The sequence below is a fragment of the Kitasatospora sp. NPDC032150 genome (assembly GCF_055579945.1).
Genome location: NZ_JBVIMH010000006.1, coordinates 203321 through 247988, shown reverse-complemented (window position 1 = coordinate 247988; position 44668 = coordinate 203321). Strand labels below are relative to the sequence as shown.

33 protein-coding genes and 2 tRNA genes are annotated in these 44668 nt (G+C 70.9%); 23 read left to right on the top strand and 12 right to left on the bottom strand.

Translation table 11 applies throughout. The features are described 5' to 3' along the window. Positions 1 to 100: 100 nt before the first annotated feature. Positions 101 to 2569, bottom strand: coding sequence for a transglycosylase domain-containing protein (locus ACZ5ON_RS10455; protein ID WP_465588595.1), 2469 nt, complete (start codon positions 2567 to 2569; stop codon positions 101 to 103). A gap of 527 nt (positions 2570 to 3096) precedes the next feature. Between ACZ5ON_RS10455 and ACZ5ON_RS10450 the strand changes: the two genes are divergently transcribed. The 3 genes from ACZ5ON_RS10450 (at position 3097) to ACZ5ON_RS10440 (ending at position 6581) form a co-directional block, all read left to right on the top strand. Next, positions 3097 to 3774: a PadR family transcriptional regulator gene (locus ACZ5ON_RS10450; RefSeq protein WP_344639024.1), complete on the top strand. Its 678-nt coding sequence runs from the start codon at positions 3097 to 3099 to the stop codon at positions 3772 to 3774. 143 nt (positions 3775 to 3917) lie between these two features. After that, positions 3918 to 5000 carry an inositol-3-phosphate synthase gene (locus tag ACZ5ON_RS10445; protein ID WP_465588590.1) on the top strand — a complete coding sequence of 361 codons (1083 nt, stop codon included), beginning with the start codon at positions 3918 to 3920 and terminating at the stop codon, positions 4998 to 5000. A gap of 147 nt (positions 5001 to 5147) precedes the next feature. After that, a complete protein-coding gene (locus ACZ5ON_RS10440; RefSeq protein ID WP_465588585.1) occupies positions 5148 to 6581 on the top strand; it encodes an MFS transporter in 1434 nt (477 codons plus the stop codon). Positions 6582 to 6599: 18 nt separating this feature from the next. On the opposite strand, the gene ACZ5ON_RS10435 is transcribed toward ACZ5ON_RS10440, so the two are convergent. Beyond that, the gene (locus tag ACZ5ON_RS10435) at positions 6600 to 8021 is read right to left on the bottom strand and encodes a CCA tRNA nucleotidyltransferase (protein ID WP_465588705.1); all 1422 of its coding nucleotides are present in this window, start codon (positions 8019 to 8021) and stop codon (positions 6600 to 6602) included. Positions 8022 to 8418: 397 nt separating this feature from the next. Between ACZ5ON_RS10435 and ACZ5ON_RS10430 the strand changes: the two genes are divergently transcribed. The 7 genes from ACZ5ON_RS10430 to trxA all read left to right on the top strand — a co-directional run bounded on the left by ACZ5ON_RS10430 (position 8419) and on the right by trxA (position 19312). Further along, positions 8419 to 10971: a DUF6049 family protein gene (locus ACZ5ON_RS10430; protein WP_465588582.1), complete on the top strand. Its 2553-nt coding sequence runs from the start codon at positions 8419 to 8421 to the stop codon at positions 10969 to 10971. Between the two features lie 43 nt (positions 10972 to 11014). Continuing rightward, positions 11015 to 13426, top strand: coding sequence for a murein biosynthesis integral membrane protein MurJ (gene murJ, locus ACZ5ON_RS10425; protein WP_465588579.1), 2412 nt, complete (start codon positions 11015 to 11017; stop codon positions 13424 to 13426). Between the two features lie 204 nt (positions 13427 to 13630). Then, entirely contained in the window at positions 13631 to 15742 is a 2112-nt protein-coding gene (locus ACZ5ON_RS10420; protein WP_465588576.1) for a protein kinase family protein, read from the top strand. Positions 15743 to 15793: 51 nt separating this feature from the next. After that, positions 15794 to 16516: an RNA polymerase sigma factor SigM gene (sigM, locus tag ACZ5ON_RS10415; protein ID WP_465588573.1), complete on the top strand. Its 723-nt coding sequence runs from the start codon at positions 15794 to 15796 to the stop codon at positions 16514 to 16516. Continuing rightward, complete coding sequence (locus ACZ5ON_RS10410) at positions 16513 to 17589, top strand: hypothetical protein (protein WP_465588570.1); 1077 nt, start codon at positions 16513 to 16515, stop codon at positions 17587 to 17589. Before sigM ends, ACZ5ON_RS10410 begins: the two co-directional genes overlap by 4 nt. Positions 17590 to 17789: 200 nt before the next feature. Beyond that, positions 17790 to 18758: a thioredoxin-disulfide reductase gene (trxB, locus tag ACZ5ON_RS10405; protein ID WP_465588567.1), complete on the top strand. Its 969-nt coding sequence runs from the start codon at positions 17790 to 17792 to the stop codon at positions 18756 to 18758. 227 nt (positions 18759 to 18985) lie between these two features. Continuing rightward, the gene (gene trxA, locus ACZ5ON_RS10400; RefSeq protein WP_465588564.1) at positions 18986 to 19312 is read left to right on the top strand and encodes a thioredoxin; all 327 of its coding nucleotides are present in this window, start codon (positions 18986 to 18988) and stop codon (positions 19310 to 19312) included. Between the two features lie 95 nt (positions 19313 to 19407). Here the strand turns inward: trxA and ACZ5ON_RS10395 are convergent, their stop codons facing one another. From ACZ5ON_RS10395 to rpmH, 9 genes are all read right to left on the bottom strand, one after another. Beyond that, entirely contained in the window at positions 19408 to 20025 is a 618-nt protein-coding gene (locus ACZ5ON_RS10395; RefSeq protein ID WP_465588561.1) for a GNAT family N-acetyltransferase, read from the bottom strand. 115 nt (positions 20026 to 20140) lie between these two features. After that, a complete protein-coding gene (locus ACZ5ON_RS10390) occupies positions 20141 to 21295 on the bottom strand; it encodes a ParB/RepB/Spo0J family partition protein (RefSeq protein ID WP_465588558.1) in 1155 nt (384 codons plus the stop codon). Beyond that, entirely contained in the window at positions 21292 to 22296 is a 1005-nt protein-coding gene (locus tag ACZ5ON_RS10385; protein WP_465588555.1) for a ParA family protein, read from the bottom strand. Before ACZ5ON_RS10385 ends, ACZ5ON_RS10390 begins: the two co-directional genes overlap by 4 nt. 558 nt (positions 22297 to 22854) lie before the next feature. Beyond that, complete coding sequence (gene rsmG / locus ACZ5ON_RS10380) at positions 22855 to 23649, bottom strand: 16S rRNA (guanine(527)-N(7))-methyltransferase RsmG (protein ID WP_465588552.1); 795 nt, start codon at positions 23647 to 23649, stop codon at positions 22855 to 22857. Positions 23650 to 23883: 234 nt separating this feature from the next. Continuing rightward, entirely contained in the window at positions 23884 to 24420 is a 537-nt protein-coding gene (locus tag ACZ5ON_RS10375) for a Jag family protein (protein ID WP_465588549.1), read from the bottom strand. 64 nt (positions 24421 to 24484) lie between these two features. After that, on the bottom strand, positions 24485 to 25657 hold the full coding sequence (gene yidC, locus ACZ5ON_RS10370; RefSeq protein WP_465588545.1) for a membrane protein insertase YidC: 1173 nt from the start codon (positions 25655 to 25657) through the stop codon (positions 24485 to 24487). A 3-nt stretch (positions 25658 to 25660) separates the two neighbouring features. Further along, the gene (gene yidD, locus ACZ5ON_RS10365; RefSeq protein ID WP_344639011.1) at positions 25661 to 25975 is read right to left on the bottom strand and encodes a membrane protein insertion efficiency factor YidD; all 315 of its coding nucleotides are present in this window, start codon (positions 25973 to 25975) and stop codon (positions 25661 to 25663) included. Beyond that, a complete protein-coding gene (gene rnpA / locus ACZ5ON_RS10360; RefSeq protein ID WP_465588540.1) occupies positions 25972 to 26400 on the bottom strand; it encodes a ribonuclease P protein component in 429 nt (142 codons plus the stop codon). Before rnpA ends, yidD begins: the two co-directional genes overlap by 4 nt. Before the next feature lie 19 nt (positions 26401 to 26419). After that, complete coding sequence (gene rpmH, locus ACZ5ON_RS10355) at positions 26420 to 26557, bottom strand: 50S ribosomal protein L34 (protein ID WP_030059672.1); 138 nt, start codon at positions 26555 to 26557, stop codon at positions 26420 to 26422. Positions 26558 to 27093: 536 nt separating this feature from the next. Here rpmH and dnaA point away from each other — a divergent pair. The 13 genes from dnaA to ACZ5ON_RS10290 all read left to right on the top strand — a co-directional run bounded on the left by dnaA (position 27094) and on the right by ACZ5ON_RS10290 (position 43498). Then, a complete protein-coding gene (gene dnaA, locus ACZ5ON_RS10350) occupies positions 27094 to 29049 on the top strand; it encodes a chromosomal replication initiator protein DnaA (RefSeq protein WP_465588537.1) in 1956 nt (651 codons plus the stop codon). Between the two features lie 1014 nt (positions 29050 to 30063). Further along, a complete protein-coding gene (gene dnaN / locus ACZ5ON_RS10345) occupies positions 30064 to 31194 on the top strand; it encodes a DNA polymerase III subunit beta (RefSeq protein ID WP_465588534.1) in 1131 nt (376 codons plus the stop codon). A gap of 268 nt (positions 31195 to 31462) precedes the next feature. Beyond that, positions 31463 to 32338 (top strand): phosphogluconate dehydrogenase (NAD(+)-dependent, decarboxylating), encoded by an 876-nt coding sequence (gnd, locus tag ACZ5ON_RS10340; protein WP_344639007.1) that lies wholly within the window; start codon positions 31463 to 31465, stop codon positions 32336 to 32338. 68 nt (positions 32339 to 32406) lie between these two features. Next, complete coding sequence (recF, locus tag ACZ5ON_RS10335; protein WP_465588530.1) at positions 32407 to 33540, top strand: DNA replication/repair protein RecF; 1134 nt, start codon at positions 32407 to 32409, stop codon at positions 33538 to 33540. Between the two features lie 269 nt (positions 33541 to 33809). Beyond that, positions 33810 to 34334 (top strand): DciA family protein, encoded by a 525-nt coding sequence (locus tag ACZ5ON_RS10330; RefSeq protein ID WP_045303230.1) that lies wholly within the window; start codon positions 33810 to 33812, stop codon positions 34332 to 34334. Between the two features lie 382 nt (positions 34335 to 34716). Continuing rightward, entirely contained in the window at positions 34717 to 36750 is a 2034-nt protein-coding gene (gyrB, locus tag ACZ5ON_RS10325; protein ID WP_465588526.1) for a DNA topoisomerase (ATP-hydrolyzing) subunit B, read from the top strand. A 52-nt stretch (positions 36751 to 36802) separates the two neighbouring features. Continuing rightward, on the top strand, positions 36803 to 39397 hold the full coding sequence (gyrA, locus tag ACZ5ON_RS10320; RefSeq protein ID WP_465588523.1) for a DNA gyrase subunit A: 2595 nt from the start codon (positions 36803 to 36805) through the stop codon (positions 39395 to 39397). Positions 39398 to 39616: 219 nt separating this feature from the next. After that, the gene (locus ACZ5ON_RS10315; RefSeq protein ID WP_465588520.1) at positions 39617 to 40213 is read left to right on the top strand and encodes a DUF3566 domain-containing protein; all 597 of its coding nucleotides are present in this window, start codon (positions 39617 to 39619) and stop codon (positions 40211 to 40213) included. Between the two features lie 220 nt (positions 40214 to 40433). Further along, positions 40434 to 41780, top strand: a complete 1347-nt coding sequence (locus ACZ5ON_RS10310; RefSeq protein WP_465588517.1) for a class I SAM-dependent methyltransferase — start codon at positions 40434 to 40436, stop codon at positions 41778 to 41780. 16 nt (positions 41781 to 41796) lie between these two features. Further along, positions 41797 to 41870: transfer RNA gene (locus tag ACZ5ON_RS10305), tRNA-Ile, on the top strand. 281 nt (positions 41871 to 42151) lie between these two features. Then, on the top strand, positions 42152 to 42799 hold the full coding sequence (locus ACZ5ON_RS10300) for a hypothetical protein (protein ID WP_465588514.1): 648 nt from the start codon (positions 42152 to 42154) through the stop codon (positions 42797 to 42799). A 325-nt stretch (positions 42800 to 43124) separates the two neighbouring features. Continuing rightward, positions 43125 to 43256, top strand: a complete 132-nt coding sequence (locus ACZ5ON_RS10295; RefSeq protein WP_211785814.1) for a DLW-39 family protein — start codon at positions 43125 to 43127, stop codon at positions 43254 to 43256. Positions 43257 to 43425: 169 nt separating this feature from the next. Then, positions 43426 to 43498 (top strand) — tRNA-Ala (locus tag ACZ5ON_RS10290). 112 nt (positions 43499 to 43610) lie between these two features. On the opposite strand, the gene ACZ5ON_RS10285 is transcribed toward ACZ5ON_RS10290, so the two are convergent. Further along, entirely contained in the window at positions 43611 to 44444 is an 834-nt protein-coding gene (locus ACZ5ON_RS10285; RefSeq protein WP_465588510.1) for a DUF5324 family protein, read from the bottom strand. Positions 44445 to 44668: the final 224 nt, after the last annotated feature.

Sequence of the window (44668 nt, the reverse complement as noted above, 5' to 3'; positions counted from 1 at the left end):
CTGAGGTTGAGCAGGACGGGCGAAGCCAGATAGCCCTTGAGCAGGATCACCACTCCCACCCCCCCCCCCCCCCCCCCCCACCGGCCTTGCACCACTGCGGTCAGTTGCCCGCCACCTGGTTCGCGGCTCCGCCGTCGGTCGGGCTGGAGCTGGGGTTCGGCGGCGTACTGGACTTGCCCGGACGGGGCGGCTTGCTGCGCGAGGGCGAGGGCGAGCTGCAGAGCGGCCCGAAGAAGCAGCTCTCCGACGGCCCCGGCGAGTTGCTCGGCTCCGCCGGGCGGGACGAGCTGGCGGACGGGCTCGGCCCGGTGCTGGCGCTGGCCGACGGGCTGGTCGACGGAGCGGTCGACGGGGCGGCCGAGGGGCTCGGCGGCGGCGCCTGCTTGGAGTCGACCTCCGTACCGGTGATGTCCGAGGTCGGGAAGTCCAGCGCCTTCTGGTCGGCCAGCGCCACCTTCATGTAGCGGGTGAAGATCTCGGTCGGGAAGTCACCACCGTGGATGGTGGTCTGACCGGCCGTACCGACCAGCGAGAGCAGACCCGGCTTGCCCGGCTCCTCGCGCCACATACCGACCGAGGTGGCCAGCTGCGGGGTGTAGCCGACCCACCAGGCCGAGGTACCGGCGTCGGTGGTACCGGTCTTGCCGGCCACCGGACGGCCCAGGTCCTTCGTCCCCTTCTTACCGGTGCCGTTCTCCGCCACGTTCTGCAGGACGTCGGTGATGTTGTCCGCGACGGGCTGGTCCAGCACCGTCTTGGTGGCGTTCTTCGGACGGTTGAAGGCCGGCTTCTCCACACCCTGGTAGAGCACCTTGGTCACCGAGTACGGGTCGACCTGCTGCCCCCGGGCGGCGAACACCGAGTACGCGGAGGCCATCCGGATCGCACTCGGGGTCGAGGTGCCCAGCGGGTAGGTGAGCGAGGTGTTCGGCGCCAGGGAGTCCTTGCGCAGGCCCAGGGCGATGGCCATCTTCTCGACGTTGCTGCCGCCGACGTCCTGGCCGAGCTGAACGAACGGCACGTTGTAGGAGTACTGCATGGCCGTCTTCAGCGTGACGGCCCCGGGCATGTTGTCGTCGTCGTTCCTCTGGTGGTACGGCTTGCCGTCGTCGCCGATCGCGGGTGAGCCGTCCGCCTTGTAGATCTGGCTCATGTTGTTGGCGTTGTAGAGGCTGTTGATGCTGATCCTGGCCGGATTGCCGTCGCTCCCGGTCTTGGTCTGCACGCCGGTCTGCATGGCGGTCGCCAGGACGAAGGGCTTGAAGGTCGAACCGACCGGGATGCCGACGGTGTCGGCATTGTCGGTGTAGTGGCCGTTCTCCACGCCGTCGCCGCCGTAGATCGCCACGATCGCGCCGTCACCGGGGACCACCGAGGCCGCGCCGACCTGGACGTACTTGTCCTTGTCCGACGTGTCCGGGTGGAGGTTCTCCGACTTGACGTCGTCGACGGCCTTCTTCAGCTCCGCCACCTTGTTCTTGTCGAAGGTGGTGTGGATCAGGTAGCCGCCCTTGTCGATGGAGGCCTGGGTGATCGTCGGGTCCTTGGCCGCCAGGTACTTGTCGGCGAGGTCGACCAGGTAGCTGACCTCGCCGTTCATGTTGGACGGGGCCTTCTTCTTGATCGGCTCCGGGAAGGTGGCACCGCAGTTGTCCCGGTCCGCCTGGGTGATCGCCTTGGTGACGACCATCCGGGTCAGAACGTAGTTCCAGCGCTCCTGCATGTTCTTGCGGTTGGAGTCGCTGAGCGTCGGGTCGTAGTACGTCGCGCCCTTGAGCAGACCCGCCAGCATCGCGCCCTGGCAGACGTTGACGTCCTTGGCGTCCACTCCGTAGTACGCCTGCGCGGCGGCCTGGATACCGGTGGCGCCGCGGCCGAACCAGCTGGTGTTCAGGTAGCCCTCGAGGATGTCCTGCTTCGACTTCTGCCGATTGATCTTCAGCGTGATGAAGATTTCCTTGAACTTACGGCTGAGCGTCTGGTCCTGGTTCAGGTAAGCGTTCTTCACGTACTGCTGGGTGATGGTCGAGCCACCCTGGGTCGAACCACCGCTGGCCATCTTGTAGACCGCGCGGGCGATGCCCTTGGGGTCGATACCCTTGTCGGTCCAGAAGGTCTCGTTCTCGGCGGCGACCACCGCCTTCTGGGCCGCCGGGCTGATGCTGTCAAGCGGGGTCACCTGGCGGTTGGTGGAGCCCTTGCGGGTCATCTCCGAACCGTCGGCCCAGTAGTAGATGTTGTTCTGCTCGTTCACCAGGTCGTTGGGGTTGGGAACGGGCGTCATCGCGTACGCGACGCCGACCGCGGCCACCCCGCTGCCGAAGAAGATCAGGAACGTCGTCAGGATCAGCTTCCAGGACGGCAGCCAGCGACGGATCCCGGACTTGCCGTACCGGGGGTAGTCGATGAACCGCTTCTTGCCCGGTCCCTTGCCGCCGCCATTGCCACCGCCGCGGCCGCCGCCGCGCCCGGTGGGCCCGCCGGGCGGTCCGCTCGGGGGACTGCCCTTCTGGGACTGCTTGCGCATCTCGGCCCTGGTCAGCCGAGGCTGCTGGGCAGTCTCGCGCATCCCGGCGGGCCGGCTGCGCGAAGGCGCACCATCAGGGGGGCCATAGGCGGACGGACGTTGACCAGCCGCCCGGCCGCCCGGAGGCTGTTCACCGCCCGGGTTGGGCCTACGCCGGTGATCGCTCATCTTCCAGCAACTCCTCGGTCAGGCCGCTTCGGACCTGAGGGCAGGGTTCACTTCCGATGCCCGAAACCGCCCTACACCCCGGAGGTGGTCCTCGTGCACACGCGACAGCGTACGCACCTGTAAACAGCTACTAATCGGGCATTAAGTAACAAAAGCCACAAAATGCCGCCAGATCATTACATGGCCGTTGCCAACGCGGCCTTCCTGGGGCTTGACCGAGGCCTTCCTGAAGGTTTTCTGAAGGCCGTTCGGAATCCTGTGATCACGTTCACCCGTGCCCCCCTTGCCCGTTCAGTGACCCAGGTCTACTGTTCTCTCGATATATCGAGCCGATACATCGGACCGACACATCGATCCGGCACAACGGTCGGGACACAACGCGGGAAGGGAGGCAGGACGGCATGAGCAGACGCTCCGGGGTACTGGAGTTCGCCGTCCTGGGTCTGCTCCACGACGCCCCGATGCACGGCTACGAGCTGCGCAAGCGGCTCAATGTGCTGCTCGGGTCGTTCCGCGCCTTCTCCTACGGCACGCTCTACCCCTGCCTGAAGAGCCTGGTCGCCCAGGGTTTCCTGGTCGAGGACAACCCGGACGTCGAGTACGTCCCGGCGACCGCGCTCAACGGCAAGCGGTCGAAGATCGTCTACCGGCTCTCCGCCGACGGCAAGCAGCGCTTCGAGGAGCTGCTGGCCGACTCGGGCCCGGACGCCTGGGAGGACGAGCACTTCGGCGTGCGCTTCGCGTTCTTCGGCCAGACCGACCGCGCGGTGCGCATGCGCGTCCTGGAGGGGCGGCGCAGCCGGCTGGAGGAGCGGCTGGAGCGGATGCGCAGCTCGATCGCCCGTACCCGCGACCGATTCGACGACTACACACTGGAACTCCAGCGGCACGGTCTCGAATCGGTGGAGCGGGAGGTCCGCTGGCTCAACGAGCTGATCGAGACCGAGCGGGCCACCCGGACCGGGCGCACCGGTGCGGGAGATCCACGGACTTCGGACGGCCGTGGCCAGGAGGCCGGGTCCTCGGACCCGCCGAGGCCACCGCACGACCGCCCGGGGCGCTCCGACAGGGAGCGCTGACCGCCGGTGCCCGGTGTCACAGCAGACCAGGGCGGACGGCAGGTGTGGGCGCAGCGCGCGCCCGTCATCCAGTCATACAGAGATGAAATACGAGAACCGTCGGTCTTCCGACGGAACTCATGAGATCACAGGGAGCAACCGGAATGGGTTCGGTTCGCGTAGCCATCGTGGGCGTCGGTAACTGCGCCGCGTCGCTGGTGCAGGGTGTCGAGTACTACAAGGACGCCGACCCGGCCGGCAAGGTCCCCGGGCTGATGCACGTGCAGTTCGGCGACTACCACGTCCGTGACGTGGAGTTCGTCGCCGCGTTCGACGTCGACGCCAAGAAGGTCGGCTTCGACCTGGCCGACGCCATCGGCAACAGCGAGAACAACACCATCAAGATCTGCGACGTGCCGCCGACCGGCGTCACCGTCCAGCGCGGCCACACCCTCGACGGCCTCGGCAAGTACTACCTGGAGACCATCGAGGAGTCCGACGAGGCCCCGGTCGACGTCGTCCAGGTCCTGAAGGACACCAAGGTCGACGTCCTGGTCTGCTACCTGCCGGTGGGCTCCGAGGAGGCCGCCAAGTTCTACGCCCAGTGCGCCATCGACGCCAAGGTCGCCTTCGTGAACGCCCTCCCGGTGTTCATCGCCGGCACCAAGGAGTGGGCGGACAAGTTCACCGAGGCCGGCGTCCCGATCGTCGGTGACGACATCAAGTCGCAGGTCGGCGCCACCATCACGCACCGCGTGATGGCGAAGCTCTTCGAGGACCGCGGTGTCATCCTCGAGCGCACCATGCAGCTGAACGTCGGCGGCAACATGGACTTCAAGAACATGCTCGAGCGCGAGCGCCTGGAGTCCAAGAAGATCTCCAAGACCCAGGCCGTCACCTCCCAGATCAAGGACCGTGACCTGGGCGCCAAGAACGTCCACATCGGCCCGTCCGACTACGTCGCCTGGCTGGACGACCGCAAGTGGGCCTACGTCCGCCTCGAGGGCCGCGCCTTCGGTGACGTCCCGCTGAACCTGGAGTACAAGCTGGAGGTCTGGGACTCCCCGAACTCCGCCGGTGTCATCATCGACGCGGTGCGCGCGGCGAAGATCGCCAAGGACCGCGGCATCGGCGGCCCGATCCTGTCGGCCTCCTCCTACTTCATGAAGTCCCCGCCGGTCCAGTACTTCGACGACGAGGCCCGCGAGAACGTCGAGAAGTTCATCCGCGGCGAGGTCGAGCGCTGAAGCCCCGAGCGTTGAAGCTCTGATCTCCTTCGAAGGGCCCCGGCTTTCCGGCCGGGGCCCTTCGGCCGTCTCCGGAGGCGGGTTTCACGTGAAACCGCGCCGAGGTTTCACGTGAAACCGAAGTGTCCGACGTGGCACTCTGGGCTGGTGGCTCTCACGGAGAACGGAAGCACCTCACTCGACCGCGCCCGTCTCTCGTCCCGAACCTCCCTGGGCGGGCTGCTCCGGGGCCGCGACTTCCGCCGCCTGCTGACCGCCCGGGTGCTCTCGCAGCTCTCCGACGGCGTGTTCCAGGTCTCCCTGGCCTCGTACGTGATCTTCTCCCCGGAGCGGCAGTCCAGCCCGACCGACATCGCCTCGGTACTCGCGGTGCTACTGCTCCCGTTCTCGGTGATCGGCCCCTTCGCCGGGGTGATGCTGGACCGCTGGCGCCGGCGGCAGGTGCTCTACCTGGGCAACCTGGCCCGCTGCGGACTCGGGCTGATCACCGGCGCACTGCTGCTGGCCAGGGCGCCCGAGTGGCTGTTCCTCGCCGCCGCGCTGCTGGTGACCGCGCTCAACCGGTTCATCCTGGCCGGGCTCTCGGCCGCCCTCCCCCGGGTGGTCGCCCCCGGGCAGCTGGTCACCGCCAACTCGCTCTCGCCCACCGCGGGCACGATCGCCGCGGCCTGCGGCGGCGGCATCGGCTTCGCGGTCCACCAGATACTGCCGCCGGGCCCGCGGGCCGACGCCACCCTGGTGACCCTGGCCGCGTTGCTCTATCTGAGCGCCGCGCTGGCCGCCCGGCGGATCCCCGGCGGACTGCTCGGCCCCGACCCGCAGCCGGACCGCCCGGCGCTGCACCGGGCCCTCGGCGTGGCGGCCCGCGAACTGGCCGACGGCGTGCGGCACCTGGTCCACGACTGCCGTCCGGCGGTGGGCGCGCTGGCCGTCGTCACGGTCTCCCGGTTCTGCTACGGGCTCCTGGTGGTGACCGTGCTGATGCTCTCCCGGTACTCCTTCAACGATCCCGGCGACAGCGCCGCCGGGATGGCCACCCTCGGCACGGCGGTGGCCGCCTCGGCACTGGGCTTCTTTCTCGCCGCCCTGATCAGTCCCTGGTGCACCCGCCGACTCGGGCTGGCCGGCTGGCTGACGACCTGCGCGGCCTCGGCGGCTGTCTTCGTGCCCGCGCTGGGACTGTGGTTCGCCGTCGGTCCGAGCATGGCGGCCGCCCTGCTGCTGGGCGTCATCACCCAGGGCATCAAGATCTGCGCCGACACGCTGGTGCAGGAGTCCGTCGAGGACGAGTTCCGCGGCCGGGTGTTCGCGCTCTACGACGTCCTGTTCAACGCGGCCTTCGTCGCCGCCGCCGGGGTGACCGCGCTGGTCCTGCCGCTGGACGGCCGCTCGGTGGCCGTCGTGGCCGGCACCGCCCTGGTCTACGCGCTCACCGCCGCGGGGTACGCCCGGGCCGCCAGGCGCGCACCCGTTCCGCCACTGCCCCCGGCTCGTACCGGACCGGACGCCTCGACCGCCCCGGGCCCGGCGGCCGCCCGGCGGCCGGGATCTTCCGAACACCCCGGCCGCCGGACCACCTGACGATCCACTGACGACGCGTCAGCCCTGTGCGGCCCACCACTCCTCGAGCGCCGCGACCGCGCTGTCGTGGTCCATCGGGCCGTGCTCCAGGCGCAGCTCCAACATGTGCTTGTAGGCCTTGCCGACCTGCGGGCCCGGCTTCAGCCCCAGGATCTCCATGATCTGGTTGCCGTCCAGGGCCGGGCGGATGGCGTCCAGCTCCTCCTTGGCCTTGAGCTGCACGATCCGCTCCTCCAGGGAGTCGTAGGTGCGTGACAGCGCAGCGGCCTTCTTCTTGTTGCGGGTGGTGCAGTCGGAGCGGGTCAGCTTGTGCAGGCGCTCGAGCAGCGGGCCGCCGTCGGTGACGTACCGGCGGACCGCGGAGTCGGTCCACTCACCGCTGCCGTAGCCGTGGAAGCGCAGGTGCAGCTCGACCAGCCGGGCGACGTCCTCGGTCAGCTCCTTGGAGTACTTGAGCTCGCGCATCCGCCTGCGGGTCATCTTGGCGCCGACCAACTCGTGGTGGTGGAAGGACACCCGGCCGTCCGACTCGAAGCGGCGGGTACGCGGCTTGCCGATGTCGTGGAGCAGCGCGGCGAGCCGCAGCGTCAGGTCGGGGCCGTCGGTCTCCAGCGCGATGGCCTGCTCCAGGACGGTCAGCGAGTGCTCGTAGACGTCCTTGTGCCGGTGGTGCTCGTCGCGCTCCAGGCGCAGCGCGGGCAGCTCGGGCAGCACCTGGTCGGCCAGCCCGGTGTCGACCAGCAGCCGCAGGCCCTTGACCGGGTGATCGGACAGCAGCAGCTTGTTGAGCTCGCCCTGCACCCGCTCGGCGGAGACGATCGCGATCCGCTCGGCCATCGCGGTCATCGCCGCGACCACCTCGGGGGCCGGGGTGAAGTCCAGCTGGGCGGCGAAGCGGGCGGCCCGCATCATCCGCAGCGGGTCGTCGGAGAAGGACTCCTCGGGGGTCGCCGGGGTGCGCAGCGCCCGGGCCTCCAGGTCCTCCAGGCCGTGGTGCGGGTCGATGAAGCCGCGCCCGGGCAGGTCCACGGCCATCGCGTTGACGGTGAAGTCCCGCCGGACCAGGTCCTCCTCGATGGTGTCGCCGTAGCTGACCTCGGGCTTGCGCGAAGAGCGGTCGTAGGACTCCGAGCGGTACGTGGTGATCTCGATCTGGAAGGAGCCCGCCGGGGTGTCCTTGCGGGCGCCGACGGTGCCGAAGGCGATACCGACGTCCCAGACGGCGTCCGCCCAACCGCGCACCAGCTTGAGCACCTGCTCGGGCCTGGCGTCCGTGGTGAAGTCCAGGTCGTTGCCGAGCCGGCCGAGCAGGGCGTCGCGCACCGAACCGCCGACCAGGGCCAGCCGGTGGCCGGCCGCCTGGAAGCGGCGGGCGATCTCGTCGGCCACCGGGGAGACCCGCAGCAGCTCCTGAAGGCCGAGGGTCTGGGCCTCGGTCAGTCCTGGGAGCGAGCCGGAGGCGGCGGTGCTGGAATGATTGGTGCTGGGCTCATTGGCAGTGGACACGGCTCACAAGGGTACGTGTCCGGCCCGGCCCGCCGCCTGTTGCTTTCCCGGAGACCCGCACACGGTCGGCCTTTCCCTCACAGCCACCGGCCCGCAGCACTGGGCACGCGGCGGCGTCGTTACCATGCGGGGGGAACGGTACGGGCCACGGGGCCCGCCCGGCACGACGCGGGCGAGACCACGGGCCTGCGAGGGACCGGAGAGACCGGGTCCGAAACGGTCCGCGGCGGGAACCGTACGGCCATTTCTGCGGTACCTATTCATGCAGTGACAGCAGTGACTTTCCAGAACCACTGATCGCGACCGATCGAGAACGGCGAGGGCGAAGCGCGTGAGTGAGCCGGCACGGCACTCAGGGCTGAGGGCTTACGGAAGCGGCGGACGGGCGGCCAAGCGCCTCGCCGCGCTGCTGGCGAGCGGGGCGGCCCTGCTGAGCACCGCCCCGGCCGCGATCGCCGTCTCCGGGCGCCCCGCCCTCACCCCGACCGCGTCCTCCCCGGACTACCCGGCGAACGTGGCGATCGACACGGTCACCCCCACCGTGGTCGGGCAGAACGACGCCATCCTGGTCACCGGGCGGGTCACCAACTCCGGCGACTCCGCGCTGAAGAAGATCCACGCCGGCATCCGCGCCTCGCAGACCGGCCGGCCGCTGGGTACCAGGAGTGACATCGCGCGGGTCGCCGACCGCACCGAGCCCACCGGTCAGGACGGGGTCGACCTGGGCTCCCCGACCGCGGACATGGGCGACGTGCCCGCCGGCCAGACCCGCTCCTTCACGCTCCAGGTGAACCCCTCCGACCTGAAGATCTCCAAGGGCGGGGTGTACGAGCTCGCGGTGGACGTCTGGGGCGGCACCGCCGACCAGAGCCGGTCCCACGCACTGGGCATCGCCCGCACCTTCCTGCCGTACAACGCGGACCAGAGCGGCAAGCCCACCCAGGTCGCCACCCTGTGGCCGCTGACCCACGCCCCCGAGCTGGTCGCGCAGACCATGCCCGACAGCGACCAGACGCCGGTGCTGCGCGACGACAACCTGGCCACCGAGCTGGCCGCCGGTGGACGGCTGTACAAGCTGGTCGACATCGGTGAGAAGCTGCCCGGTCTGACCTGGGTCGTCGACCCGGACCTGCTGGACACCGTGTACGCGATGACCAAGCCGTACCGGGTGCAGAAGCCGGGTACCGCGGGCGAGACGGCCAAGGAGGACAACACCGTCCCCGGCACCGGCCGGGCCGCCGCCACCGCCTGGCTGGCCAAGCTCCGCCAGGCCGTGACCACCGGCGGCGACGAGGTCGTCGCCCTCCCCTACGCCGACCCCGACATCGCCTCGATCGCGCACAACGGCGCACAGCTCGGCGGCATGGACACCACCCTGCGCAAGGCGGGCACGGCCGGACAGGTCACCGCGGAGGGGCGCCTGGCGACGGACATCCGGACCAATGTCGCCTGGCCCTACCAGGGCCGGCTGGACCGCCAGATCGTCGACCTCACCAGGACCGCCGGGGACAACCTCCTCCTGGTCGACGGCGACGACCTGTCCGACTCGCTCAACTACACCCCGAACGCTGCCCGCCAGATCGGCGACGGCCAGACCGCCGTGGTCGCCGACCACACCCTCTCGCAGCTGTTCGACACCGACCTGGCCACCGCCCAGGCCAGGACCTCGGCCACCCAGCGGTTCCTGGCCGAGACCATGACGATCACCCAGCAGCAGCCGGAGACCCAGCGCAACCTGCTGGTCATGCCGCCGCGCAACCTCACGGTGGGCACCGCCACCGCCCTCTCTGACGCGATCACCGCGGCCCAGAAGGGCAACTGGATCAGCCAGGTCAAGCTCAGCACGGTGGCCACCGCCACCCCCGACACCGGTGCCAACACCAGCGTCCAGTCCCCCGGTGACTACCCGGGCAAGCTCCACGACTCCGAGCTGCCCGGCAGCGCGCTCGAGAAGACCATGGGCATGGAGGGCGGCCTCGACCAGCTGCTGACGATCTGCACCCAGCCGCAGCGGGTGCGCGGCCCGTTCAACGCCGCCATGGTCCGCGCGATGTCCACCGGGTGGCGTGACCGGCCCGACGACGGCCAGGCGTACCGCAACGGCGCCCAGGACTACCTCAACAACCTGGTCTCGGCCGTCAAGGTCCTGCCGAAGCGGGTCGTCACCCTGGCAGGTAACAACGGAACGCTGCTGGTCAGCGTCAAGAACGACCTCAACCAGGCCGTCGGCAACCTCCAGTTGCGACTGATCTCCGGCCAGGTGAACCGCCTCAACGTCGGCCCGCCGGAGAACGTGGTCCTGGAAGCCACCACCAGCCGGACCCTCCGCTTCCCGGCCGTGGCACAGGCCAACCGCACGGTGCAGATGACCGCGCAGCTGTGGACCACCGGGGCCGACCCGCAGCCGTACGGGCCGCCGATGACCTTCGAGGTCGACGTCAAGAACGTGACCTCGGGCGTGCTGTACGCGATCAGCGGCGGTGTGGTGCTGATCCTGCTCGGCGGGATCCGCTTCTACCTGCAGCGCAAGAAGCGGGCCGCCGAGCCCGCCACCGAGGGCGGCACCGAGGGCTCGGCCGAACCCGCTGACCCCACCGAGCCTGCCGACTCCGCCGAGTCCACCGGGCCTGCCGACTCCGCCGAGGACGGTGCGGCGGCCACCGGCCAGGACGAGGACACGGACGCGGACGCTCAGTCGGCCGGGGACACGGACACGGACGTCCAGCCGGCCGGGGACACGGACACGGACGTCCAGCCGGCAGAAGCGGAGAAGGCCGCACAGCCGGCCAGAACGGCGAAAGCGGCCAAGGACGCCGACGCAAAGCCGGAGTCGACCGAAGATGCCCGGAATCGGGCCTCGGGTGATGAGAAGGTTGGTCCCTGACGGACGCCCACCCGGGCGACCACCCGACCAGCGATGAGGTGGCATGAGCGAGCGGAGCGAGGCGCGAGCACAGGGCCAGGGCCGTAGCCAGGCGCACGACCGCGCCGCCACTCCTCCGTCGGCGGGCTCTGTGGAGCCCGCCGACGGAGGTGATCGCCCGGACGCCGGTCAGACCACCTCGGACTGGTACCTGGCGGACACCTACGCCCAGGACCCGTACGCGGCCGACCCGTACCGCACCCCGGCCGACCCGGACCCGTACGGCGTCCGGCGCGCGGCCGAGGAGGCCCGGAAGGGCGAGGAGTCCGAGGCAACCGCCCCGCAGCTGCCGCAGCAGCCAACTCAGCGGCCCGGACCGAGCCTGACCGCGCCCGCCCCGCGCTGGGCCTCGGCCGCCCTCGACGAACTCCCGGACAGCACCGAGCCGGGCGCGCCGGAACCCGCCCGCCAGGGCTCCCCCCGGGACACCGAGACCACCGAGTACGTCGGCGTGGACGCGCTGCTGAGCGAGACGGGCGGCAGGAACCGCGGAAGGTCCGCCGAGGAGCGGCCGTTCGTCCCGCCGATCGAGTTCGACCCGCCGCTCTCCGAGGCCGAGGCCGTGCTCCGGTCCGCCGCCGAGGCACCGGCCGAGGACCCGGTCGGGGCCGGAGCCGACACCGCGGCCGCGGTCGAGGTGGCAGTGGCGGTGACGGAGAAGCCCGGGCCGAAGACCGTCGAGGCGCCGCCCACCGCACCCGGAGGTGAACCGGCACCCGAACCCGCACCGGACGGCGGCGGCGAGAGCGACGACTCGGGCACGGGGGGCGGCGGGCGGACCGGCGGTCTGCTGGGCTCCAGCGCCGTCATGGCGGCCGGCACCCTGGCCTCCCGGGTCACCGGTTTCCTGCGCACCATGGTGATCGCCGCCGCGATCGGTGTCGGCACCATGGGCGACTCCTACAACGCCGCCAACACCCTGCCCACCCTGCTGTACATCCTGATCGGCGGCGGCGCGCTGAACGCCGTCTTCGTGCCGCAGCTGGTCCGCAGCATGAAGCAGGACGAGGACGGCGGCACCGCCTACGCCAACCGGCTGCTCACCCTGGTGATGACCGGGCTGGCCGGGGTCGCCTTCACGGCCGTGCTGGGCGCCCCGCTGCTGGTCCAGCTGATCTCCCACTCGCTGATGCGCGACCAGGCCAGCGCCGACACCACGGTCGCCCTCGCCCGCTACTGCCTGCCCACCGTCTTCTTCATGGGCGTCCATGTGGTGATGGGTCAGATCCTCAACGCCCGCGGGCGGTTCGGCGCGATGATGTGGACCCCGGTCCTCAACAACATCGTGGTGATCTTCACCTTCGGGGCGTACCTCTGGGTCTTCGGCACCTTCCAGCACAGCGAGGTCACCCCGGCGAGCATCACCCCGGAGGGCATCCGGCTGCTCGGCCTGGGCACCCTGCTCGGCCTCGCGGTCCAGGCACTCTCGATGATCCCGTACCTGCGAGCGTCCGGCTTCCGCTTCAGGCCCCGCTTCGACTGGCGCGGCCACGGCCTCGGCAAGGCCGCCCGGCTGGCCAAGTGGACCTTCCTGTTCGTCCTCGCCAACCAGGCCGGCTACCTGGTGGTCACCCAGCTCGCCACCGCGGCCGGGCGCGCCGCCGAGGCCAGGGGCCACCTGGGCGCGGGCCTCGCCGCGTACTCCAATGCCCTGCTGATCTGGCAGCTGCCGATGGCGGTGATCACCGTCTCGGTGATGAGCGCCGTCCTCCCCCGGCTCTCACGCTCGGCCGCCGACCAGGACCCCGGCGCCGTCCGCGACGACCTCTCGTACGGGCTGCGCACCTCGGCGGTGGCCATCGTCCCCGCCGCCTTCCTCTTCCTCTCCCTCGGCCCGGTGATCGGCGGTGCCGTCTACGGTGTCGGCAACGGCGGCTCGGCCGCCGACGGCAGCACCGCGGTCGGCTACATGCTCTCCGCCTTCGCGCTCGGCCTGATCCCGTACTCCGTCCAGTACGTCCTGCTGCGCGGCTTCTACGCCTACGAGGACACCCGCACCCCGTTCTCCAACACCGTCTGGGTGGCCGCCTGCCAGGCCGGTACGGCGGTGCTCTGCTACCTTGTGCTGCCGGCCCACCTGGCGGTCACCGGGATGGCGCTCGGCTACGGCGCCTCCTACGCCGTGGGCGTGGCGGTTGCACTGCCCAGGCTCAGGGCCCGGATCGGCGGCCTGGACACCCCCAGGATCGCCAAGACCTACGTCCGGCTCGCCATCGCCTGCGTCCCCGCCTCCGTCGCCGGATTCGGGATCAGCCTGCTGCTCCGCGGCGTGCTGGACGGCTGGCCGGGCAGCGTACTCACCCTCGTGGTGGCCGCCGCGGCACAGCTGGCGGTTTTCACGGCGATGGCCAGGCGGATGCGGATCGAGGAGCTCAACGGGATGATCGGTATGGTGCGGAGCCGGATCGGACGCTGACCTGACGTCAACCGGTACGCCCGCCGTCCGGTCCGAAGGGCCATCCGTTCACCGGCGGGCAACCACCGGGTCCCCTCAGCGGTCGTACCAGGGGAGGATGAGTGGGCACAATTGTCCTGGCACCACTCAGCCCCCGACGGGCCGGGCAGGCGGCCGGATTTCCGGGACGTTAACCGGGGCGATACAAGGGGAGGCAGGACCACGGTGGCTGATGGCACCAAGGCGGTCGTCGACACGTCCGTCGCGGACGAGGCGGCGCTGGCCATGGCACTCGGCGACATTCCGAGCGACACATCGGACGAGCAGCCGGGAGGCGACCTGGACGGTACCGCCAAGGGCACCGGGGACACCAAGGGGTCCGGGGCCGGCCGGCCCGCGAAGAACGGCCAGGCCGCCAGGAGCGACGGCTCCGCCGGGGCCGGCACCGGATCCGGCCGGGCGGAGCCCGTCAAGAGCACCGGGGTCGGCGAGTCCACCGCGCCGCTGTCCTCCGCCGAGATCGCCGCCGAGCTCGCGGCCGGTGCCGCCGCGCTCGCCGCCGCCGCGAAGGAGACGGCCGACGAGATCAACGAGGCCGCCGCCTCGGCGGCGAAGGGGTCCGCCAAGCCCATCGCCGCGTCCACCCCGAAGCCCATCGCCGCGTCCACCCCGAAGCCCATCGCCGCATCCACCCCGAAGCCCGGCGGCACGCCCTCCCCCGCCGCCAGGGCCGCCGGCGACACCGGACAGCTCCCCGCCGCCCTCCCCGCCCCGCTCCGGCACAGCGGCGACAAGATCGCCGGCCGCTACCGGCTGGAGGAGTGCATCGGCCAGTCCGAGAGCTTCAGCAGCTGGCGCGCGGTCGACGAGAAGCTCCGCCGCGCCGTCGGCGTCCACCTGCTCGCCGCCGGGCACCAGCGGGCCAAGGCCGTGCTCGCCGCCGCCAAGTCCGCCGCCCTGCTCGGCGACCCGCGCTTCGTCCAGGTCCTGGACGCGGTGCAGGAGGGCGAGCTGGTCTACGTGATCCGCGAGTGGCTGCCCGACGCCACCGATCTGGCCAAACTGCTCGCCGCCGGCCCGATGGAGCCGTACGACGCGTACCAGATGGTCCGCCAGGTCACCGACGCCATCACCGCCGCCCACCGGCGCGGCCAGGCCCACCTGCGGCTCACGCCGCGCTGCGTGCTGCGCACCGAGAGCGGCCAGTACCGGATCAACGGCATCGCCGTGGACGCCGCCCTGCGCGGCCTGACCAGCGAGGACGCCGAGCGCACCGACACCCGCGCCATCGGCGTCCTGCTGTACGCCGCGCTGACCCACCGCTGGCCCTTCCCGGAGGACCGGTACGACCTCCAGGGGCTGCCCAAGAGCCTCGGCTGCGTACCGCCGGACCAGGTCAAGGCCGGCGTCCACAAGGGCCTTGCCGAGCTGGCCACCCGAGCGCTGTGCGAGCCGCTGCCGCACAACCTGGAGCCGATCACCAGCCCGGAGGAGCTGGCCAAGGCGATCGCGCTGATGCCCAGGATCCGTCAGCCCGAGCCGCCCGCGCCCCCGGCCTTCACCCCGCGCTACAGCAACCCGCGCCCGGCGCAGCCGCAGAACCGCCCCGGCCGGCCGGACGGCGGGCAGCCGAACAACGCCCGGCCGCTGGACACCGAAAGGATCCCGCCGCGTCCGGCCCGCCAGCGCCGCGGGCTGCACACCTTCGCCAAGTGGACCGCCTCCCTGGTCGCGCTGGCCGCCATCGGCACCGGCTCCTGGCAGCTGGTGACCACCCTGAACCACCAGACGGACCGCGGCGCCGCCGCGGCCGGCACCTCGCCCAGCAGCAGCCCGGGCGGCGCCCAGGGCGGTTCCGCGGCACCCGTGACCGCGGACGCCAAGCCGATCCCCGTCAAGGGTGCCCACCAGTTCAACGCGCTCGGCGGCGACTCCGAGCACGAAGACGAGGCGCCGAAGGCCATCGACGGCGATCCCAAGACCTCATGGCTGACCACCGGCTACAACGCGAACTTCCCGAGCCTGAAGGAAGGCACCGGCCTGGTGCTCGACCTCGGCTCGGAGCGGCAGGTCAGCTCGGTCCACGTCCAGTTCCTCGGCAACACCAAGGCCGAGCTGCTGGTCGCCCCCAAGGGCACGTCCGACCAGCCGCCCGCCAACCGGACCGGCCTCGACCTGTTCGGCCAGGCCGTGGCCTCGGGCCAGGGCGATTCGGTCGACCTGAAGCCGCAGGCACCACTGACCACGAGGTACCTCTTGATCTGGCTGACCAGCCTCCCCCAGGATACGGATGGCCGCTACCGGGGCCGGATCGCCGAGGTCCAGGTCAGCGGCTGAGCTGCCACGGGAGCCCGTCCCGATGAAGCCGCCGGACCAGAGGGGGGAGACATGAGCGAGGAGCCCTCCGACGCCGACCTGCTGGCGCGGCACCGCGCCGGCGACCCGGACGCCTTCGGGGTTCTCGTCCGCCGCCACCGGGACCGGCTCTGGGCCGTCGCGCTGCGCACCCTCGGCGACCGCGAGGAGGCCGCCGACGCGCTCCAGGACGCCCTGGTCTCCGCCTTCCGCTCCGCGCACACCTTCCAGGGCCGGTCCGCCGTCACCACCTGGCTGCACCGGATCGTGGTCAACGCCTGCCTGGACCGCGCCCGCCGCGCCACCGCGCGGCGGGCCGGGTCCCTGGACGAGGAACCCCAGCGGCTGGACACCCTGCTCGGCAGCACCGAACCCGCCGAGGCCTCGGTGGTCCGTGCGGAGCTCCAGCGCGAGGTGACCGCCTCGCTGGCCACCCTCCCGGTCGACCAGCGCGCGGCACTGGTCCTGGTGGACATGCAGGGCTACCCGGTCGCCGAGGCCGCCGAACTCCTCGGGGTGCCGGTGGGCACGGTCAAGAGCCGCTGTGCCCGCGGCCGCGCCAGACTGCTGCCGCTGGTCCGCCACCTGAGAGCCGCCTCGGCCGAGGACGACCCGGGCCCCGCCGCCTCCCCGGCGGCCGTTTCACGTGGAACACCGTCCAGCCCGGGCGGGAACCCGACCCGCCCCGGCCCCGTCAGAACAGCGGGCCGCCATCTGCCCGAACAGGTCCTGGAAGGAGATGTGACCTCGCGATGACGTCTGGTACCCCCTCCTGGACCGCCGCCGACGGCGCCGACCCGCACCCCGGCATCGAGCTGCTCGCCGACCTCGCCGAGGACCTCGCCGACCCGGACCTGGTGCCGGACCTCCGCCGGCACCTCGCCGAGTGCCCGGACTGCGCGGACGGCTTCGCGGCCTTCGCCGAGGTTCGGGACCTGCTGAGCACGGTGGAGGCACCACCGCTGCCCGCCGACATCGCCGAACGCATCGACGCGGCCCTGGCCGCCGAGGCAGCGCGCCTCCCGGTGGCGGAGCCGCGCCCGGCCGCCGCCGGCCCGGCCGAAGCGCGACTGACCGGAGCGCAGCCGGCCGGACCCCCGATGGCGGAACCCGACGGTCCCTTCGGCCCCGCCTCGTCCGCCGAGCGCACCGCCCGGGCCACCAAGGGGACGTCGGCCCCGCCCGGACGGCCGGCGGACCGGACCCGGCCCGGTTCGTCCACTGCCGCTTCCCCTGGGCCCGGCGGTCCCGGGCGTCCCGCTCCGGCCGGGCGCCGCCGCCGCGGACGGCTCGTGCTGGGGGCCGCCGCCCTGATCGCCGTCCTCGGGATCGGCGGTGCCCTGATGGTGCGACAGGACGGGGCACGCGTCCGGGCGGACGGCGCCCCGGCGACGGCCACCTCCACCGCGGTCGCCCGCCCAACCGGCGGACCGGGTACCCAGGGCGCCGACGCCCAGCATCCGGCGGCCGCCGCCGGGGACGGCGGCCCGGTCTTCCAGGACGACCAACTCGCGGCACAGATCAACCAGTTGGTCGCCGCGAAGACCACGTCCAAGATGCCCTCGGCGGCCGGTGCGCAGCCGGAGGCGGCCCAGACGCCCGCGCTCGGCAGCCGGCTGTCCTCCGCCGTCCCCAGCTGCCTGGACGGCGTCGCGGGCGGCATCACCGGCGCCCCGCTCGCCGTCGGCCACGGCCGCTACGGCGGCGCCGAGGTGACCGCCCTGGTCTACCCGCTTCCGGACCGGCCCGACAGCCTCGACGTATACCTCGTCACACCGTCCTGTCCGGGCGCCACCGTGGTGCTGCACCGCGTCCTGCCCGCTGGCTGAGCCGTCCGCCCACCGCCTCGCCGGAACGGAGCCCGCCGACCGGCGACCGCATCCCGCCCACGGTTCGGGCGCCTGCTGCACGGAGCCCCGGGAATGAGCGACACTGGTGAGTCGTTGTCCGGGGCGGCGGAGAAGCCGCCCTCCCCGCAATAGCGCCCAATCGCACGGCCCGAGCCGTGCGATGCGAACCAGGAGATGCAGTGAGCGACGACGTCCGCAACGTGATCATCATCGGCTCCGGCCCCGCCGGGTACACGGCCGCGCTCTACACCGCCCGAGCCTCCCTCAAGCCGCTGGTCTTCGAGGGCGCCGTCACCGCCGGCGGTGCGCTCATGAACACCACCGAGGTCGAGAACTTCCCCGGCTTCCGCGACGGCATCATGGGTCCCGAGCTGATGGACAACATGCGGGCGCAGGCCGAGAAGTTCGGCGCCGAGCTGATCCCGGACGACATCGTCGCGGTGGACCTCACCGGCGACATCAAGACCGTCACCGATTCCGAGGGCAACGTCCACCGGGCCCGCGCCGTGATCGTCACCACCGGCTCCCAGCACCGCAAGCTCGGGCTGCCCCGCGAGGACGCGCTGTCCGGCCGCGGCGTCTCCTGGTGCGCCACCTGCGACGGCTTCTTCTTCAAGGGCCAGGACATCGCGGTGGTCGGCGGCGGCGACACCGCGCTGGAGGAGGCGACCTTCCTCTCCCGCTTCGCCAACAGCGTCACGGTGATCCACCGCCGCGACACCCTGCGCGCCTCCAAGGCCATGCAGGAGCGCGCCTTCGCCGACGAGAAGATCACCTTCGCCTGGGACAGCGCGGTCCAGGAGATCCACGGCGACCCGAAGCTGAGCGGGGTGACGCTTCGCGACACCACCACCGGTGAGACCCGCGAGCTGCCCGTCACCGGCCTGTTCATCGCGATCGGCCACGACCCGCGCACCGAGCTCTTCAAGGGCCAGCTCGGCCTCGACGCCGAGGGCTACCTGAAGGTCGAGTCCCCCTCCACCCGCACCAACATCCCCGGCGTCTTCGCCGCCGGCGACGTGGTCGACCACACCTACCGCCAGGCCATCACCGCCGCCGGCACCGGCTGCGCCGCCGCCCTGGACGCCGAGCGCTACCTGGCCTCGCTGGCCGACCTGGAGGCCCAGGCCGCCACCGTCGCGGCCTGACCCGAACCCCACCCGGCGGAGGTCCCGCTCACAGCCTGGCCGCGCCGCTGTTTCACGTGAAACACTCCCCGACGACGTGGAACGCGGACAGCCTGCGAGGGACCTCCGCCGAAACAGAACAGCCGTGCTGGTTGTTATCAAGCACAGGCTGTTATCCACCCCCAAGGGTGCCGACCGGATTCTTCCGGACCGAAGCACCATCTCGTCCGCGACCCTGAGGAGTTCCCGTGGCCGGCGCCACCATCACCGTGACCGACGCGACCTTCGACGCCGAGGTCCTCAAGAGCGACAAGCCCGTCCTCGTCGACTTCTGGGCCACCTGGTGCGGCCCGTGCCGCCAGGTCGCCCCGATCCTGGAGGACATCGCGAAGGAGCACGGCGACAAGCTCACCGTTGCCAAGCTGGACGTCGACAACAACCAGGAGACCGCGACCGCGTACAACGTGATCTCCATCCCCACGCTGAACGTCTACCGGAACGGCGAGCTTGTGAAGACCATCACCGGCGCACGCCCGAAGGCCGCGCTGCTGCGCGAGCTGGCCGACTTCATCTGATCGGCGGCGCAGCCACCAAGCACGTCCGAGGGCGGGCCACCGGGATTCCGGTGGCCCGCCCTCGCCGTCTGCTCCGCCGCATCCGGCAGCCCCGCTCAGAACGGCCGCAGGGCCGGCTCCTTCCGGGCACCGCCCAGCAGCCGTTCCAAGGCGACCTCCACGTCCCCCTTCCAGGAGAGCGTGGTGCGCGCCTCCAGTCTCAGACGGGGGTAGCGGTGGTGCGGGCGTACCGTCTTGAAGCCCACCGCCAGCAGATGCTCGGCCGGCAGTACACAGCTCGGGATCTCCCGGCCCACCGCGCCGAACGCCTCGACCGCCTTGAAGCCCCGGCCGACCAGGTCCTTGGCCACCGTCTGCACCAACACCCGGCCGATCCCCTGCCGCTGGTAGCCGGGCAACACCCGACTGATCATCAGCTGTACGGCGTCCGGCGAGATCGGACTGGTCGGGAAGGCCAGCGAACGCGGTACATACGCGGGCGGCGCGTACAGCACATACCCGACGGGGATCTCGTCCACGTAGACGATCCGACCGCAGGAACCCCACTCCAACAGTACGGCGGAGATCCAGCTCTCCTTCTCCAGCTCGGGCTTTCCGGACTCCACCGCCGCCTTGGCGCTCACCGGGTCGAGCTCCCAGAACACGCAGGCCCGACACGTCGTCGGGAGATCCCCAAGGTTGTCCAGCGTCAGCGGAACGATCCTCCGTCCCACGCCCCACACCTCCTCATCCACCCCGGGCGGACATCACATCCATGAGCTTCCTCCGGAAACGGTTCGGGTGCACGTTTCACGTGAAACATGCACCCGAACCCAGGCTCCGGAACCCTCAGCCCTGCGACAGCCGCAGGCCGTCCTCACCGGGAGCCAGACTGTCCAGAATCCGGTTGAGGTCCTCGACGGAGCCGAACTCCAGGACCACCTTGCCCTTGCCCAACTTTCCGTTCCGCTGCGACACCTCGACCTTCACCCTGGTCTCGAACCGGTCCGAGAGCCGCTCGGAGAGGTCTTCGAAAGCGGGGGAGAAGAGCTTCCCCGCCTTGGGGGAGGGGCGCTTCGGCTTCTGCTCCCGGTCCATCACCGCGACGATCTCCTCGGTGGTACGCACCGAGAGACCCTCCGCCACGATTCGCCGGGCCAGCTGGTCCTGCCGCTCGCCGTCCGGGACGCCCAGCAGTGCCCGGGCGTGGCCCGCCGTCAGCACGCCCGCGGCCACCCGGGCCTGCACGGCCGGGGAGAGCTTCAGCAGTCGCAGGGTGTTGGAGACGTGCGAACGCGAGCGGCCGATCCGGTCGGCCAGCTCGTCGTGGGTGCAGGAGAAGTCCTGCAGCAGCTGATCGTAGGCCGCGGCCTCCTCCAACGGGTTGAGCTCCGCCCGGTGCAGGTTCTCCAGCAGCGCGTCGAGCAGCAGCTTGTCGTCCTCGGTGGCCCGGACGATCGCCGGGATCAGCTCCAGACCGGCCTGCCTGGAGGCCCGCAGCCGACGCTCGCCCATGATCAGCTCATACTGCCCGCCGTCGACCTGACGGACCACCACCGGCTGGAGCAGGCCCACCTCCTTGATGGAGGCGACCAGCTCGGCCAGCTTGTCCTCGTCGAAGACCTCGCGTGGCTGACGCGGGTTCGGCCGGATCGCGTCCAGCGGCAGCTCCGCGAACCTGGCGCCCGCGACCGGGTGGAGCACCGCCTCGCCCAGCACCGCCTCCAGCACGCTGTGCTGCGACTGCCCGGCCTGCTCCCGTGCGCTCCCGGCCGCAGCCTTCGCCGCCGCCGTACCCCGCCCGGACGGCAGCACCGGAACCGCGGTCGGGGAGAGCACGCCGGAGGGCACCGCCGGGGCAGGCTCCCCCGTCCTGGCGGCCTTTACCGCCGGGGCGCCCGCGAGCGGCTCCTCGGCCGGGCCGGCGGCCGGCCCCACGGCCGGTGTCGCCGCCGGGATCAGTGCCCCGAGCCCTCGTCCCAGCCCCCTGCGCCCACCACTCACCGGTTGTCCTCCATCGTGCCGTGCTGTGCCATCGGAACAGCCGGCGCGTCACTCGCGCTCCGCTGCTGTCCCACCGAGCCGTGCTCCACCGCGCCCTGTCCCGTACCGCCGGGCTGCCCCAGGCCGACCGCCCTCAGGGCCAGCTCACGGGCCGCCTCCAGGTAGGACAGCGCACCGGTGGAACCCGGGTCGTAGGTGAGCACGGTCTGCCCGTAACTCGGAGCCTCGGAGACCCGGACCGACCGCGGGATCGCCGTCGGCAGCACCTCCTGCTGGAAGTGGGTCCGGACCTCCTCCGCCACCTGGGCCGCCAGCCGGGTCCGGGCGTCGTACATGGTGAGCAGGATGGTGGAGACGTGCAGCGCCGGGTTCAAGTGCGCGCGGACCAGTTCGACGTTCCGCAGCAGCTGGCCGAGCCCCTCCAGCGCGTAGTACTCGCACTGAATCGGGATCAGCACCTCCTGGCCCGCCACCAGCGCGTTGACCGTCAGCAGCCCGAGCGAGGGCGGGCAGTCGATCAGGATGTAGTCCAGCGGCTGTTCATAGGCCGCGATGGCGCGCTGGAGCCGGCTCTCCCGGGCCACCAGCGAGACCAGCTCGATCTCGGCACCGGCCAGGTCGATGGTCGCCGGGACGCAGAACAACCCCTCCACGTCCACCACCGGCTGCACCACGTCGGCCAGCGGCTTGCCCTCCACCAGTACGTCGTAGATCGACGGCACCTCCGCGTGGTGGTCGATCCCGAGCGCCGTGGAGGCGTTCCCCTGCGGGTCGAGGTCGACGACCAGGACGCGCAGGCCGTGCAGTGCCAGTGCCGCGGCCAGATTGACGGTGGTGGTGGTCTTCCCCACCCCGCCCTTCTGATTGGCAACCACGATCACCCTGGTCGCCGTCGGCCTGGGCAGCCCTTCACCGGCACGCCCGGCAGCTCGTACTGCGGCCCGGGCAGCGCGCGCGATGGGCGTGTCATCGATCTGATCGATGGTCTCCGAGTCCTGCATGTGGGTCAGTGTTTCACGTGAAACCGGAGCGGCAACAGTCGCCGCCCGGCTGCGGGCGAGGATTCCAGAGAGCAGGGAGCGACGTTTCACGTGAAACACCATGCCCGCAATGCCGGAAATCTGACGGTGCGACACTCCGACGAGTTACGGCGGCGCCACCGAGGGCACCCGAAAGCACCAAGCGGGCGGCTCGCGCCACCCGCCTGTTCACCCCTGGGCGATCCGATCCGCTGCCGCCGTTCACCCCCATCGCCCCTCCACCGGGCGCGGCCTCCGGACGGCAGACCGGGGATCCACCGCTCGCGCCACGCCCGTCCCCGAGGCGGAGTCGCCTATCGCCGGATTCGGCATCGGCACGCCCGTTCCCCGGACACGCCACCGCCTCGAACGGGCCTGTTCCTCGGGCGGCCCTCCGCTTCACGACGGGCCCGTACGCCTGCCGGGGGCCGCGGCCCCCGGCAGGCGTACGGGCCCGGAAAAGTCGCAGCCCCGGCAGGGGGTGTGGTCCCGGTGGAGCCGTGGGCCACCCTGCCCCACGCCGTGCCCGCGAACGGGACCTCAGCGCCGGCGGCGCCCAGCCCCACGGGGGCCGTCACCGGCCTTGCCGGACCGCCCGGCCCGGGCTGCCTTCGCCCTGCGGGTCGCCGCCTTCACCCCGCCCGGGCTCTCCCCGGCCTCCACCCGGACCACCCGGGTCGAGGTCTCCAGGGTGCCCTCACCGACCGAGATCACGGACCAGTTGACCGCACCGAGCTTGGTCAGCGCCGACCGCGAGTCCGCCAGCTCCTGCTCCGCCGTGTCGCCCTTGAGCGCCAGCATCTGCCCGTACGGACGCAGCAGCGGCATCCCCCACCCGGCCAGCCGGTCCAGCGGTGCCACCGCCCTCGCGGTGACGATGTCCACCGAGAGCTTGCCGACCATCTCCTCGGCCCGGCCGCGCAGCACCGTCACATTGTCCAGGCCGAGCTCCCGGACCACCTCCTCCAGGAAGGTGGTCCGCCGCAGCAGCGGCTCCAGCAGCGTCACCGAGACATCGGGACGCGCCATCGCCACCGGGATGCCAGGCAGCCCGGCGCCCGAACCGACATCGCACAGCGAGGTACCGGCCGGCAGCAGCTCGGCCAGCACCGCACAGTTGAGCACATGGCGGTCCCAGAGCCGGGGCACCTCACGCGGACCGATCAGCCCGCGCTGCACCCCGGCCGTCGCCAGCAGCTCGGTGTACCGCAGAGCGACCGGGAACCGTTCACCGAAGATCTCCTGCGCCACGGCCGGCGCCTGCGGCAGTTCGTGCCGACCGTCCTCGCCGCCGTCCGCCGGGGTACCCGCGGCCGCCACGCCGTCCGTCTCCATCTCAGCCTCTCCGCTCACCGTCTCCACCGACCCGCACTCACCGGGTGGGCCATCCGGTCCATGTTCCATATGGGCTCTGTTTCACGTGAAACACAACGTGTGAAAACACAACGCGTGAAACGCGACCGCCGCCGACCACGGCACACCCGCCCTCGTGTGCCCAAGCCGCCCCGGAGGGACGACGACCCCGCCCGCACGAGGCGGACGGGGTCGGTCGACAGGCCGCCTGCGACGTCAGCCCGGCAGGACGACGACGCAGCGCTGGGGCTCCTCGCCCTCCGACTCACTGCGCAGACCCGCCGCGGCCACCGCGTCGTGGACCACCTTGCGCTCGAACGGGGTCATCGGGCGGAGCTTCACCTGCTCACCCGTGCTCTTGACCTGCTCGGCCGCCTTGCTGCCCAGCGCCGCCAGCTCGGACCGCTTGCGCGCCCGGAACCCGGCAATGTCCAGCATGAGGCGGCTGCGCTCGCCGGTCTCCCGGTGCACCGCCAGCCGGGTCAGCTCCTGCAGGGCCTCCAGCACCTCGCCGTCGTGGCCGACCAGACGCTGCAGGGAGCGGTCGTTGCCGTCGCTGACGATGGACACCAGAGCGCGGTCGCCCTCGACATCCATGTCGATGTCACCGTCAAGGTCCGCGATGTCGAGCAGACCCTCCAGGTAGTCGGCCGCGATGTCACCCTCCTGCTCCAGGCGGGCGATCAGACCGTCGGCAGCGCCCGCACCGGTCGCCGCCTCGGCCTCGGCAGCAGAGGTGGTGCCTTCCGTCACTGATGGACTCCTTCAGGAATGGGCCCTCGGGTGGGCCGAGAAACGAAGATCTGGCTGAAGTCCGTCAGGACTTCTTCCTCGGCCGCTGGCCGCCCTGCCCGCCCCGCTTCGGCTGCTGACGCGCACCCGGCTTGCCCGCACCCGGCTTGGCCGCGCCCGGCTTGCCCGTCGCCGCCTTGGCCGGAGCCGACCCGGCCGGAGCGGGCTCGTCGGCAGCCAGCGGGGCCGACTCCGCGGCCAGGGGGGCCTGCGCGCCGGCGCCGCCGGACTGCGTCCCGCTCTGCTGGCGCTGCGCCTTGGTCTGCTTGCGCGGCTGCTGCCGCCGCACCTGCGCCGCGTCCTCGACCACGGCCTCGGCCGTGGCGGCACCCTTGCCGGAACCACCGGAGAACAGCGCGAGCAGCCCGCTCTTCTTCACCGAGCCGTCCGGGTTCAGCCGGCCGGCCTTCTTCAGCCGGGCCTGGCGCTCGGCGTACGCCTTGCTGCCCGGCGTCGGGTTGTTGCGGATGACGATCAGCTGCTGACCCATCGACCAGATGTTGGTGGTCAGCCAGTAGACCAGCACGCCGACCGGGAAGTTGATGCCCATCACGGCGAACATGAGCGGGAAGACGTACATCAGCATCTTCTGCTGCTGCATGAACGGCGTCTTGACCGTGAGGTCCACGTTCTTGGTCATCAGCTGGCGCTGGGTGACGAACTGCGACAGCGACATCAGCACGATCATGATCGCGGTCACGATCTGCACGTTCAGCTGGTCGGAGCCGACGAACTTGGCCGACAGCGGGGCACCGAAGATGTGCGCCTGCTTGGCGCTGGCCAGCAGGCCGGGAGTGATGACGCCGATCGTCTTGCCGCTCGCGACCGAGCTGAGCACGCCGTAGAGGGCGGTGAAGAACGGCGCCTGCACGAGAATCGGAAGGCAGCTGGAGAACGGGTTGGTACCCGCCTCCTTGTACAGCTTCATCATCTCTTCGGACTGGCGCTGCCGGTCGTTCTTGTAGCGCTCCTGGATGGCCTTCATCTTGGGCTGGATCGCCTGCATGGCCCGAGTCGCGTTGATCTGCTTCACGAAGAGCGGGATCAGGCAGATTCGGATGACGACCACCATCGAGGCGATCGCCAGACCCCACGCCCACCCGCCGTTCGGGTCGAAGACGTGGCTGTACAGCGTGTGGAACTGGACGATGATCCAGGACACCGCGGTGTACAGAGGACTGAGGAAGGACCAGGTCACCGGTCAGACTCCTTGGACATCGGGCTTGGCCACCGGCTCAGGCCCGGCGGTCCCGCTCTTCGGGCTCAGCAGATCGCGCAACCGACGGTGCCAGACCGGGTGCTTGCGCGGCGGTACATGGTCGACCCCACCGGGCGACCATGGGTTGCAGCGCAGAATGCGCCACGCGGTCAGGGCACCACCCTTGACCGCGCCGTGCACCCGCACCGCTTCGTACCCATAGTGCGAACACGAGGGGTAGTACCGGCAAACCGGGCCGAGCAGCGGACTGATCGTCCACTGGTAGAGCCTGATCAGCCCCATCAGCAGGTACTTCATCGCCCTGCTCCTGTCGGCACGGCATCGGCCGGCTCCGCCCGGAGCAGCCGCCGCAACGCCGCGTCCAGGTCGTGCTCCAGATCCAGGTACGAGGCCGTCCCGGCCGGGGGCAGCGCACGTACCACTATCAGGCTACCTGCGGGGAACCGGGACAGGCGCTCGCGGACCAGGTGGCGCAGTCGCCGCTTCACCAGATTGCGGACCACCGCGGGACCGACAGCCTTGCTCACGACGAAACCCGCACGCGCCGAAGGGAGCCCCTCGGCGACGTGCGGGTGGGAGTCGCTGTTCCGGTCGGTCCGCCTCACAGCCGCCCCGTCTCTGTTGAGATGGACGACCAGCAGGGGCCGACCGGCCCGACGACCGCGTTTCACTGCGGTCGCGAAGTCCTGGCGCCGCCGCAGCCGATTCTCGGAGGGCAGCACTGCAGACCTCGGATTCGGATCAGGCGGACAGGCTGGCGCGGCCCTTGCCACGGCGGGCAGCCAGGATGGCGCGGCCGGCGCGGGTACGCATCCGCAGCCGGAAGCCGTGGGTCTTCGCGCGACGACGGTTGTTCGGCTGGAAGGTGCGCTTGCTCACTCGGGGGCTCCTGAGATGAATCGTAGGACGACGGGACGTCGCTTGGCCGTCACCGTGCGTCCGCGCGATCTCTCCTGATTGAGAAATCTGGCCGCAACGTCCCAGGTCGGCTGGGGTTGCGGCAAACCACGGCGCCCGTGCTGCGCGCCTTGATGGAAGCGGGAAGACCCGCGGACATGCGGCAGCGGCCATCGACAACTCGACCTGGTTACGGTACGCGGCACGGGGGCGGAGGGTCAAACCGGCCACCCGGCCCCACCCCCGCCCAGTTCCGCAAACGCTGCCGATCATGATGTCCCGGACCGGCGCCGGTCCGTTCCACACACCCGCGTGGCCTCGTCCGCCGCCCGGGCCACAACTGCGCGCGCCCGCCCACGCACCGGGAGTACGTTCACCCACAGCCTGTGGACAACAACTTGAATCCAGCCCCATCGGCTGACTACCGTTGCAGGACTTGTCGGGATTGTTCATCGGATCGGACCGGCACCCGGAGTCCCTTGACACCCCCGATTCGGGGAACGAGAAAGCGTGCACCAGTGGCTGATGTCAACAGCGATCTCGTCGTTGTCTGGGCGAGGGTCGTCGAGCGGCTGGTCAACGACTCGGGCGTCGGCGACAGCGACAAGATGTGGCTACGCCGTACCCAGCCGATGTGGATGATGCACGACACGGCCCTGCTGGCCGCGCCCAACGAGCGCGCCAAGCAGGTGCTGGAGGGCCGGCTGCTGCCGCCGCTCACCGAGGAACTCAGCCGCGAGTTCGGCCGCCCCGTGCGGATCGCCGTGATGGTGGACGCCAACGCCGTCCCGCCGGCTGCCGGCCCCGCGCCGTCCGAGCCCCAGCCCACCGACTCCCGCCCCCAGCAGCCGCAGCACCCCCAGGGCGGCCAGGACCGGGAGTGGCAGCAGCCCTACCGCGAGCAGGAGGCCGAGGCGGGCCGCTGGCCCGTCGCCGAGAGCTTCCCCGCTTCCGACTACTCCGGCAGGTACGACTCCCCGGCCGCCGAGGCCCCCCAGGGCTACGAGCGCACCGGCCGGTACGACACCGCCGGCTACGACCAGCGACCCGCCCCCTACGGCGGTGAGCAGCCCGACTGGGCGGAGACCTCCGAGCGGCCGGGCGGCTGGGACGGCAGCTACGGCACCCGGCCCGCCGAGCGGCGCGGCGAGTCCCCTTCCCGGGAGTCCGGTACCGCCGCCCAGGGCGACCTGTTCGGCGGCGCGTACGGCGCCGGCCCGGACGACCGTCCGCGCAGCGCCGGTGGCGTCCGGCGCACCCCGCCGGTTCCGCAGCGCCAGCCGGGCGTCCAGCCCGATCCCGGGGGGCAGCTCCCCGACGCCCGCCCCCAGCCCGGAGCACCCGCCACCGCCGGCGGTGCGCTGCCCGAGCGCACCCCGAGCCCAGGTGTGCCCGCGCCCCCCGGCGCCCCCCCGGCCGGCGGCTCGCGCAAGGACGAGCCCGCGGCCCGGCTGAACCCCAAGTACCTCTTCGACACCTTCGTGATCGGCGCCAGCAACCGCTTCGCGCACGCCGCGGCGGTGGCGGTCGCCGAGGCCCCGGCCAAGGCGTACAACCCGCTCTTCATCTACGGCGAGTCCGGCCTGGGCAAGACCCACCTGTTGCACGCCATCGGCCACTACTCGCGCAGCCTCTTCCCGGGCACCCGGGTGCGCTACGTGAGTTCGGAGGAGTTCACCAACGAGTTCATCAACTCGATCCGGGACGGCAAGGCGGACGCGTTCCGCAAGCGGTACCGGGACATGGACATCCTGCTGGTGGACGACGTCCAGTTCCTGGCGAGCAAGGAGTCCACGCAGGAGGAGTTCTTCCACACCTTCAACACCCTGCACAACGCCAACAAGCAGATCGTGCTCTCCTCGGACCGGCCGCCCAAGCAGCTGATCACCCTGGAGGACCGGCTGCGGAACCGCTTCGAGTGGGGACTGATCACCGACGTCACTCCGCCCGAGCTGGAGACCCGGATCGCGATCCTGCGCAAGAAGGCGATCCAGGAGCAACTCAACGCTCCCGCCGACGTGTTGGAGTTCATCGCGTCCCGGATCACCCGCAACATCCGGGAGTTGGAGGGTGCGCTGATCCGGGTCACCGCCTTCGCCAACCTCAACCGGGCGCCGGTGGACCTGGAGTTGGCGGGCATCGTCCTCAAGGACCTGATCCCGGGCGGCGACGAGGACGCGGGCCCCGAGATCACCGCGCAGGTCATCATGCAGCAGACCGCCGCCTACTTCGGGCTGGGTGTGGACGACCTCTGCGGCTCCTCGCGCAGCCGCGTGCTGGTGACGGCGCGCCAGATCGCCATGTACCTGTGCCGGGAGCTCACCGACCTGTCGCTGCCGAAGATCGGTGCCCAGTTCGGCGGCCGGGACCACACCACGGTGATGCACGCCGACCGGAAGATCCGCTCGCTGATGGCCGAGCGGCGCTCCATCTACAACCAGGTCACCGAGCTGACCAACCGCATCAAGAGCTAGTACGGGACGCCTCGGCCCGTTTGAAGGGGAGTCAGGACCACCTGGCTCCCCTTTCGCATGCCTGCGGGAGCACGGGCCGCAGGTGGCCGCGCGGCGCTCTCGCGGCACCCTCGCAGCGGCCAGGACCGGGCTCCGGCGGGACGGTCGTGGAAGAAAACAGGTGTAACGGCCGCGATCACGGGGCAGGATTCGCACAGTCGACGCTTCGCCAGGTGGACTGCCGCAACGAACATCTGACCGCCGATTCGAACGGGGCGGAGTCGGGGGACGGCAATCCACAGGACCGGGTGGTTTTCCCCCGTCCACAGGCTGGGGAGCCCAGAGTTATCCAGAATTCGTCCACAGGACGCTCGCCGCTACGCTCTTCGACGCAGGTCAGACCCCTGTGGACTTGTGCACAACAGTTATCCACAGGCTGTGGACAGTTGGCGACCCCTCAGTGCGCCGGATGGGTTATCCACCGGCTGTCCCCAGGAGAGGGCCGGTTATCCCCAGGTTCTCCACAGGGGCATCCACAGTTCGACAGCATGCAGCAACAATTCACCTGCTGGTGTGAAAGCCGTCACGAGAAGTTGACAGTGCCCCGTGGATAAACCGGCCATGATCTGGGGATGGGGCTGGGGATAACCTGTGGATACCCTGCGTGCCCTGTGGGTAACGCTCCGCCGTCCACAGCGGACGCTGCTTGTCCACAGCTACGATCCACACCCACTGTGGACAAAAAATGGGCTTTGACCTGGGGAAACGTGGTTATCCACGGTATCCACAAGCCCTACTACTACCACTACACCTATAGACCCCTCGCCTTGATCAACAGCGGGGTGGGCCAAAATCTGTGGACAGTCCGAACCCGACATCTGTTCGGACTTGCGTCCGCCCGATTGCCCAGTCTGTCGGTGGAGTACGTCAGACTGTTCTTCGGCAACTGGAAACCGGAGGGCTCAGGCTCGGCGGCCAGGTGTCGGTAGACGATCAAGAGCACAAGCGACAGCGGAGTCCAGGAGGCGGTTACCGGTGAAGTTCCGGGTGGAGCGTGACGTCCTCGCGGAGGCGGTGGCCTGGGCTGCCCGCAGCCTCCCGGCGCGGCCGCCGGTGCCGGTGCTGGCCGGCCTGCTGCTGACGGCCCAGGAGGGCGCCCTGGCGCTGTCCGGGTTCGACTACGAGGTCTCGGCCCGGGTCGAGCTGGAGGCGGACGTGGAGGAGGCCGGTACCGTCCTGGTCTCCGGCCGCCTGCTGAACGACATCTCGCGCAACCTGCCCAACCGCCCGGTGGAGATCTCCACCGACGGCATGCGGGTCAGCGTGGTCTGCGGCAGCTCGCGCTTCACCCTCCCCAGCATGTCCGTCGAGGACTACCCGGCCCTGCCGCAGATGCCGACCGCGACCGGCAGCGTCCCCGGCGACGTCTTCGCCTCCGCCGTCAGCCAGGTCGCCGTGGCGGCCGGGCGGGACGACACCCTGCCGGTGCTCACCGGTGTCCGGGTCGAGATCGAGGGCGACCGGATCACCCTGGCCGCCACCGACCGCTACCGCTTCGCGGTCCGCGAGCTGCTGTGGAAGCCCGAGCAGGCGGACATCTCCGCCGTCGCCCTGGTCCCGGCCAAGACCCTGCAGGACATCGCCAAGTCCCTGGGCAGCGGCGACAGCGTCTCCATCGCGCTCTCCTCCGGCGGCGCCGGCGAGGGCCTGATCGGCTTCGAGGGCGCCGGGCGCCGGACGACCACCCGCCTGCTGGAGGGTGAGTTCCCGAAGTACCGCACGCTGTTCCCGACCGAGTTCAGCGCGATCGCCGCGATCCAGACCCAGCCGTTCCTGGAGGCGCTCAAGCGCGTGTCGCTGGTCGCCGAGCGCAACACCCCGGTCCGGCTCAGCTTCGAGCAGGGTGTGCTCACCCTGGAGGCCGGCTCCGGCGACGACGCCCAGGCCACCGAGCGGGTCGACGCCGACCTCGAGGGCGATGACATCTCGATCGCCTTCAATCCGGGCTACCTGGAGGAGGGCCTCAAGGCCATCGACGCTCCGTACGCCCAGCTGAGCTTCACCACCTCGACCAAGCCGGCCCTGCTCAGCGGCAAGGCCGCGGTGGACGCCGAGGCGGACGTCGCGTACCAGTACCTGATCATGCCGGTGCGGCTCTCCGGCTGACGGCCGGCCGCCCCCCGGTCGGAGCCCGTCCTCCACGGGGTGGACATGCCCCCGGCCGGGGGTCACCCACAGCCTGTGAAGAACGTCCGGGGCGCCGCGACCCGTCCACGGGTCGGTCCACAGCCTGTGGACATCCCGCCGCGCCACGAGACACCGCCTCCCCCGGTCCACCCCGACCGGGGGAGGCGCTGTGCGTCCCGGCGTAGGCTCAGGCTGTGCGGCAACGGCGCCGCTGCCAGGCACGACACCACAGTGAAGGACAGTTGTCATGGAGCTCGGCCTCATCGGTCTCGGCAAGATGGGCGGCAACATGCGCGAGCGCATCCGCCGCGCCGGCCACACCGTCATCGGCTACGACCGCAACCCGGAACTCGCCGACGTCGACAGCCTCGAGCAGCTGGTCAGCAAGCTGCAGGGCCCGCGCGTGGTGTGGGTGATGGTTCCGGCTGGCGGCCCGACCCAGGACACCGTCGACCTGCTGGCCGAGCTGCTCTCGCCCGGTGACGTGGTGGTCGACGGCGGCAACTCGCGCTGGACCGACGACATCAAGCACGCCGAGACGCTGGCCGCCAAGGGCATCGGCTTCGTGGACTGCGGCGTCTCCGGCGGCGTCTGGGGCCTGGAGAACGGCTACGCGCTGATGTACGGCGGCGACGCCGAGCACGTCGCCAAGGTGCAGCCGATCTTCGACGCGCTGAAGCCCGAGGGCGAGTTCGGCTCGGTGCACGCGGGCAAGGTCGGCGCCGGCCACTTCGCCAAGATGGTCCACAACGGCATCGAGTACGCGATGATGCAGGCCTTCGCCGAGGGCTGGGAGCTGCTGGAGGCGGCCCCCGAGGTCACCGACGTGCGCGAGGTCTTCCGCAGCTGGCAGGAGGGCACGGTGATCCGCTCCTGGCTGCTCGACCTGGCCGTCCGCGCGCTGGACGACGACGAGCACCTGGCCAAGCTCAAGGGCTGGGCCGCGGACTCCGGCGAGGGCCGCTGGACGGTCGAGGCCGCGATCGACCACGCGGTGCCGCTGCCGGCGATCACCGCCTCGCTCTTCGCCCGCTTCTCCTCCCGCCAGGAGGACTCGCCGCAGATGAAGATGATCGCCGCGCTGCGCAACCAGTTCGGCGGCCACGCGGTCGAGTCGAAGTAACCGCGGTACGCGGCAACCGGTAGTACCAGCAGTACGACAGTCCCAGAAGGCGAGCGCAGTCCACACCCATGCATGTCGTGCATCTGTCGCTCGCCGACTTCCGGTCCTACGCCCGGGTCGAGGTGCCCCTCGATCCGGGCGTGACCGCCTTCGTGGGGCCGAACGGGCAGGGCAAGACCAACCTGGTCGAGGCGATCGGCTACGTCGCCACCCTGGGCAGCCACCGGGTGGCCACCGACGCCCCGCTGATCAGGCTCGGCGCCGAACGGGCCGTGGTCCGGACCTCCGTCGTACAGGCCGGCCGCACCACCCTGGTGGAGCTGGAGATCAACCCGGGCCGGGCCAACCGGGCCCGGCTCAACCGCTCCGACAAGGTTCGCCCGCGTGACGTCCTCGGCGTGCTGCGCACGGTGCTGTTCGCCCCGGAGGACCTCGCCCTGGTCAAGGGCGACCCGGGTGAGCGCCGCCGCTTCCTGGACGAGCTGCTGACCGCCCGGGCCCCGAGGATGGCCGGTGTCCGGCAGGACTACGAGCGGGTGCTCAAGCAGCGCAACGCCCTGCTGAAGACCGCCGCGACGGCCCGCCGATCCGGTGGTGGCCGGGGCGCCGACCTCTCCACCCTCGAGGTCTGGGACGGCCACCTGGCGCGGGCCGGAGCCGAGCTGACCGCCTTCCGGATCCAGCTGGTGACCGCGCTCCAGCCGCTGGTGGCGCGGGCGTACGAGCAGCTGGCCCCGGGCGGCGGGGCGACCACGCTGGAGTACCGCAGCTCCTTCGAGAGCGACGCCCTGCCGACCAGCCGCGAGGAGGCCGAACAGCAGCTGCTGGCGGCCCTGGCGGAGGTCCGCTCGCAGGAGGTGGCCCGCGGGCTGACGCTTGTCGGGCCGCACCGCGACGAGCTGGTCCTGAAGCTCGGGCCGCTGCCCGCCAAGGGGTACGCCAGCCACGGGGAGTCCTGGTCGTACGCGCTGGCGCTGCGGCTGGCCTCGTACGAGCTGCTCAAGGCCGACGGCGGTGAGCCGGTACTGATCCTGGACGACGTCTTCGCCGAACTGGACGCGCGCCGCCGGGAGCGGCTGGCCGAACTGGTCGCGGACGCCGAGCAGGTCCTGGTCACCGCGGCCGTCCCCGAGGACGTGCCGAAGGCGCTGTCCGGCGCCCGCTACGCCGTCTCCGACGGCACCGTCACCCGCCTCGACTGAGCGTCCTTGCTGCGGTGGGGCGTCCTTGCTGCGGCGGGCGTACCCCGCGCGGGCCCGTTCCCGGGAGAGCCGGTCGCACCGTGCCACCGGGGGCTTCGGGGTGCGGGCCGCACGTGGCACGCCGGGCCGCCCCCTTGACGCGGTCCCGCCCGCACCCCGCCTCGGGGGATGCCCCTGCCCCGGAACGCCCGGGTGGCGTGGATCACTGCCGCGTCCCCGTAAGCTGGAGGACTTCGTTGTCCACAGCCTGGGGAAAGGGGATCGCCGCGGTGAGCGACCAGGATCCGAGGTCTCCGGAACCGTCGGGTGTGGATCTGGCCCGGGTGGCGCTGCGGGCGGCCAAGGAGCAGGCCCGCAAGCGCGGCGAGCAGGTCCGGGAGAAGCGCGAGGCGAAGCGGCACGGCCTGCGCAGCGGCGCCCGGGCGGACGGCCGCGACCCGGTGCCGCTGGGTGCGGCGCTGAACCGGCTGATCACCGAGCGGGGCTGGGAGGCCCCGGCGGCGGTGGGCGGGGTGATGGGCCGTTGGCCGCAGATCGTGGGCCCGGACATCGCGGCGCACTGTGTGCCCAAGCAGTACGCGGAGGCCGAGGCGGTGCTCACCGTGCAGTGCGACTCCACCGCGTGGGCCACCCAGCTGAGACTGCTGGCGCGCCAGTTGGTGGCCCGGCTGAACCACGAGCTGGGCCATGGCACGGTCCGGGTCATCAAGGTGCTCGGCCCGGACGCCCCCAAGCGCGGCTACGGCCGGCTGCGGGCACCCGGCAGCCGGGGACCGGGCGACACCTGGGGCTAGCGCCGCGCCTTCGCCCCCCTTGCCCGCGGTCGTGCCGGCCGGTTGCCGGCGTCCGCCCCCCGGGGGCCCTCCCTGGCCGGCCGGCCGCTTCCCCGTGGCACAGCCGCCGGCCGACGCCCTCGGCGATGGGCCGTCCCTTGGCTCCGGGCAGTAATCGGAGCAGCCGCCTCCGGAACCGCTGGCGGCCCGTGTAAGGGCTCTGAGCCCCCCTGGCGAGTATCGGGACATGTGCGGAGGGGATTCAGGGCGGCACATCTGCCCTCAGGGGCTGCCAAACGGCCATCTCTGTCAGTCGTACCGGTAGACTAAGAGCCAAACACTGTTGCTCGCAGCAACCGAGTCGAAACGCCGTGGTCGCAGGCCTGCCTGGAAGTGGGCGGGGATGCGGCCCGCGCTGTGCCAGAGAGGGCGCTTCGTGGCCGATTCCGGCAACTCCAGCCAGACCCCAGAACCCACCGACCAGGCAGCCGAGGGCTCGTACACCGGTAGCAACATCCAGGTGCTGGAAGGCCTCGACGCCGTCCGCAAGCGCCCCGGCATGTACATCGGCTCCACCGGTGAGCGCGGCCTGCACCACCTGGTGCAGGAGGTCGTGGACAACTCCGTCGACGAGGCGATGGCCGGGTACGCCGACACCATCGACGTCACGATCATGGCCGACGGCGCGGTCCGCGTCGTCGACAACGGCCGCGGCATCCCGGTGGACATCGTCCCCGGTCAGGACAGGCCCGCCGTCGAGGTCGTGCTCACCGTCCTGCACGCGGGCGGCAAGTTCGGCGGCGGTGGCTACGCCGTCTCTGGCGGTCTGCACGGCGTGGGTGTCTCCGTGGTGAACGCGCTGTCCACCCGGCTCTCGGTGGAGATCCACAAGGACGGCCACATCTGGACCCAGGACTACAAGATGGGCGCGCCGACCGCCCCCCTGGTCAAGGGCGCGGAGACCGGCCGCACCGGCACCACGGTGACCTTCTGGGCCGACGGCGACATCTTCGAGACCACCGTCTACTCCTTCGAGACGCTCTCCCGCCGCTTCCAGGAGATGGCCTTCCTCAACAAGGGCCTGTCGATCTCGCTGACCGACGAGCGCCCCGAGCACGTGGACGAGGAGGGCAAGCCGCTCACCGTCACGTACAAGTACGACGGCGGCATCGCCGACTTCGTCGCCCACCTCAACTCCCGCAAGGGCGAGCCCGTCCACCCCTCGGTGATCGACTTCGAGGCGGAGGACAAGGACAAGTCGATCTCGGTCGAGATCGCGATGCAGTGGAACTCCTCGTACACCGAGGGTGTCTACTCCTTCGCCAACACCATCCACACCCACGGCGGCGGTACCCACGAGGAGGGCTTCCGCGCGGCGCTGACGGGCCTGGTCAACCGCTACGCGCGCGACAAGAAGCTCCTCCGCGAGAAGGACGAGAACCTCTCCGGCGAGGACATCCGCGAGGGTCTGACCGCGATCATCTCGGTCAAGCTGGCCGAGCCGCAGTTCGAGGGCCAGACCAAGGACAAGCTGGGCAACACCGAGGCCAAGACCTTCGTCCAGCGCGTGGTGCACGAGCAGTTCGGCGACTGGCTGGACCGCAACCCCAACGAGGCCGCGGACATCATCCGCAAGTCGATCCAGGCCGCCACCGCCCGCGTGGCCGCCCGCAAGGCCCGTGACCTGACCCGTCGCAAGGGCCTGCTGGAGAGCGCCTCGCTGCCCGGCAAGCTGAGCGACTGCCAGTCCAAGGATCCGGCCGAGTGCGAGATCTTCATCGTCGAGGGTGACTCCGCCGGCGGCTCCGCCAAGCAGGGCCGGGACCCGCGCATCCAGGCGATCCTCCCGATCCGCGGCAAGATCCTGAACGTGGAGAAGGCCCGGATCGACAAGGTGCTGCAGAACACCGAGGTCCAGGCGCTGATCTCGGCCTTCGGCTGCGGCATCCAGGAGGACTACGACGAGTCCAAGCTGCGCTATCACAAGATCGTCCTGATGGCGGACGCCGACGTCGACGGACAGCACATCCGCACCCTGCTGCTGACCCTGCTGTTCCGTTTCATGCGGCCGCTGGTCGAGGCCGGGTACGTCTACCTGGCGATGCCCCCGCTGTACAAGATCAAGTGGGGCAGGGACGACTTCGAGTACGTCTACTCCGACAAGGAGAAGGAGGCGGTCATCGCGGCCGGCGTGGAGGCCGGACGCCGGCTGCCCAAGGACGACGCGATCCAGCGCTTCAAGGGTCTGGGCGAGATGAACGCCGAGGAGCTGCGGGTCACCACCATGGACCCGGCGCACCGCCTGCTGCTCCAGGTCACCCTGGAGGACGCCGCCCGCGCCGACGACCTGTTCTCCGTCCTGATGGGCGAGGACGTGGAGGCCCGCCGGTCCTTCATCCAGCGCAACGCCAAGGACGTCCGCTTCCTGGACGTGTGATCCCGAGCCGGATCCCACGAACCAGTCACGCGTGAAAGGAAACTGACCACCAGTGGTCGACGACAACCGTCCCGACGGCGACGAGCAGCCGGAGAGCACCGAAGCACAGAGCGCCCTGCGGATCGAGCCGATCGAGCTCGAAACCGAGATGCAGCGTTCGTACCTCGACTACGCGATGAGCGTGATCGTCAGCCGTGCACTGCCCGAGGTCCGCGACGGCCTCAAGCCGGTGCACCGCCGCGTGCTCTACGCGATGTACGACGGCGGCTACCGGCCCGAGAAGGGCTACTACAAGTGCGCCCGCGTCGTCGGTGACGTGATGGGTAACTACCACCCGCACGGCGACACCTCGATCTACGACACCGTGGTCCGCCTGGCCCAGCCGTGGTCGCTGCGGATGCCGCTGGTGGACGGCAACGGCAACTTCGGCTCCCCGGGCAACGACCCGGCCGCGGCCATGCGCTACACCGAGTGCAAGATGATGCCGCTGGCCATGGAGATGATGCGCGACATCGACGAGGAGACCGTCGACTTCGCGCCCAACTACGACGGCCGCTCGCAGGAGCCGACCGTCCTGCCCTCGCGCATCCCCAACCTGCTGATCAACGGTGCCACCGGCATCGCGGTCGGCATGGCCACCAACATCCCGCCGCACAACCTGCGCGAGGTGGCCTCCGGCGCGCTCTGGGCGCTGGAGCACCCGGACGCCTCCAACGAGGAGCTGCTGGAGGCCCTGATCGAGCGGATCAAGGGCCCCGACTTCCCGACCGGCGCGCTGATCGTCGGCCGCCGCGGCATCGAGGACGCGTACCGCACCGGGCGCGGCTCGATCACCATGCGCGCGGTGGTCGAGGTCGAGGAGATCCAGGGCCGCCAGTGCCTGGTGATCACCGAGCTGCCGTACCAGGTGAACCCGGACAACCTCGCGCTGAAGATCGCCGACCTGGTCAAGGACGGCAAGATCGCCGGTATCGCCGACGTCCGCGACGAGTCCTCGTCCCGCACCGGCCAGCGCCTGGTGATCGTGCTCAAGCGCGACGCCGTCGCCAAGGTCGTGCTGAACAACCTGTACAAGCACACCGACCTGCAGACCAACTTCGGCGCCAACATGCTGGCCCTGGTCGACGGCGTGCCGCGCACGCTCTCGCTGGACGCCTTCATCCGGCACTGGGTCAACCACCAGGTCGAGGTCATCATCCGCCGGACCACGTTCCGGCTGCGCAAGGCCGAGGAGCGGGCGCACATCCTGCGCGCGCTGCTGCGCGCCCTGGACGTGATCGACGAGGTCATCGCGCTGATCCGGGCTTCGGAGAGCGCGGAGGCGGCCCGCAGCGGCCTGATGGGGCTGCTCTCCATCGACGAGCTGCAGGCCAACGCGATCCTGGAGATGCAGCTGCGCCGGCTGGCCGCCCTGGAGCGCCAGCGGATCACCGACGAGCACGACGAGCTGCAGCGCCGGATCGACGAGTACAAGGTCATCCTGGGCTCGCCCACCCGCCAGCGCGAGATCATCTCCGAGGAGCTCACCGCGATCGTCGAGAAGTACGGCGACGAGCGGCGCTCCACCCTGATCCCCTCCGACGGTGACTTCTCGATCGAGGACCTCATCGCCGAGGAGGACATCGTCGTCACGATCACCCGTGGCGGCTACGTCAAGCGCACCCGCAGCGACCTGTACCGCTCGCAGAAGCGCGGCGGCAAGGGCGTGCGCGGAGCGCAGCTGAAGCAGGACGACATCGTCGACCACTTCTTCGTGACGACGACGCACAACTGGATCCTGTTCTTCACCAACAAGGGCCGGGTCTACCGGGCCAAGGGCTACGAGCTGCCCGACGCTGGCCGGGACGCCCGCGGCCAGCACGTGGCCAACCTGCTGGCGTTCCAGCCGGAGGAGCACATCACCCAGGTGATGGCGGTGCGCACCTATGAGGACAAGCCGTACCTGGTCCTCGCCACCCGGGCGGGTCTGGTGAAGAAGTCTCCGCTGAAGGACTACGACTCCCCGCGCTCCGGCGGCCTGATCGCGATCAACCTGCGGACCGACGAGGAGGGCCGGGACGACGAGCTGATCGGTGCCGAGCTGGTGTCCGCCGAGGACGACCTGCTGCTGATCTCGAAGAAGGCGCAGTCGATCCGGTTCACCGCCACCGACGAGGCGCTGCGTCCGATGAGCCGGGCGACCTCGGGTGTGAAGGGCATGTCGTTCCGTGAGGACGACGAGCTGCTCTCGATGAACGTCATCCGTCCGGGGACTTACGTCTTCACGGCGACCGACGGCGGCTATGCGAAGCGCTCTTCGGTGGACGAGTACCGTGTCCAGGGACGCGGTGGCTTCGGCATCAAGGCGGCGAAGATCGTCGAGGGTCGCGGCTCGCTGGTCGGGGCGCTGGTGGTCGAGGAGACCGACGAGATCATGGCCATCACCCTGTCGGGTGGTGTGATCAGGACCAGGGTTTCGGAGGTCCGTGAAACCGGACGTGACACCATGGGCGTCCAACTGATCAACCTCGGGAAGCGCGATGCGGTGGTGGGCATGGCCCGCAACGCGGAGGCCGAGGACGAGGAGAGCTCGGAGGACGAGGACTCTGCGGAGACCTCGCCCCGGACTGAGGGAACCACGGCGGGTGGCCCGGCCGAGCAGGCCTGATCGCACGCCCGGCTGACCGGCGTCCGCCCACCCTGGGCGGACGCCGGTCGAGCGGTTCCCGGCCGAGGTGGCCGGGGGCCGGACACGGAGTGACCAGGGCGGACCGCCGGCCTGGCGGTTGACTGCGGGAGGACCAGGGTGAGTGGAGCCACAGGTGCTGCGGGAGGGGCCCCGGGCGGCCTGCCGGGCGCCACACATGGCGGGGCGCCGATCGGTGGCGTGCCGCAGCCGCCGGCGACTCCCCCGGCCGCGTCCACCTCGGTGATGCCGCCGGTCGGCGGTGCGCCGGGAGCGGCTCCGGATTCCCCCAGCGGTTTCTCGACGCCGACCACGTACGGCAAGGGCCAGCCGACCCCGCCCCGGGGCACCAAGACCGGCACCCCCTCCCCGCGCCGGCCCGGTACTCCTCCGGTGGCCGCCGCCTCGTCGGGTGCGGCCGGGGCCCGGACGCGCAAGGCCCGGCTGCGGCTCACCAAGGTCGACCCGTGGTCGGTGATGAAGGTGGCCTTCCTGCTCTCCCTCGCCGTCGGCGTGATCATCATCGTGGCGACCGCGGTGCTCTGGATGACCCTGGACGGGCTGGGCGTCTTCGACTCCCTGGGGAGCACGCTGAAGGAGGCCACCGGCGCGGATACCTCGGGTGGCTTCAACCTGATGGACTACGTGGGCTTCGGCCGCGTGATGCTCTTCACCTTCCTGATCGCGGTGGTGGACGTGGTCCTGATGACCGCGCTGGCCACCCTCGCGGCGTTCGTCTACAACACGGCCGCGGGCTTCACCGGCGGTGTCGAACTGACGCTGGCGGAAGAGGACTGACACACCGTCGGACACACTCCGTCGGGTTGCCCCGACCGGAATCGGTGGGCCCTGGAGTCCGTTGGAATCTCCAGGGCCCACTGGCGTTCGAGTGACACCCCCGGCGACCCCGGCGTGCCGCCCGAGCCCGTGACGGCCGCCCTGGGTTAGCTGGCGGCCTGTCCTGGAGCGGGCCCCGCAGGCGACAGGGTGGGCGGTTACGGCTGGTCGGAGGCGTTCGATGGCTGAGGTGGCAACGCAACTCGTAGGTGCGGTGGAGGGGCTGCTGGGGGTGGGGCTCCCGCTCCGGGTGCGGGCCTGGGACGGCAGTGTGGCGGGCCCCGCAGGGGCTCCCGTGGTGGTGCTGCGCAACCGGCGCGCGGTGCGCCGGTTGATCTGGCAGCCGGGTGAGCTGGGCCTGGCCCGCGCCTATGTCTCGGGAGACCTCGACCTCGCCCCGGAGAGCGACATCTACGAGGTGCTGGCCGCGGTCGCCCACTTCGCCGAACTGCCGCAGATCAACGGGCTCCGACTGGGCGCGCGCGAGCTGTTCGGCCCCGCGGGGCGCCGTCTGCTGGGTGTCGCCGCCCGGACGGGGGTGATCGGCCTGCAGCCCGCCCCTCCGCCGGAGGAGGCCCACCAGAAAGGCCGGCCGCACAGCCGCAGCCGCGACCGCGCCGCCATCAGCCACCACTACGACGTCGGCAACGACTTCTACCGCCTGGTGCTGGGCCCCTCGCTGGTCTACTCCTGCGCCTACTGGACCCCGGAGGGCAAGAGCCTGGAGGACGCCCAGCAGGCCAAGCTCGACCTGATCTGCCGCAAGCTCGGCCTGCGGCCCGGGAAGCGCCTGCTGGACGTCGGCTGCGGCTGGGGCTCGCTGCTGCTGCACGCGGCGAAGAACTACGGCGTCAGCGCGGTCGGCGTCTCCATCTCCAGGGAACAGGTCGACCGGGCCCGCGCACGGGTCGCGGAGGCCGGCCTGGCCGACCGGGTCGAGGTGCGCCTGCAGGACTACCGGGAGATCCCCGACGGCCCGTTCGACGCCATCTCCAGCGTCGGCATGGCCGAACACGTGGGCGCCGCCCAGTACCTGCGCTACGCGCGCGGCCTGTACGAGCTGCTCGCCCCCGGCGGCCGGCTGCTCAACCACCAGATCGCCCGCCGCCCGGGCCATCCCGGCGTGCCGTACGTGCCGAGCCCCTTCATCTCCTCCTACGTCTTCCCGGACGGCGAGCTCGCCCCGGTCGGCAGCACCGTCTCGCTGCTGGAGGAGGCCGGCTTCGAGGTCCGGGACGTCGAGTCGCTGCGTGAGCACTACGCGCTCACCCTGCGCGACTGGGTGGCCAACCTGGAGACGCACTGGTCCGAGGCGGTCGGGCTGGTCGGTCGCGGCCGGGCCCGGGTCTGGCGCCTGTACATGGCCGCCTCGGCCCTCGCCTTCGAGGGGAACCGCATCGGGGTCAACCAGGTGCTCGCCGTCCGCACCACGCCCGGAGGGCTCAGCCACCTGCCCGCGACCCGCGAGGAGTGGCTCAGCAGGATGCCTGCCGCTACTGATTTGGGAGATCGGCCGTCGGTCCGCTAATCTTTCAGTGCGGCAAGGGCCTATAGCTCAGACGGTTAGAGCGCTTCCCTGATAAGGAAGAGGCCACAGGTTCAAGTCCTGTTAGGCCCACCGGCACAGAAGGCCCGGAGTGGATATCCACTCCGGGCCTTCTGGCGTTCTCCGCATCCGGGCGTGACCGCGGCGCCGTCGGCTCGTTGTACCGGATGCGCAGAGGCAACTTGGGCGGGATGACTCGAAACTGCTGTGAAGTTGGGGATTGCCGGGCGACAGAACCGGTCATTGGATCCGTGGACGTAGCGCGACCTCTGCTCCTGCTGGCGGATGCTCCAGCCCCGCGCCCCGGGTGATCGGGCGGTCCACACTTCACTTCAAGCCATGGAGGCATCCCCATGTCCATGGAAGTCGCCCTGCTCGAGTCCAGGACCCTGCGCAGGAACCTCAGAGGGCACACCGAGGTGCTCGACAAGGTCAAGGCACTGGAGCTGCTGCCCGACGGGTTGCACGTGACGACCCGGATGGTCGCCGACTACTTCGAGGTCGGGGAGAAGACCATCAACACGCTCATCCAACGGCACCGCGCGGAGCTGGAGAGCAATGGCTTCAGCATCGTCCGGGGAGTCGAACAGATCGAACTCGTAAACTTCAACTTGAAGTCTACGCAGGTCAGCGGCCGTGGCACGGCGATCTACACCCGCCGCGCGGTGCTCAACGTGGCGATGCTGCTCCGGGACAGCGAGGTCGCCAGGAGCGTCCGGCGGTACCTGCTGGACGCGGAGGCCGACCGCCCCGCGGCGGGTGGCTGCTGCTGCGCGCGGGCGGTCGAGCAGCTGTCCGAGCGACTCCACGACCGGGCCGCGGAGTTCGAACGGCGACTGAGCGGGTGCGAGGGGACGGTGCTGGCGGACCGGTTGCTGCTGGGGGCGATGAGCGCGCGGCTGTGCCAGGTCGGCGAGGACGTCAGGGAACTCCGGCGCGACCTGGCCGAGTTGCGCGGCGGCCTGGCGCGACTCGGCGCCCGCCCGCCCCGGCGGCGGTGAGCGGCACCCGGCCCCGTCCGGAATCGCCGCGTGCGCCCGGTGGGAGCGGGGCGGAGCGGTACGCCCGGGTGGGGCCGTGGACGGGTGTGTCGCCGATCAGCCGGCCGGGGCGGGGCGGGACGTCAATCAGGCCCGGAGATCGGGCGGTTGGACCTGGCGGGGGCCGCTCGGTCAGCCGTTACCGGTGTGTATCATCAGCCGCAAGGCGGTCTGCGACCCCGGCCGCTGGTTCGTGCTCGTACACCAGAGGACTCGCGAGCGATCTCTCCCGGGGGAGAGCCCTGCTGAGTCCGCCACAAGTAAGCAAGAAGGACGAGGTCCCGCGGTGAAGAAGCTTCTCCTGGTCGCCCTGGTCGCCCTCGGCGGATTCTTTGTCTACCGTCAGGTCCAGGCGGACCGCGCCGAGCAGGACCTGTGGACCGAGGCCACCGACCCGGTCCCGGCCGGCGCCCGCTGAGACACTGGACGATCTTCCAGACGGATGATCTTTCGGAGGCCTGACACGGTCTCCGGTGGGTGGGCCCCGACCTCGACGGCCGGGGCTCGCCCGCACTGTGTGGCTGCGGTACGGATCCCTGCTGAAGATTTCCGGCGGGACCGGGTAGGCTAGGCGCAGCACACCGTACGGGGCTTTAGCTCAGTTGGTAGAGCGCTGCCTTTGCAAGGCAGATGTCAGGAGTTCGAATCTCCTAAGCTCCACCTGGAATCGGCCGCTGACCTGGGATCAGGTCAGCGGCCGTTTGGTGTTTCCGGCGGGGTCGGCGGGTGATTCGCAGGGGTTCCGCGTCGGGGTGGTGCGGGGGCGGTGCGGTCAGTGCGGTTTGCGCGGGTCGTGCGGCTTGGGCCGGTCGTCGGGGGCGGGCTCGCCGGGCGTCGGGCCGGGCTTGGGCGTCGGGTCGGTGGGTTGGCCGTCGGGCTGGTCGGTGGCCTGCTCCCGCGGGCCCGAGCCGTTGAGCTGGGGTTCGGCCGCCGGCGCGCCGGCGGTGCTGCCGGGGGGTTCGACCAGCCACTCCGGGCTGCTCTGGCGGCGCCACCACTGCCAGGCGACCACGCCGGCGCCGATCGCCAGGCTGCCCGCGACGGCGAGGCCGGTGGTCCAGCCGCGTCGGCACCGGGCGCTGCGCCTGGCGTTCCTGGCGGCGATCTCGGCGATCTCGGCGGAGCTGACGTTGCCGTGCAGGGCGGCCAGGGCGGCAGCGCCGCGGTGCTGTGCCTCCTGGGCGGCCGGGACGATGGTGGCGCGGGCGCCGTCGATGGCGTCGGAGACCCGGGGGGCGACGTTCGTCCTGGCGGCGTCGGCGGCCTTGCCGGCGGAATGGCGGGCGGCCAGGGCGGCCTCCTGGGCCCGGTGGACGGCCTTCAGGGCGTTCTGCTGGGCCTGCGGCGGCAGCGCGGAGAACGCCTGTTCCAGCTGCGGGGCGACGTGCTTGGTGTAGTGGGCGCGGGCGGCCTTGGTGGCGTGTGCGGCCTGGGTCCTGGCCTGGGTACCGGCCGAGCTGACCTTGGGGCCAAGCGTCTCCAGCGCGGGGCCGAGCCGGTGCTTGGCCTCGTCGGCGTAGTGCAGGGCGGTCACCTTGGCGGTGGTGGCATAGGGCGCCAATGTGTCCCTGGTCCGGCCGGCCGTCTCACGAGCTGAGTGGGTCACGAGCTTCTCCTCCTGGGTGGCGTCCTTTATGCACATTTCCACCTGATTTGAGATCATGCATTGGGTTTTGTCCCTCTGGCACGCCGGATTGGGCCGTACGCGGGTCACGGCCGGTCACGAGCGGGTGCCGGCATCGAGCCGGTGGTGCTCCTCCGCCCCCGGGGCCAACCGGTGACGGCGCCCGCCGGTGCCCGACCGGCCGAAACGCTGGGAGGCGGGGTGCG

Coding starts and splice junctions, on each gene's coding strand:
- ACZ5ON_RS10455 (WP_465588595.1), bottom strand. CDS start 2,569: ATGCGCGAGACTGCCCAGCAGCCTCGGCTGACCAGGGCCGAGATGCGC.
- ACZ5ON_RS10450 (WP_344639024.1), top strand. CDS start 3,097: ATGAGCAGACGCTCCGGGGTACTGGAGTTCGCCGTCCTGGGTCTGCTC.
- ACZ5ON_RS10445 (WP_465588590.1), top strand. CDS start 3,918: ATGGGTTCGGTTCGCGTAGCCATCGTGGGCGTCGGTAACTGCGCCGCG.
- murJ (WP_465588579.1), top strand. CDS start 11,015: ATGAGCGAGCGGAGCGAGGCGCGAGCACAGGGCCAGGGCCGTAGCCAG.
- sigM (WP_465588573.1), top strand. CDS start 15,794: ATGAGCGAGGAGCCCTCCGACGCCGACCTGCTGGCGCGGCACCGCGCC.
- ACZ5ON_RS10410 (WP_465588570.1), top strand. CDS start 16,513: ATGACGTCTGGTACCCCCTCCTGGACCGCCGCCGACGGCGCCGACCCG.
- ACZ5ON_RS10385 (WP_465588555.1), bottom strand. CDS start 22,296: ATGCAGGACTCGGAGACCATCGATCAGATCGATGACACGCCCATCGCG.
- rsmG (WP_465588552.1), bottom strand. CDS start 23,649: ATGGAGACGGACGGCGTGGCGGCCGCGGGTACCCCGGCGGACGGCGGC.
- yidD (WP_344639011.1), bottom strand. CDS start 25,975: ATGAAGTACCTGCTGATGGGGCTGATCAGGCTCTACCAGTGGACGATC.
- gnd (WP_344639007.1), top strand. CDS start 31,463: ATGGAGCTCGGCCTCATCGGTCTCGGCAAGATGGGCGGCAACATGCGC.
- recF (WP_465588530.1), top strand. CDS start 32,407: ATGCATGTCGTGCATCTGTCGCTCGCCGACTTCCGGTCCTACGCCCGG.
- gyrB (WP_465588526.1), top strand. CDS start 34,717: ATGCGGCCCGCGCTGTGCCAGAGAGGGCGCTTCGTGGCCGATTCCGGC.
- ACZ5ON_RS10310 (WP_465588517.1), top strand. CDS start 40,434: ATGGCTGAGGTGGCAACGCAACTCGTAGGTGCGGTGGAGGGGCTGCTG.
- ACZ5ON_RS10300 (WP_465588514.1), top strand. CDS start 42,152: ATGTCCATGGAAGTCGCCCTGCTCGAGTCCAGGACCCTGCGCAGGAAC.